At 42.4% G+C, this 57,671-nt stretch carries 50 protein-coding genes and 1 pseudogene (1 of these 51 only partly in view); 10 read left to right on the top strand and 41 right to left on the bottom strand.

Annotated elements, in window-relative coordinates; translation table 11 throughout:
* From EGV91_RS06180 to EGV91_RS06165, 4 genes are all read right to left on the bottom strand, one after another.
* Window positions 1-407: the start of an AEC family transporter gene (locus tag EGV91_RS06180; RefSeq protein WP_158290580.1), read on the bottom strand. It extends 499 nt beyond the left edge of the window; the window shows 407 of its 906 coding nt (coding positions 1-407); its start codon is at window positions 405-407; its stop codon lies beyond the left edge, outside the window.
* A gap of 252 nt (window positions 408-659) precedes the next feature.
* Window positions 660-1,292, bottom strand: coding sequence for a NeuD/PglB/VioB family sugar acetyltransferase (locus EGV91_RS06175; RefSeq protein WP_135501726.1), 633 nt, complete (start codon window positions 1,290-1,292; stop codon window positions 660-662).
* A gap of 232 nt (window positions 1,293-1,524) precedes the next feature.
* Entirely contained in the window at window positions 1,525-1,680 is a 156-nt protein-coding gene (locus EGV91_RS17200; RefSeq protein WP_175580272.1) for a hypothetical protein, read from the bottom strand.
* 558 nt (window positions 1,681-2,238) lie between these two features.
* Window positions 2,239-2,640: a hypothetical protein gene (locus tag EGV91_RS06165; protein WP_135501724.1), complete on the bottom strand. Its 402-nt coding sequence runs from the start codon at window positions 2,638-2,640 to the stop codon at window positions 2,239-2,241.
* A 679-nt stretch (window positions 2,641-3,319) separates the two neighbouring features.
* On the opposite strand from EGV91_RS06165, the gene EGV91_RS06160 reads away from it, so the two are divergent.
* Window positions 3,320-4,234 carry an iron-hydroxamate ABC transporter substrate-binding protein gene (locus EGV91_RS06160; RefSeq protein ID WP_241666119.1) on the top strand — a complete coding sequence of 305 codons (915 nt, stop codon included), beginning with the start codon at window positions 3,320-3,322 and terminating at the stop codon, window positions 4,232-4,234.
* Window positions 4,235-4,307: 73 nt separating this feature from the next.
* Here EGV91_RS06160 and EGV91_RS06155 read toward each other — a convergent pair whose 3' ends face one another.
* Window positions 4,308-5,090, bottom strand: coding sequence for an alpha/beta hydrolase (locus tag EGV91_RS06155; protein WP_135501722.1), 783 nt, complete (start codon window positions 5,088-5,090; stop codon window positions 4,308-4,310).
* Between the two features lie 917 nt (window positions 5,091-6,007).
* On the opposite strand from EGV91_RS06155, the gene EGV91_RS06150 reads away from it, so the two are divergent.
* Window positions 6,008-6,709 carry a neutral zinc metallopeptidase gene (locus EGV91_RS06150; RefSeq protein ID WP_158290579.1) on the top strand — a complete coding sequence of 234 codons (702 nt, stop codon included), beginning with the start codon at window positions 6,008-6,010 and terminating at the stop codon, window positions 6,707-6,709.
* 372 nt (window positions 6,710-7,081) lie between these two features.
* The gene (locus tag EGV91_RS06145; RefSeq protein WP_135501718.1) at window positions 7,082-7,576 is read left to right on the top strand and encodes a hypothetical protein; all 495 of its coding nucleotides are present in this window, start codon (window positions 7,082-7,084) and stop codon (window positions 7,574-7,576) included.
* Between the two features lie 74 nt (window positions 7,577-7,650).
* On the opposite strand, the gene EGV91_RS06140 is transcribed toward EGV91_RS06145, so the two are convergent.
* From EGV91_RS06140 to EGV91_RS06130, 3 genes are all read right to left on the bottom strand, one after another.
* On the bottom strand, window positions 7,651-10,374 hold the full coding sequence (locus EGV91_RS06140) for a CDP-glycerol glycerophosphotransferase family protein (RefSeq protein ID WP_135501716.1): 2,724 nt from the start codon (window positions 10,372-10,374) through the stop codon (window positions 7,651-7,653).
* A 314-nt stretch (window positions 10,375-10,688) separates the two neighbouring features.
* Complete coding sequence (locus EGV91_RS06135) at window positions 10,689-11,768, bottom strand: M42 family metallopeptidase (RefSeq protein WP_135501714.1); 1,080 nt, start codon at window positions 11,766-11,768, stop codon at window positions 10,689-10,691.
* 17 nt (window positions 11,769-11,785) lie between these two features.
* The gene (locus EGV91_RS06130; RefSeq protein WP_135501712.1) at window positions 11,786-13,420 is read right to left on the bottom strand and encodes an ABC transporter substrate-binding protein; all 1,635 of its coding nucleotides are present in this window, start codon (window positions 13,418-13,420) and stop codon (window positions 11,786-11,788) included.
* A 673-nt stretch (window positions 13,421-14,093) separates the two neighbouring features.
* Between EGV91_RS06130 and EGV91_RS06125 the strand changes: the two genes are divergently transcribed.
* From EGV91_RS06125 to EGV91_RS06115, 3 genes are all read left to right on the top strand, one after another.
* A complete protein-coding gene (locus EGV91_RS06125; RefSeq protein WP_158290578.1) occupies window positions 14,094-14,915 on the top strand; it encodes a neutral zinc metallopeptidase in 822 nt (273 codons plus the stop codon).
* 251 nt (window positions 14,916-15,166) lie between these two features.
* A complete protein-coding gene (locus EGV91_RS06120; RefSeq protein ID WP_135501708.1) occupies window positions 15,167-15,346 on the top strand; it encodes a hypothetical protein in 180 nt (59 codons plus the stop codon).
* A complete protein-coding gene (locus EGV91_RS06115) occupies window positions 15,343-16,761 on the top strand; it encodes an amidase (protein WP_135501706.1) in 1,419 nt (472 codons plus the stop codon). The genes EGV91_RS06120 and EGV91_RS06115 overlap by 4 nt, the downstream gene beginning before the upstream one ends.
* 180 nt (window positions 16,762-16,941) lie before the next feature.
* On the opposite strand, the gene EGV91_RS06110 is transcribed toward EGV91_RS06115, so the two are convergent.
* The 27 genes from EGV91_RS06110 to EGV91_RS05980 form a co-directional block, all read right to left on the bottom strand.
* Window positions 16,942-17,385 (bottom strand): RidA family protein, encoded by a 444-nt coding sequence (locus tag EGV91_RS06110; RefSeq protein WP_135501704.1) that lies wholly within the window; start codon window positions 17,383-17,385, stop codon window positions 16,942-16,944.
* Between the two features lie 94 nt (window positions 17,386-17,479).
* Window positions 17,480-18,226, bottom strand: a complete 747-nt coding sequence (locus tag EGV91_RS06105) for an MBL fold metallo-hydrolase (protein ID WP_158290577.1) — start codon at window positions 18,224-18,226, stop codon at window positions 17,480-17,482.
* A gap of 376 nt (window positions 18,227-18,602) precedes the next feature.
* A complete protein-coding gene (locus tag EGV91_RS06100) occupies window positions 18,603-20,021 on the bottom strand; it encodes an alanine/glycine:cation symporter family protein (protein ID WP_135501700.1) in 1,419 nt (472 codons plus the stop codon).
* 801 nt (window positions 20,022-20,822) lie between these two features.
* Window positions 20,823-21,119, bottom strand: coding sequence for a putative quinol monooxygenase (locus EGV91_RS06095; RefSeq protein WP_135501697.1), 297 nt, complete (start codon window positions 21,117-21,119; stop codon window positions 20,823-20,825).
* A 37-nt stretch (window positions 21,120-21,156) separates the two neighbouring features.
* Entirely contained in the window at window positions 21,157-21,585 is a 429-nt protein-coding gene (locus EGV91_RS06090; protein ID WP_135501695.1) for a MarR family winged helix-turn-helix transcriptional regulator, read from the bottom strand.
* 89 nt (window positions 21,586-21,674) lie between these two features.
* Window positions 21,675-22,319 carry a nitroreductase family protein gene (locus tag EGV91_RS06085; protein ID WP_135501693.1) on the bottom strand — a complete coding sequence of 215 codons (645 nt, stop codon included), beginning with the start codon at window positions 22,317-22,319 and terminating at the stop codon, window positions 21,675-21,677.
* 498 nt (window positions 22,320-22,817) lie between these two features.
* Window positions 22,818-23,084, bottom strand: coding sequence for an excalibur calcium-binding domain-containing protein (locus EGV91_RS06080; RefSeq protein ID WP_135501691.1), 267 nt, complete (start codon window positions 23,082-23,084; stop codon window positions 22,818-22,820).
* 345 nt (window positions 23,085-23,429) lie between these two features.
* On the bottom strand, window positions 23,430-24,719 hold the full coding sequence (ilvA, locus tag EGV91_RS06075) for a threonine ammonia-lyase IlvA (protein WP_135501689.1): 1,290 nt from the start codon (window positions 24,717-24,719) through the stop codon (window positions 23,430-23,432).
* Window positions 24,720-25,117: 398 nt separating this feature from the next.
* Window positions 25,118-26,815, bottom strand: coding sequence for an S-layer homology domain-containing protein (locus tag EGV91_RS06070; protein ID WP_135501687.1), 1,698 nt, complete (start codon window positions 26,813-26,815; stop codon window positions 25,118-25,120).
* 1,456 nt (window positions 26,816-28,271) lie between these two features.
* Complete coding sequence (locus tag EGV91_RS06065) at window positions 28,272-29,750, bottom strand: IS1182 family transposase (protein ID WP_135501685.1); 1,479 nt, start codon at window positions 29,748-29,750, stop codon at window positions 28,272-28,274.
* 238 nt (window positions 29,751-29,988) lie between these two features.
* Window positions 29,989-31,038, bottom strand: coding sequence for an acyltransferase family protein (locus tag EGV91_RS06060; protein ID WP_135501683.1), 1,050 nt, complete (start codon window positions 31,036-31,038; stop codon window positions 29,989-29,991).
* Window positions 31,039-31,120: 82 nt separating this feature from the next.
* Window positions 31,121-31,966, bottom strand: a complete 846-nt coding sequence (locus EGV91_RS06055; protein ID WP_135501681.1) for an NAD-dependent epimerase/dehydratase family protein — start codon at window positions 31,964-31,966, stop codon at window positions 31,121-31,123.
* A 49-nt stretch (window positions 31,967-32,015) separates the two neighbouring features.
* A complete protein-coding gene (locus tag EGV91_RS06050; protein ID WP_135501679.1) occupies window positions 32,016-33,182 on the bottom strand; it encodes a glycosyltransferase family 4 protein in 1,167 nt (388 codons plus the stop codon).
* The gene (locus EGV91_RS06045) at window positions 33,183-34,463 is read right to left on the bottom strand and encodes a nucleotide sugar dehydrogenase (RefSeq protein ID WP_135501677.1); all 1,281 of its coding nucleotides are present in this window, start codon (window positions 34,461-34,463) and stop codon (window positions 33,183-33,185) included. It lies immediately after the preceding gene.
* Window positions 34,463-35,473 (bottom strand): NAD-dependent epimerase, encoded by a 1,011-nt coding sequence (locus tag EGV91_RS06040; RefSeq protein ID WP_135501675.1) that lies wholly within the window; start codon window positions 35,471-35,473, stop codon window positions 34,463-34,465. The genes EGV91_RS06045 and EGV91_RS06040 overlap by 1 nt, the downstream gene beginning before the upstream one ends.
* A 70-nt stretch (window positions 35,474-35,543) precedes the next feature.
* Window positions 35,544-36,581 (bottom strand): glycosyltransferase, encoded by a 1,038-nt coding sequence (locus EGV91_RS06035; protein WP_277751537.1) that lies wholly within the window; start codon window positions 36,579-36,581, stop codon window positions 35,544-35,546.
* Window positions 36,582-36,633: 52 nt separating this feature from the next.
* The gene (locus tag EGV91_RS06030; RefSeq protein WP_135501670.1) at window positions 36,634-37,728 is read right to left on the bottom strand and encodes a glycosyltransferase family 4 protein; all 1,095 of its coding nucleotides are present in this window, start codon (window positions 37,726-37,728) and stop codon (window positions 36,634-36,636) included.
* Between the two features lies 1 nt (window position 37,729).
* Window positions 37,730-38,221 (bottom strand): acyltransferase, encoded by a 492-nt coding sequence (locus tag EGV91_RS06025; protein ID WP_135501667.1) that lies wholly within the window; start codon window positions 38,219-38,221, stop codon window positions 37,730-37,732.
* The gene (locus tag EGV91_RS06020) at window positions 38,214-39,116 is read right to left on the bottom strand and encodes an O-antigen ligase family protein (RefSeq protein ID WP_135501665.1); all 903 of its coding nucleotides are present in this window, start codon (window positions 39,114-39,116) and stop codon (window positions 38,214-38,216) included. The genes EGV91_RS06025 and EGV91_RS06020 overlap by 8 nt, the downstream gene beginning before the upstream one ends.
* 384 nt (window positions 39,117-39,500) lie before the next feature.
* Entirely contained in the window at window positions 39,501-39,899 is a 399-nt protein-coding gene (locus EGV91_RS06015; protein ID WP_241666118.1) for an acyltransferase, read from the bottom strand.
* Between the two features lie 268 nt (window positions 39,900-40,167).
* Window positions 40,168-40,581, bottom strand: coding sequence for a lipid II flippase MurJ (locus tag EGV91_RS17465; RefSeq protein ID WP_158290576.1), 414 nt, complete (start codon window positions 40,579-40,581; stop codon window positions 40,168-40,170).
* 8 nt (window positions 40,582-40,589) lie between these two features.
* Window positions 40,590-41,498, bottom strand: a complete 909-nt coding sequence (locus tag EGV91_RS17460) for a lipid II flippase MurJ (protein ID WP_135501659.1) — start codon at window positions 41,496-41,498, stop codon at window positions 40,590-40,592.
* Between the two features lie 87 nt (window positions 41,499-41,585).
* A complete protein-coding gene (locus tag EGV91_RS06000; RefSeq protein ID WP_135501657.1) occupies window positions 41,586-42,173 on the bottom strand; it encodes a sugar transferase in 588 nt (195 codons plus the stop codon).
* Window positions 42,174-42,215: 42 nt separating this feature from the next.
* A complete protein-coding gene (locus EGV91_RS05995) occupies window positions 42,216-44,048 on the bottom strand; it encodes a polysaccharide biosynthesis protein (protein WP_135501655.1) in 1,833 nt (610 codons plus the stop codon).
* Window positions 44,049-44,173: 125 nt separating this feature from the next.
* Window positions 44,174-44,938 carry a tyrosine-protein phosphatase gene (locus EGV91_RS05990; RefSeq protein WP_135501653.1) on the bottom strand — a complete coding sequence of 255 codons (765 nt, stop codon included), beginning with the start codon at window positions 44,936-44,938 and terminating at the stop codon, window positions 44,174-44,176.
* A gap of 59 nt (window positions 44,939-44,997) precedes the next feature.
* Window positions 44,998-45,699: a CpsD/CapB family tyrosine-protein kinase gene (locus tag EGV91_RS05985; RefSeq protein ID WP_135501651.1), complete on the bottom strand. Its 702-nt coding sequence runs from the start codon at window positions 45,697-45,699 to the stop codon at window positions 44,998-45,000.
* 3 nt (window positions 45,700-45,702) lie between these two features.
* Complete coding sequence (locus EGV91_RS05980) at window positions 45,703-46,431, bottom strand: YveK family protein (RefSeq protein ID WP_135501649.1); 729 nt, start codon at window positions 46,429-46,431, stop codon at window positions 45,703-45,705.
* 165 nt (window positions 46,432-46,596) lie between these two features.
* Between EGV91_RS05980 and EGV91_RS17105 the strand changes: the two genes are divergently transcribed.
* The 4 genes from EGV91_RS17105 to EGV91_RS05965 are packed head-to-tail and all read left to right on the top strand — an operon-like array spanning window position 46,597 to window position 48,310.
* Window positions 46,597-46,773 (top strand): hypothetical protein, encoded by a 177-nt coding sequence (locus EGV91_RS17105; protein WP_158290575.1) that lies wholly within the window; start codon window positions 46,597-46,599, stop codon window positions 46,771-46,773.
* Window positions 46,774-46,796: 23 nt separating this feature from the next.
* The gene (locus EGV91_RS05975) at window positions 46,797-47,015 is read left to right on the top strand and encodes a hypothetical protein (protein WP_158290574.1); all 219 of its coding nucleotides are present in this window, start codon (window positions 46,797-46,799) and stop codon (window positions 47,013-47,015) included.
* Window positions 46,964-47,380, top strand: a complete 417-nt coding sequence (locus EGV91_RS05970; protein ID WP_158290573.1) for a hypothetical protein — start codon at window positions 46,964-46,966, stop codon at window positions 47,378-47,380. The genes EGV91_RS05975 and EGV91_RS05970 overlap by 52 nt, the downstream gene beginning before the upstream one ends.
* Before the next feature lie 12 nt (window positions 47,381-47,392).
* Window positions 47,393-48,310, top strand: a complete 918-nt coding sequence (locus EGV91_RS05965; RefSeq protein WP_135501643.1) for an LCP family glycopolymer transferase — start codon at window positions 47,393-47,395, stop codon at window positions 48,308-48,310.
* Window positions 48,311-48,356: 46 nt separating this feature from the next.
* Here the strand turns inward: EGV91_RS05965 and EGV91_RS05960 are convergent, their stop codons facing one another.
* The 6 genes and pseudogenes from EGV91_RS05960 to EGV91_RS05935 all read right to left on the bottom strand — a co-directional run bounded on the left by EGV91_RS05960 (window position 48,357) and on the right by EGV91_RS05935 (window position 57,224).
* Window positions 48,357-48,578 carry a hypothetical protein gene (locus EGV91_RS05960; RefSeq protein ID WP_135501641.1) on the bottom strand — a complete coding sequence of 74 codons (222 nt, stop codon included), beginning with the start codon at window positions 48,576-48,578 and terminating at the stop codon, window positions 48,357-48,359.
* A gap of 232 nt (window positions 48,579-48,810) precedes the next feature.
* Entirely contained in the window at window positions 48,811-49,611 is an 801-nt protein-coding gene (locus EGV91_RS05955; protein ID WP_158290572.1) for a S1C family serine protease, read from the bottom strand.
* Window positions 49,612-49,665: 54 nt separating this feature from the next.
* Window positions 49,666-49,731, bottom strand: a pseudogene (locus EGV91_RS17530) (zinc-ribbon domain-containing protein); the annotation flags it as partial.
* Between the two features lie 474 nt (window positions 49,732-50,205).
* Window positions 50,206-52,164 carry a bifunctional 2',3'-cyclic-nucleotide 2'-phosphodiesterase/3'-nucleotidase gene (locus EGV91_RS05945; protein WP_175580271.1) on the bottom strand — a complete coding sequence of 653 codons (1,959 nt, stop codon included), beginning with the start codon at window positions 52,162-52,164 and terminating at the stop codon, window positions 50,206-50,208.
* A 566-nt stretch (window positions 52,165-52,730) separates the two neighbouring features.
* On the bottom strand, window positions 52,731-55,754 hold the full coding sequence (locus EGV91_RS05940) for a S8 family serine peptidase (protein WP_135501635.1): 3,024 nt from the start codon (window positions 55,752-55,754) through the stop codon (window positions 52,731-52,733).
* Between the two features lie 378 nt (window positions 55,755-56,132).
* On the bottom strand, window positions 56,133-57,224 hold the full coding sequence (locus EGV91_RS05935; protein ID WP_135501633.1) for an acyltransferase family protein: 1,092 nt from the start codon (window positions 57,222-57,224) through the stop codon (window positions 56,133-56,135).
* Window positions 57,225-57,671: the final 447 nt, after the last annotated feature.

Genomic DNA, 57,671 nt, shown 5'->3' with positions numbered 1-57,671 from the left:
ATTAAAAAAGATTGCATGACCAGGTAGATGATGCCAATCGCCACGCCGGCGTCGCCGAACGCAAACAAGATGATCGGCAGCCCGTAATTCCCTGCGTTCGGAAATCCGCTCGCCAGCATCAGCGTATTTTGATACATTTGATCCCATTTCAGAAGCTTGCCCGCCAGCCATATAAAGCCAGCAAACACTAGGAACAACGTAAACGAAAAAACCACAATCCGGCCAAAATCATTCATGTCCATCTCGGAAGTCGATACCGAGTAAAAGAACAAAGCGGGACTGAAGACGTAAATCGACAGATCCGACACCGACTTCGAATTGATCGCCATCGTTTTGCCGACGATAAAACCGACAGCGAGCAACAAAAAGACCGGCAATACTACATTTAATATTTCAGTAAGAATCAAGTGCATTCACATCCATAACTATGATCGAAAGGCGTCGCCGCTCTTTCCTTATCCGTCAATTCTACGGAAAGGTGTGTGGAAATGCTAGGGTTGGGGTTGAAATGGTTTTGGGATGGCAATTATTTTGATGGATACGCTTTTCCAATCCCCATGCAAAAAAACCACTGCCGAGAATCTTAAGGATTCCTGCAATGGCTATGTTTCTATATTCTGATTTGCCAATAGACTAAATCTGTTCGGACATCGGGATTCTTATTTCTCCATCCCGGCTTTAATCTCCAATGCCGGAACCCCCATCACCGTCGAAAACGCTTCGACGTCACCCATTACCGCAGAACCTGCGCGGACAACACTCCACTGGCCGATTTCTTTCATAGGAGAAATACTTGCGCCTGTCTCTACCAGCGCACCTTCGCCGAGCTTCGCTAAGCCCGCTGCCGCTGCGCCTGAAGCGATATGGATATAATCCCCGACAATGCAATCATGCTCCACCACGGAACGCGAGTTCAAAATCGCGTGATTTCCAACCGTTGCCTCTGCATTGACGACCGCTCCGGGCATTACGACGGTGCCATAGCCAATCGCGGCACTCGGGCTTATTACGGCATTGCGGTGTATAGCGGTCGCATATTGATCCGCATTTAACGCCAAACGTTCGACGATTTTTCTTCTGACCGAGTTTGCGCCAATTGCTATAATGACTTTCGCCTGCTCTTTTTCCATTAGCTTGGAGACTTCGGAAACAGGGCCGAACCAGCAGCCATTCGCCTTGAAAATTTCGGTGTGCTTATCATCCAGCCTCGCCACCACACGGTTCCCGGCAGAAAACACATTATCAGCAATCACTTTGGCATGCCCACTGTCACCTATCAGGATAATATTCACGTTAAGCCCCCTTGGTGTATCAAATAGTTTCGATTCGTTCTTTCTCTATTATAGGACGATAAGCAGTCCGCCGGCATAAAAGTTTGAATAAAAAGTCGAGGTAGAACAGTTTCACCTTGTCCTCATTGACTCTCCCATCACCCGATGCAACTGCAAAAACCGCTGCCAGGAATCACGAGGATTCCTGGCAGCGGCTATTTCTTCATATTGAATTTCAGTCTACAGCACAAGGTCAGTCGGCTAAACGTTCAGCTTTCACTGATTTCGAATAAGGCGTGGATTTTTCCTTCTTGTATTGCTTATAGCCGACGATAAATTCCTCATACATTTGCAAATACGTTTTAGTTAGGTGATCCATTCTTGTTTCTTCTTTAATAATAGCAGTCATTCGATTCATCCTCCTCAGAATTGTTTCTTACAACACTTTTTTCATACAGACATTCTTTTCTGTTTCCGTGCGGAATAAAGGCGCAATTAGTTCAGATTCTGATTTTATTAACAAAATATTATTAAATTATGGATTCCACTTGCTACTGAATGTATTTCCTGTGTGTGGACTTCAGGTGATAGGGTGTGATGTAGAAAAGCTCTCCAGGACAAGTTTTCGATAAACGGCATAAGCTGTAGAAGACATTGGGTGTAAGTTCGTATCGCTGCATGCAATTGGGCATGGCTTTCGCCTTTTCAGATGCGTGGTCCATCAACACCTCGTCTATGTTCACCCATACAGGGTGAATCCGGGTTAGTTCCACTCCCTCTTTCCCAAAGGAGGTTTCTTTTGTCAGGCGGGCGAAGAACGTGATGAAAGCCGCTCCATTTTCAACATGCACATCTTTGGATCTGAGAAAAAATAGCCAACTGATTGTTGAGGCAAATGCTCCATCTGTTCCATATTTGCTTCTCTCCTCTAAACACCCATGATTGTGTGCTTTCCCGCTCCTTTCTTTTATCCGAGTGCGTAAAGCGCTTCGGAAAGGCGTCCAGCAAAATCTTCGAAAGGTTCCTGTGATGTTAAGCGGATGCAATGCATTCCGCGCTCCATTGAAAGCTGCTGCGCATAACTGATGGGAAGCAAAACAGGATGCTCGATCAGCGTCCGTGTGAAAATCGGCAGTTCTTCAGGAAGAAGAAAGACTTCCGCTTCATTAACAGTCTTTTGTCCATCATCGAGCAGTTTAAAAGAGACAGTTAAATCCAGTGACCAGTTGACACACATACCAGGACTTTTTCGGGATTTGATTCTGCGTTTCTTTTTGAGCTGCCAAAATTCTGTATCCATTTCCACTTCTGTGCCCATGAATTTGATTGCCTTCTCAACTGTTATTGTTTGTGAACTTGTTTCTACCACCTTTACCACTCCTTCCACTCTCTCCAACAAATTTGCTGGCATGCCAACCCGTTACCTGTCATTTTTACAATGATAGGTTTTTAAAAACAAGCTCAAGCTCATAAAAATTCAGACTATTCAAAAAAGAAAATGGAGTGAATTCTCTAAAATCTAAGCTTTTTCACCTGTTCTACACTAAAAATTACTATCATTTTTTCGTTTTCCAATACCATAAACCTATATTATGGACTAAAATATGTAAAGTGTTATATAATATTCTTTTAATTCAGAAATTTATAATGTTTTTCTTATATACTTTTATCCCCTACCACTTTTGTTTTATTGAAGAGAAGAAGAGGTGAAATCCATACATTTTCTTCTTTCAAGCCCTTCTCACTTTTGCGAAAAAAGACTTTGAAATAATTGTTTGGAAAAAGAAAATTTCATGTGACGTGCAAAAAAATGGACTTTGTACACCAAATATTCTTCACTTGGCTTACCTTTAAGAAGGAATACGTCGATCAGACATGCATCATTCCACGAGAACTTCTTCCTTAATTCACTTCCCCATTGACAATCATTCTCAATAGACGTACGCTAAGTATGACAATAATTGAAAATGATTATCATTATTGATTACTGCCACCCCCTTATTACCGCTCCATCCATAAAAGCCTACCGAGAAAAGGAGAACATCATCTTGAAAAATCTATACATAGCATTTCTATTAGTGGCCGTGCTGATTCTTGGCGCTTGCGGCACCGAAAAGCCCGCAGCCGAAAGCAGCACAGCCCAAAAAGATTCGGAAACATTCTTATACGAGTCAGAAAACGGACCTGTCGAAGTGCCGAAAGATCCGCAGCGCGTCATTGCTTTAACCAATGGCCCAAATGCATTGGCTTTGGACGCGAACATCGTCGGAATCGACGAATGGACCAATGCCAACCCCTTGTTCCAGGAACAGCTGGAAGGCGTTGAAGTCGTGTCGGAAGACAATCTCGAGAAAATCATCGAGCTCGATCCCGATTTGATCATCGCCGGTTCCCAAACGAAGAACTTGGACAAGCTGAACGAAATCGCTTCGACCGTCGCTTTCACTTGGGGCAAACTGGATTACCTGTCGCAGCAAGTCGAAATCGGCAAACTTCTCAACAAAGAAACTGAAGCGACTGAATGGGTAGCTGACTTCAAAGAACGCGCTGCCGCTGCAGGCGACGCGATCCGCACGAAAATCGGCGACGATGCTACAGTTTCCGTCATCGAAAGCGGCAACAAAGAATTCTACGTCTTTGGCGACAATTACGCCCGCGGCACGGAAATCCTCTATCAGGCAATGGGCTTGAACATGCCTGAAAAAGTAAAAGAGCTCGCGCTTAAAGCCGGCGTCTACACATTCTCAACGGAAGTCCTCCCTGAATTTTCCGGAGACTACGTCGTCTTGAGCAAAAATCCCGAAGCCGACAATTCCTTCATGGAAACGGATGTCTGGAAAAACATTCCCGCTGTCAAAAACGACCAAGTTATCGAGATCAACACGTTGGAATCCACTTACAGCGACCCGATTACGCTTGATCATTTGCTGAAGATTTTTGAAGAAGGGTTCTTGGGTAAGTAATTAAATGACGTTTTAACGCAAAAGAGCCGCTGCCAGGAATCTCAACGATTCCTGGCAGCGGCTCTTTTCTTGTCTATTTATCGTGCGTAACCTGAACCATCTCCCGCACAGGAACAGTATCCCTCATAAACCCAATCGATTTTTCAATGATGAATTCCAAGTCATTGTCCATCGAAGCAATATGGTACGAATCCTGCAGTTCGAATTTTCGCTTGGTTTCTGATTGGATCTTGCTTAAAATATAATCGGTATTGCCAGGCGGGACAACATGATCTTCCAGCGATCGAAAGGCAATCACCGGGCAATGGATATCGGCTAGCTTCGGTTTTACCGAATCCATATAACGCAATAATTCATGGTATGCCTTTACCGGCGCTTCACTATACGTAATTTCCACAGCATCCGCTTTCTTGATATCCGGCTTGTCTTCATCAACATAGCCGCTTGCAGGCTGTTCGCGGTAAGTTTCAAAGGCCGGAATATCGATTGCCGGATTCAGCAGCAGTATGCCAGCGATATCACCATAGCGGCTCGCCAAATCCAACGTCAAGGTGCCGCCCATCGATTGTCCTACGACAAAAATGTTGGAACAGCTTTCTTTTAACTCCATATATGCTTTTTCAATTCGTGCAAACCAATCCCTTGAGGAAAATCGTTCAAGATCTTTGAAATATGTGCCATGCCCCGGAAGCCTCGGACAAGAAACCGTATAGCCATGGGCAGCAATTGCCTGCCCAAAATCACTCATGCTCTGCGGAGTGCCTAAAAAGCCGTGGCATATCAAAACCCCGATGCTATTGCCATCCAATAAAAACGACTCGGCTCCTCGAATGACAGGATGCAATTCTTTATCCATTTATTATTCCTCCCATCCCAGCTTCCATTCAGCAACTTGGCAAAACGGAAAAGCTTATTAACAGTAGACACCACTTAAAACCAACTTGTCAACTAGGTTTTAAAATTCAGCTTATTAATACTTAGACTATTAGCCTTCAATTTCTTTTAATTACGTCCGCAGAAAAAGATAAGCACTAGTAGGTCCTTCAATACTATCGGAAACTTCATCAGCTTTATCTCCGATATTTTCATTTACTCCCCTTCAGAGCGAAAATCAAAAAGCTGCTTCTTCACTCTGTAATCTTTTTAAAGCCATAAACGGAAATTAAAAATTAACTACTTGAAGATAATTATCTGAATTTTTAAATAATTTATTGATATTTTCGCTTCAAAAGCGTATAATAAGCATGCGTAAAGTCATATACATAGCTCCAATTCGGACAGTTGCGTTCTTTCCGATAAAGAACTCACCATTCTATATCTTTACACTTCTAAAATCATTTAGCGGCAAACCGGATATTTGTCCCTTCAAGCGCTGGAATTCTGCCCGTCTGCCCATTATTGCTGGTTATGCCCGAGGAAGGAGGCTTGCATAGATCGGAACATCTGTTTATTTCATAAACCCATCTTTCCACCTGCCCTTCGAGGTAAAAATATACCTAAGAAGGTGACGACCCATGAAGCGCTAAAAAAAGAGTATTTATCCTGTTTCTTTCCCAACAGCCCTAGCTCTCCACAGGTGATGACAGCGGGTTGGCGTCGGATTGCGAGGCGTATTTGCTGAATACCTAAACGAATCTTAAAAGCTGTTTATAAATATAGGAGATGCCCATAATGACTAGAAAATTAGCTAAGCTATTTATATCCGCAACACTTTTACTACTACTCACCGGTTGGAGTATTCCTCCAACTCCATTAAGTACAAGCACGGAAAATATGCAAGACTTTGCACAAGGAGTACCCGCAACATTCAGCCCAGCCTTCAAGACGGAACTGCCAGTGGATTACACCATGTACGATTACTTGGTCTATGTCTTGAATGACGTCCATGCCTATTGGTCTCCGTTAATGACAGGAGACGGCTATCCAGCACCTGCCGTTACTTATTCGTTCCCTGGTTCTGGTGAACCGATTGTTACCGATTGCACAATGTCAGCACCGAATGATCCTCTTCAAGCATTTTATTGCGGCAAAGACGATCAGATTGTCATTACACTGGAAATGGCTCTTCAGCTTTGGAACGGGACAGTTAAATTCAATTATGATCCACCCATTGAATACGAAGCAGGCGATTTCTCTGTTGCGTTTGTCGTAGCGCACGAATATGCCCATAATTTACAGAACGAATTGGGATGGCTGCCAGTCAGCGACAACGCTTCACCTATCGCGACTTCAAGAAGCATTGAACTCAATGCTGATTGCTTGACCGGCGTATGGGCGAATTCAGTATACGCCCGCGGTCTTTTGGAAACTACCGACATCCAGGAAGTCATGCGCACCCTGGCGGATATTGGTGAAGACTCATCGAAACTTAACAAGACACACGGAACACCAAAAGAACGGACCGATGCGTTTCTGCTGGGCTATAATTCCGGATTTGCACCCAGCTGTGACCCTTATCTGACCACCCCTCACTGACGATCAGCAGGTTGAATAAAACCTATAACCCGCTCCTTTGGATTCATATCTGATGAGCGGGTTTTATATGAATAAATATAAATAATAATAAATTAATATTTTAATAAGAAAAGCGTATAATAGCATGTGGAAAGTCACATACATAGCGTTACAACTCGGATTTGTCTAATTTATTATCAAAAAAACTAAACACAATCCTCTGGCGGCAAACGAGGCAACTGTCCCTGCATCCGATGAATTCTGCCCGTCCGTCCATTATCGACCATGCCCGAGGAAGGTGGACTGCTTTAATCGGAACATCCATGATCCCCTTACAACCATTCTGGCTGTTTGCCTTATCGAGGAAACAATATGTCCAGGAAGGTGACAACCATGAAGCGCATCAGCAGAAGCTTCTTTCTCCTGCTTCTTTCGTTTACCGTCATAGGCGCTTTTTCAGTGGCGCCTGTTTTGGCGCATGACACCGGGGAAGATCCTACCGGCTATTCTATGCGCGCGATTGCATGTGAATACAGTGGCAATTTGGATCAGGACATCGTGAAAGCTTATCCGCCAAAACACGGGGCGTCGATGGCTGATTCAGATGTTGGCGTCGTCACATGGAAACCCGTTCTATACCGCTGGGACGGCGTCCGGTTCCACAAATGGAAAGAGTTTGAGCAACCATCCGCTTACGCCGAAGTAACGCATGACGGGATGAAGGATGGAAAGCATGAGGGATGGAGGGATACTGAAACCAACGAAAAGATCCATTCCATCACATTCACCAACCTTGCGAAAGGGTCATACGTGGTCATTAACGTCTTGACAGGGGAAAGTGATGGACAAGTCCACCGGTTCGTGTCGCCGAATTCGTGCGATATTTGATCTTTCCCTAGCGAGCGATTCAGCACAAAAAAATCCACTCCTTTGAATTATTGCCGGGAGTGGATTTTCTGTATTCATTTCAAGCTCGAATGGTCCAGCATTTTTTCTTTTGCTTGGAACATTGCTAAATCCGCCATTGGAAGCTCGGCAGATGAATCCACCAGTTTTTGAACTTCATTGAAAATCCGGAGGCAATTGTGCTGGTCCGTATACTTGATGATCCCAGAGATGTCGTAATCGAAATTTGCAAAATCATTTTTCATCCGGTCTTCGATAATGGTGATCAGTTCTTCTTCATGCGTTCCGATTCCGCCAATGAAGGTTTCTTCGATGGGCCGCAGTATTTCTTTGCGGAAAAAGCGGTCGACATCGAAATGGTAATAGACGACCGGCTTTCTGAGCAGCGTAAAATCGAAGCTGACGCTGCTGTAATCTGTGATCAATAAGGCATGGTCAATCAATAATTGCTGGACCGTCTTTGAGCCAAGAGAGATGAACCGAATTCTTTCGTGGAACCCTCCGACTTCATTCTCGAAATAATTCTGTGCCCGGTAATGCGGATAGAAGTTCACGTTGACGTTGTACTCTTCGAGCAGGCCGAGCAGTTTCGGGTTCTGGATCAGGTGAGCGTAAGCAAGGAAATATTCGCTTTTCAGGAACTGCTCATCGGTATGGATCCAATCGCGCCATGTCGGCATCAATAGGATATCTTTCGGTTTATTGCGCTGGACTAAATTATCGAACCGGGCTAAGCCGGTGACGGCGACTTCTGCATCGTCATAGCCCATCTCCTCCATGACAATGACCTGTTTTTCCGGTTCGCTGCTGACGATGAACAAATCAAACGGCATATCGTAATACTTTTTATGGTATTCCACATTCTTGCGCCCCAGCACCCCGTGCTGCAGGAAAATCTTTACCGTATGCTCGTAGCCGAAAAATCCTCTTGCGGGTTTATAAGGGAGAATATTTTCAAAATCATGTGTACACAACAGCACTTTCGCTTTAAAGGCGATGTCAAAATGCCGGTCCGATCCAAAAGCCAGCACGTTGGGATTGTCTTTGATCGGCTCATACTCCGGGCTGTCTGCCTCGATAACGTAATAAGCTTCAATTTCCGTATTTTTTTGCAGCCAGTGGAAAAGGACGATGCCATTGTCTTGCGCGGTATTGGTCCTTTCCCCGATAAGCCAGACATGATCGTCTTTGGCATCCACATCGCTCGGCAATTGAATATGGCTCTTGATCGCAAACGTCTCGATTTTCACATTATTATAAGGCGTTGTCGTAATCATGAAATGATGTTCATTGTTTTCAGCATCGTATACTTTCTGATGGCTGTAGAAATGATCCTTTTTGTAATGCGCATGGACGTACCGAATTTTTTCTTTCCGGATGACCTGGCCTTCCACATTTTCAATGACAACGAATACGTCCAACACGGTCTTGTCCTTGCTCTTGATGCCGAGCAGATCCAAGTCGCTTAGATCCACCGTAAATTCACCCGAAATCTCCACTTTCACGGATTCCTGCGAAAAGCGGTCTTCAATCATCAAATAGGCCGTCGACTCAATAAAATCCTCGATTGATGCGATTCTGCCGCCAATTTGAAAATCTTCGATTGAGCGGATCAACTTTTTTAGTTTCGAGGATGTTGCTGAAAGCCCAAGCGACAAATCTTTCCGGCGATAAAATTTCATTTTGATAAATTGGGAATTGAAAACGACCTTATAAAGCGTATCTGAATAACCCAACAGCTCTTTGTCGAACCGGAAGCGATAAACTTTTGGATTCTCGCTTTGCTCGACGATGAAGAACCGTTTCACAAAGAGATTTTCCAGCAGATCATCGACAGGCACAAAAGCGGTGAAAGAACTTGCACGCTTTTCCAAATCGTAGTATTTGGCAATGCCGCTCTTCGGCTCGTCCACTAATAATGTGTAAGAAACTCCCGGCTTCACTTTTTCTGCTGTGAATGACAAACGGAAACTGGAATCCTCATTTTCCGAAATCGACATCGATTTCAGTTCGAGTTCATGCGGTTCCAGCTCTAAGCAGAAATTCGAATGGAGACTGAGCACCGCCACTGTGTGGTGATACGTTTCAAAGCTTTGCTGGGCACCAAAAGACGCGCTTAACGGATAGAGTTTCTTATCAATGCTGATGAATAACCGCCATAACCCGGCACTCATCTCCAGGAAGTTCTGGATGACAACGGTTTGCCTCGTGCTGTCCACGGTTCCAGAAAGCACACGGAATTGACGGTTATTAAAAGCATATACTTCAATTTCCTCGTCCATTACAGGAACTGGCTGATCAAACTCCAGCGTCAGCGTGTCGTAGTGAGCAGATGAAACGGCAGCACCCAAGCTCTTTTCCATAAAGAAAAAATCCACAAACCGGTTGATGATGGTAATATTCTTTCTGACTTGCGCCGTTAAATACTTAGAACCAACTAAAACGCTTTCCTGGAAATCCCCTTCCTGATAATCAGGGTGCTTGGTAATCCAGGATGCTTCGCTATTAATCTTGATTTTGACCGTGCTTGTCGTATCCACAAGCTTCAGCAAATCTCGAGGGATGCTCACTACGAGCTGATTAGACTGTGCCAGTTCGGCCGGCAGCTTATGGACTTCCGCCCCGACCAGAAGCTCAGCCTCGATCCTTTTCTTCAAGACGAAGAAATTGGATAGCTTAAAATAAAAGGCCAGTTCCTCTCCATCAAATTCGTGTTTCGTCAACTCCACCCGTTTGACGAGCATTTTTTTGATTTTTTTCCCAATTTGTTTGATTTCCATTGCTCCTCAATCTCCCGAACCATTTTGTCATGGCTTTACCCCATATTATCATTTCAGAAAATTCTGTCAATAAAGAGTGTTATAGTGACCAGAGAGATTGAACGCACAAGCAAGCTGTTTTCAGTATGCTGAAGTTTTATGGCTTATCGAATTGACTTGATCCTTAAAAGTGATCGCATTGATACATGCTTTTCTATATTTCACTTTTTGCATCCATTAAAAAATCCACTTCTAAGAATTATCCTTAGAAGTGGATTTTTTCAATATAAAGTTGTTGGGTAGACTCACGCCTGCCCTTTCCATAAAACTCAAATTTACGTATCCAAAAAATTCTTCCCAACCAGCTCACCCGACTGATAAATAAACGCAGAAGCCAGATTGACGGTGTTTTCCAAATCGCCCAAATCGATGATTTCGATAGGTGAATGGGTGTAGCGGGACGGAATGGATATGACGCCGGAAGATACTCCGGTAGATGTCATATGGATGGCGCCGGCATCTGTGCCGATTCCCATGAAGACTTCCATCTGATGCGGAATGTTTTGTTGCTCGGCGACTTTTTCCAGCAATCCCGTAACCAGCGGATGGGCAATCAGCGATTTGTCGGCGATTTTGATGCACGGGCCGCCGCCGAGGACGCGTGTTCCGGTCATCAAGACGTCGTATGTGTCGCTCGTCGGCGTGGTGTCAATCGCAAGTGCGAAGTCGGGCAGGATGGTGGGAGACAGCACCGACGCTCCACGCAGCCCGACTTCTTCCTGCACGGTGAAGACGCAAAAGACGTCGCCGTGCTTGCGGTCCGGATTATCCTTTAAGTCCTTAAGAAGCTGGATCAATACCGCACAGCCAGCGCGGTCATCGAGCGCTTTTCCGACGACGCGGTTGCGCTTTTTGTCCCCCACCAGTTTCAAGCCGCTGCCATAACTGATGGGCTGGCCGACTTTTACGCCCATTTCGAGGACTTCCTCGGCAGAGCTCGCACCGATATCAATATACAATTCCCGGTGGGACTCGATTCGCTTTGGATCATCCCATTTTACATAATGCATGGACAGCGTCCCAATCACGCCTTCTACGTAACCTTCGCTCCCTTTGATCGTCACCGACTGGGCCAGCAGAATACGGTCATCGAAACCGCCAAGTTTTTCAAAACGGAGCGTGCCGTTCGGCTCGATCTTTTTGACGATAAGCCCGATTTCATCTGCATGCGCTGCCAATAAAACCGAAGGCATTTTAGCATCGGTGGCATTGATTTTGACAATCAGATTGCCTAATGCATCCACTTCCACGCTATCCGCTCCATCTTTCACTTTATTCAGGATAAAGCGCTGGACATCTTGTTCGAATCCGCTCGGCCCCACGAGTTCACATAACTCTTTTAATAATTGATACACAAAATCACTCCAAGGAATTAGTTTGATAAGTAGACGTCTGTCAGTAAATCGTTGCTCATCGGATGCGGCACGTAGCCTTCCACGTAATCCATCTGCGCGAGCGGCGGCGTTGTGTAAGCGAGCATCACCCACGGCGCGTCTTTTTGGAACAGCTGCTGCGCTTGTTTGTACAGCTCAATGCGCTTGTCTTGGTCAAGGGTTTCACGCGCTTCGGTGATCAAAGCGGTGAACTCATCACTTTTGTAGAACGCGATATTTTGTGCAGGAACGGCAGCATTCGTTTTGCTGAGGTTCGGATATAGGAAATTATCCGGATCGGCCATAACGCCGGTCCAGCCGTACATCGCCATCTCATGCGCGCCGGCTTTCGTATCGTCCAGATAAGTCGCCCATTCCATCGACACGATTTCCGCCTCGATTCCGACTTTCGCTAAATCCGATTGGATCGCTTCCGCAATTTTCATTGGTTCCGGCAAATACGGGCGCGGGTTGCTCATTGTATGCAGCTTCGTCTTGAAGCCATTTTCAAATCCTGCTTCTTTCAATAGCTTTTTCGCTTCTTCTACATTGTAGTCGTACTTCTGCAAGGAATCATCATAGCCCCAAAGTGATGGCGGCAGCGGGCTTGTTGCGGTGTCGGCAAGGCCGTTATAAAACGCATCGACGATTTTGTCCTTGTCGATGGCCATATTAATCGCTTGGCGCACCAATGGATTGTTGAACGGCTCTTTTTCCGTGTTCAATGCCATATAGCCGATATTGAAGCTTGGCCGCTTGAGCAATTCAAGCCCTGCGGTGTCTTCGACAATCGTCGTATCCGTTGCATTCATGCCGTCGAGCACATCAATTTCGCCAGTCTGCAACGCATTCAATCGTGCCGCATTTTCCGGAATGACCTGGAAAATGACTTTGTCCAAATACGGTTTGCCTTCCATCCAATACTCCGGGTTTTTCGCCAGTGTAATGGTGTTGTTGCGGCTCCATTCCTCAAACATGAACGGCCCTGTCCCCACCGGATTTTCGTTCAGCTTCTCGCCGTATTGTTCGATGGCTGCCGGGCTTGCGATGCCGAACATCGAAATCGCTAAATAGCTTAAGAACGGTGCTGTTTTGCGTTTCAGCTTGATTTCCAGGTCATGTTCGCCTGTCGCTTTCACGTGCTCGATCAAGTGATTTTCGTCTCCTTTAAACCCGCCGTAAAGGAATGGATAATAAGCAAAATCCCCTTGGTGGTATGGGTTTTTGGGATCCATCCAGCGGTCGAAGTTGAAGACGACCGCTTCCGCGTTGAAATCGGTTCCGTCATGGAACTTCACGCCTTCGCGCAATTTGAATGTCCACGTCAGCCCATCTTCACTCGAACTGTATTCCGTTGCGAGCTTCGGCTGCAATTCCAGGTTTTGATCGTATTCCAGCAAAGTCTCAAAGACATTATGCGTCACTCGGATCGATTCCCCGTCGGTCACATTGATTGGGTCCAAGCCGACCGAATCAGCTCCACGGCCGTAGACGAGCGTTCCGCCCTGCTTGTCTCCTTCCGGCGCTTCACTGCCGCTGTCGGCGTTGTCTGCTCCATCATTTCCTGAACAAGCCGCAAGCAGCAAGACGAGAATCAAAGATAGGATAAATGGGATATGCAGCTTTTTCTTCATTTTGTATGCCTCCTCTTTCTCATATAAATTCGAAACTTGGATGTTGAAGCTAAATGAATAAGCCCTGTCCAATAGACTTTCTTGTTTTTTTTAGTAGATATTAAAAACACCAAACTCCTTTCGCCTTACAAAACAATATGTTTTTCGTGTTTTTTCAGTTCATAAAGTAAGAAATATCTACTTTATACTTTACTTTTGTTCTGAAACTGTTTTAAGTGTATTTGTAATAAAAATCAATGTCAATGAATTTTTAAACAATTCTATCAATAATTTTAATCGTTTCTGTTCTACTTCCCCCTCGAAAATGAATTTTGAATCGCCAATGAAACAGAGCGAATGACGCTGCTCACTCATAACAAAAGCACACTCCCCATCAACGCGTAGTTAATGAGAATTGCGCTTTCAAGGTGCATCCATCTGGCAGGAAAATAAGCATTTTATAAAAAAGCTATTGTGTGAGAAACACGTTCTGCGTTTCAAGATGGAGGTATTCTGCTGAGACATGAGATTTAAAGTTAGAGAATCATCAATACTTACTTATGGACCTTTTTTTAAAAAAATCCCTTTGGTTATCAAATATATGATAGAATAATAATAAATTATCAAAATATTCGCAATACAAATGATACCGCGCCATTGAATTTTCCAAATAAAAAATTAGGAGATGATCAGTATGTGGAGAAAAACAGCCCAAATCATGTTTGCCTTGGTCATCATCCTGTTTCTTAACGGGTGGAACCCACTTCAAGCTTCGCCACAAGCAGCTGAAAATCAGCAAGCCGTGGTTCCCCAAACTCTCGGCTTATCGGCAAAAGAATCGGCTGTAGCCAGCCCAGCGTTCAAGAAAAATCTGCCAGCGGATTATACGATGCATGATTACCTGATCTATGTCTTGGCTGATGTGGAAGCATTTTGGTCTCCCATCATGGTTAAGGATGGCTATGCAAAACCGGCTGTCACTTACTCATTCCCAGCTTCAGGAGAACCGGTCCAGACCGAATGCATTATTGAAACACCGATCAATCCGGCGCAATCATTTTATTGCGGCTATGATGACAAGATTGTCATGACGCAATTAATGGCCACACAGTTATTGGAAGGGACGTACAAAACCAATATGGAGCCGCAGAGTGAATTCAAGGCCGGTGATTTCTCCATAGCCTTTGTGCTGGCTCATGAATACGCGCATAATCTGCAGACCGAGCTCGGGTGGCTGCCAGTAACCGCAGACGAGGCCCCAAAAGCGACTTCCCGCAGCATTGAACTCAACGCTGATTGCATGACGGGCGTATGGGCCAATTCGGTAAACGCCCGCGGTCTTCTGGACCCAACGGACATCCAAGAAGTGAAACGGACGCTGGCGGACATCGGCCAAGACCCATCGGCCCCTAATCCGACGCACGGAACGCCGAAAGAGCGGACCGCCGCTTTTCTGCTTGGCTATGATTCCGGATCGGCTGCCAGCTGTGAGCCTTATTTGACCACTCCTTATTAAAAGTGTTGGCTTCCGCCTTTCTGCACAAGAAATCCACTCCTTTAAATTTTCCAAGGAGTGGATTTTCTTCTTTTATAATAAATGCAGACTCAAAATTACGTAACTTTATCTCTTTAGCTAAAGCAAAAACTTCTCATTAATCATTAATTCATATTTTATTAGTCAAAATATTCTTTCTTCTATGATAGAGTAGACCTATCATCTTTGTTCTCACATAAGCTTTCAACCTACTTTGAATGGGAGGAAAAGGAATGGCACAGAACATTGTACAGATCTTGCAAGACAAGGGAATCGACGTACCGGAGCATCACGAGGAAATGCTGGTGAATCAGTGGGCGGTTTTCGAAAAAATGCGCGCGACCGTGGATCAGGAATCGCTTGCCGATTACGACATCGGTTTGACCCATGTGCCGGGAGGTGATGGGAAATGACGCAGGACTTAGCGAAACAATCGATTGGCGAGCTGGCTCCGCTGCTCCAAAACAAAGACATTTCCCCTGTCGAGCTGACAGCAGCGGTGCTGAAAAATGTCGACAAGTACGACAGCCAAGTGAATTCCTATATCGAAATCCAAGCCGAAGGAGCGAGACAGGCAGCAAAAGCGGCTGAGCTTGAAATTGCGAGCGGCAATTACCGCGGCGCCCTTCACGGCATTCCGATGGCGTTGAAAGATATTATGTATTTCAAGGGAGAAACAGCTACAATGGGTTCCGGCATCCACCGTGATTTCGTGCCCGATTACGATGCTGCGGTCGTATCGAAGCTGAAAAATGCGGGTGTGGTTTTCACCGGGAAACTGAACATGCATGAGTATGCCTGGGGCGCGACGACTACCAATCCGCATTTCGGCGCTTGCCGCAACCCGTGGGACCTCAATAAAATCCCCGGCGGGTCAAGCGGCGGGTCCGGTGCAGCCGTTGCTGCTGACATGGCCATCGCGTCTCTCGGAACCGATACAGGCGGCTCTATCCGGATTCCTGCTGCAAGCTGCGGCATTATCGGCTTGAAGCCGACCCATGGCAGAATCTCGAAATACGGCTGTTTCCCTTTGGCGTGGAGCCTCGACCATATTGGGCCCCTGACCAAGACGGTCCATGATGCCGCTCTGCTGTTGGAAACCTTGTCCGGCTACGACCCGCGGGACCCAACATCTATCGATAAGCCGGCCCAATATTACAGCGGAGGGCTGTCCGAAGATTTGAAGGGCAAAGTGATTGGCATCGATGAAGATTACTTTTTCCGCAACGTCGACAAACGCGTCGATGAAGCCGTGCGGCAGGCGATCAGCGAATTGGAAAAACTGGGCGCACGAATCGAACCAATTAAAATTCCATCGCTGGCGCAAGCGGAATTTGCCGAACTCGTCACCATTACATCGGAAGCCAGCACCGTCCACCACCAGAATTTGATCAAGCACCCGGAAATGTTCGGAGAAGATACCCGCTTCCTGCTGGAGTTTGGTGAATTGGTGACGGCAGTGGATTATTTGCAAGCCCAGCAAATCCGCCGGAAACTGAGCAATGAGTTTGCGCAAACCTTTGAACACGTCGATGTCATCATCAGTCCAACCTTGCCGTTCTTGCCGCCGCTCATTGGCGACAACACGGTAGACATCAACGGCCAAACGCTGAGTTTCCTGGATGAAGTGATCCGCTTCACGGGACCCGGCAACTTAACGGGACTTCCGGCTTTGAGCATTCCATGCGGCGTCCGCGACGGCTTGCCGATCGGTCTGCAGATCATGGGTCCGGCATTCGAGGAAGAGAAAGTGTTGAATGTGGCCTATGCGTTGGAGAAGCTCCAGTTGATGAAAGGCCAAAAACCGGATCTGCTTAGCGTCTTGTGAATGAAGAAACAGCTTTTTTCCATAGGAAGCGGCACCATTCTTGAAAGTTTCGCTTTCTGCAAAAAATAAAACAGCCGCTCCCGAGAATGTTGCATTCTCGGGAGCGGCTTTCTTTCGCATTCAATTGCTTTGTATAGTCAAAACTCTATTGATGTAATTCTTTCTCAAGAACGCGAATTTTTAACTTCCAACAGCTACCGCGGCAATCAATTGAATTTCGACCGGTGCATTGCCGGGCAATGAAGCAACACCTACCGCAGCCCGGCTCCCAACTCCTTTGGCGCCTAATTGTTCATATAAGTACTCAGAAGCAAAGTCAGCCAGCGTGGAATGCGCTTCAAAGCCATCTTCCGCATTCAGGTACACGGTGAGCGAAACGATTTGTTCAAAGTCCTCTTGGTCTGCAAGCAAACCCCTAGCTGCAGTTAATGCATTGGCAGCCGATTGCCTGACTGCTTCTTTATATGCAGCAACCGGCAGATCGCTGCTGACTTTTCCTTTTTGAATCAGTACGCCATTCTTCCGCGGAGTCATCCCGGCGGTATAAATCAGGTTTTCAAAGCGAGTAGCCGGAACATATTTCCCCTGCGGAATCGGGTTATTCTTTTCTTCTGGCTTGTTCATATTGATACAGCTCCTCTGCTTTAATGAAATGTTCAATCACAGCTATGCGCAATCACAAAAAACACTCTGCCTATCAAGCCACAATTTTCACCACTTATTCTATTTCTGTTGCAATAAAATCTATATTTGCTTCATGCCGTGGAATGAGGTGTGGCGGAATTGGCTGCTGCCGGTAAAGAGCCTCTTTATTGCCAGCACTCAATTGATGAAGGTAATCCAAATCGTCTTCGATTCGTTTGAGAATTTCGGGTTGAGAATCGAAAATAGGATCGCCATGTCCAGGGATCAAGGTGTGAATATTATGCTCGATTATTTTCTTTTTCATCCGCTCCAAACTCTCTATGTACTTCTTGCTTGAATAAAAGATAAACGGGAATTCCAGATTGGATAAGACGTCCCCCGCAACAACCAGTTTGCGTTCCAGAAAAAAGGTCGCCATCATATCGTCAGTATGGCCCGGTATCGGCAAAAAATAAAGCGTATCATCTGAGGTGGATTTAGTGGTTTCTTCAACGATTTCCTCATCGATTCTGAGCTTGCCAAGTTCCTTGTCGCGTGCAACATACCATTGAAGATCAAAAGACCGTACTTTCTCCATAGGATCTTTACGTTCACGAATCTTATGATGGCCAATCGTATGTCCATATGAAAACTCGGAAAATCCGGCAATGTGATCCCAATCGGCATGCGTGTAAATCACGGTTAATTTTTTGTCTGGAAGCGATTTTTTGATTTGCGCTATTTCATGAGGAAAGTAGGTTGGATCAAAGAGAAAACATTCCTCTCTTCCTTCTATTAAAGTCGAGTTCGTTTGCCATAAGCTGCTCTGAAAAATAATCACAAAAATCCCCCTTTTAACGATTAGTTTATTATAGCGTGACATAACGGTATGAGACACGTATAAAATACATTCCGCAAGATGCATGAGCCTAAATTCCTGGATAGATAAAGCCTATGAAATGTTCCACTTCTTACGGATTAGTGAGGCTTATAAGATGACCAATCTGACAAAATGCATCTAATCCTGGTCTATCAGCAGAACGGCGAAAATATCCGTTTTTAGAAAATCTGGCCCAAAATTCCCTACTCCATTTCTTTGTACGGCGCAATTATGAATAATTAGCTAGCCGCATGAAAACACAAAGACCGCTTTTGAAATCCCATGATTTCAAAAGCGGTCTTTTAGACTTTCATTTTAATTGAAAAGGATCGCGATATTAAGACTCATAACTCTCTCTAGCTGCTTTTCTCTTTTTCTTTGCTCTTTTCTCTTTTTGGTCTTTCAAGTAATACTCATCCGACGTAAAAAACTCGGTCGTCAATGCTTTCACTTTATTACTTAGCAATAAGATGGCAAGGACGTTCGGTATGAGTATGGCCGCCAACATGATGTCGAGGAAGCCCCAGATTACTTCTGCTGCGCCTACCGCTCCGAAGATGACGGCAAATATGTAAACCACTTGCATGCCGTAGGAAGCTTTCGTGCCGAACAGGAACTCCGCTTGCTTTGCACCGTAGAATACAACGACAAGAATCGTTGATAGCACAAAGAATATCAATGCGATGGTGACAAGAATCGCGCCGAATTCACCGAAATAGGATTCAAATGCCAAGCTCGTCAACGCAGAAGAATTTTCCATTGCGCCTTCTCCTGTCCAAACACCTGATGACAACACCACAAATGCGGTCGCGGTACAAACGATCAAGGTATCGACGACGACGCCAATGACTGCCCAAAACCCTTGTCTGACGGGATGGTCTGTCATGGCAGCTGCGTGGGCAATCGGCGCGGTTCCGAGCCCCGCCTCATTTGAATAAAGGCCGCGGGCAAAGCCCCACCGGATCACTTCCACAATGGCTGCACCGGCAAAACCGCCCACAACTGGCGCAGGCGAGAATGCATTGCTGAAGATCAGCATAAAGAATTCCGGCACTGCGCTGACGTTCATCGCCAGAATTACCACTGCCCCACCGACATAAAACAAGGCCATAAACGGTACAAAAATCTCCGTCACCTTGCCGATGCGCTGAATGCCGCCGAATACGACGACTGATATCAGAACGGCGGTTGCGATGCCCGTCCATAACGCAGGAATATTGAACGTTGTTTCAACCGTGCGGGCGATGGAATTCCCCTGCACCATGATGCTCGGGATCAATTCGATCATCAACGCGAATGAAAACCAGACGCCCAGCCATTTCATGTTCAAGCCTTTTGTCATGTAGTACATCGGCCCGCCGACAAACTCCCCTTTGCCGTTTTTCTCGCGGTACTCGACAGCGAGGACGCTTTCAGCAAATTTGAGCGCCATGCCAATCAATGCAATGACCCACATCCAGAAAACCGCTCCAGGCCCGCCGAACATGATTGCTGCCGGCACACCGACAATATTGGCTGCTCCGATTGTTGAAGACAATGCGGACGTCAGCGCTTGAAACGGTGTGACCGTCCCTTCGCCTTTCGGCTTTTTGAACACGCTGCCGAACGTTTGGCCGACAATGTAGCCGAAATAACGGAATTGAAAAAATCCAAGTTTAAATGTCATATAAAGACCTGATAGCAACAGCATGGTGATGAGCGGAATGCCCCATAACCAGGCCGAAAAATCAGCGACTCCTTGTAAAAAACGTTCCAATTTCTTTCCCCCTATAATATTTCACTATATGAAATAATTCCCCTTGCAAGAATAGCTTTAAACGGGAATCTAGGAATTCCTTAAAAAATCAGCAAAAAATAGAAATAGTAGTATAAAATTTAAGGTTTTTTATTCAATCCAAGCTCCCAAATTCAAACTGGAGAGATAAATTGAACCGAGACTGATAAAAGGGTTTGCGCTTTTCAGAAGAAGTATTATTTCGCGATAGAGCTTCGTTCACTTCTTGCCATTTCCATCGATTAGCTCCTTCTCAAGCACTTTCGCATTTCGAAGGGGCGAAATGCATCCATCTGTTGGTTTGTTACGGTGGCTTCTCTCGTTAACATGAACTAAATCGCAGTTAACATGACTTAGCCTTCCGTTAACATGACGCGCGAGAGATTCAACATGATCTAACCAGCTCTTAACATGAACTATTCCGAATTTTACCGGCACTAGCTGCAGAGCTTCTCCCCGCAATCCTAGTTCAAAAGCGGAAATGGAAAAGCCCAACGCAGCTGCCGGCTTCGTTGGGCTCCTTCTCAATCACTTTCGCATTTCGCCGGAGCGAAATGCATCCATTATACCAATGCATGACGAGGACAGGCGGATAATTGTTGCCAAAACGTTGGGCTGGCCACCCAGCGACAAGTGCGATGTATACACTAAGCAGGCCCTTCGCAGGAAAAAACAAAGACCGCCTTCGAAATCGTTTGATTTCATTGAAAGCGGCCTTTTGGGCATTCACAGTAACTGAATAAGCTTAATTGTGTATTTTACAGCTAGAGCGATTTTCGAGCGTTATTTTTGCACACGTTCTCCGGCATAGACGGTAACATCCATCGGTGCCGCCATGAAGGCTTGTGCTTGTCCAACAAATGCAGTGAAATGGGTACTTGTGTTATGTGCTTCAATTGACGCGGCGTCTTGCCACGTTTCTACCATTGTATAATGGTGGTCTTGGTCAGTCGATTTCTTCAAGTCGTAGGAAAGGTTGCCCGCTTCCGCTCGTGATGCTTGGATCAACGGCTTGCTTGCTTCGAGGAATGCCTGTTCTTGGTCGGGTTTTACTTGCAAATGTGCGTGAATAATTAACAATGGGATTCATCCTTTTCGAGTGTATTTGGTAAAAAGATCAATATTCAATGATATTATGCTGCATGCGGCTCAACATGCCGGCCAGGGCTTCCACTTCTTCTGGCGTGAAATCCTGGAGCATCTGCTGCACAAAGCCGGCATTTTCTTTTCGGTAGCCGATGATTTTTTCGCGCCCTTCTTCTGTCAGGCTGACAAAAATGACTCGGTTATCGGCCGGGTTTCGGCGTCTCGCCACCATGCCGTCCGCTTCAAGCTGCTTGAGGTGCCGGGTAATTGCGGCACCGTCGATATTGACCGCTTTTTGCAGCGTCGATTGGTTGATTTCGTCTGTTTGATAAAGCTGATGCAGCAATTCATAGCGCGACGCACTGATGCCGGTACAGCGTTCGAATTTCGGGCTGATTTGGTTATTGAGTCCTTTGAACAAGTGCAGGATCTGCTCCTGTTTTGAAAATGAACATTGCATAAATTGACCCCCTCCATCCTTTACGAGATCAATTGGCAGCCAGTTCACTGCGCATTCTTCTCATAAAACATCATCTTCCAGCACTCAACTTATTTCCATTCCGTAATCGTGTCGACCGGCAAGCGGTACGACGGGAAACCTTCGTTCGCGGCTTTGCCGATTGTGATCAGCATGACCGGCAAATAACGTGCTTTATCCAAGCCGAATGCTTCTGCGATTTGCTCTTTGTCGTAACCGCCGATCGGGTTTGTATCGTAACCGTGAGCTCGCGCGACCAACATCAATTGCATCGACACCAAGCCCGCATCCAGCATGATGATATCTTTCATCGCTTCGTCGGATGCATTTTCATAGAGCGGTTTGAACATGCCCAACTGCATGTCTTTGACTTCTTCCGGCATATAGCCCAGTTCCACCGCTTTGCCGTAAATTTCTTCCGCATATTCAATGTTTTGGCGGTCCCCAAAAACAGCGATAACTGCCGAAGAACTCATCACTTTGTCCAAATTAAACGAAGCGAGCGGCGCAAGTGTCTGTTTTCCTTGTTCGCTGTCGATTACGACAAAACGCCAAGGCTGCATATTAATCGATGACGGCGCCGTCGTTGCTTGCGCGATGATTTCGCTCATCTCTTCCCGGCTGATTTTCACCGTAGGGTCGTAATGTTTGATCGAACGGCGGTTGTTGACGATTTCATTGAAATCATTTATTTTCGTTTTTACATATGTTTGCATAAATGCTTGCTCCTTTTTCCAACTTTTATTGTGTGACGCATCAATACTTGATACCTCAACCATTGACTCCTCATACAATATAAAACGGTTGCGAACATTTTGCAAGCTATGTGATTCGGACAAGAGTTGAATTCCTTTTCCGCCTGATAAAACCAGCTGGCTAAAAAACTCTCTTCACTTTGAAAATGAAGTATTGAGGAACTAGAATGGGTTTCCATTATTTCACTCGACTGGCCTACTTATTGCGTCAACCGCTATCGATTTCCAGTCCCGTCCCTGTGTCCAGCGCAATGATGAATCGTTAGCTCATGCATTCAAACACAAAGACCGCCTTCGAAATCCTTTGATTTCAATGAAGGCGGTCTTTTTTATACTGATTTCAAATAGAATACGTTAAATTGTGTTTTACACAGGGTCGCGATTCAGGGCACCGGCTGTTTTTCAAGCATTTGCTGCCTATCAGCTCCCTATTCTTTGGCACAAGGCCGCAATAAAACTTTATCTTTCGCAAGCGATCAAATCTTTATCGCGATCGCTCTTTTTGTTGGCATCGTATAAAGCTTTTGACACAAACGGCTTGTATTTGGTTTTGCCGCCTTTATTTTTCACTTTCGAAGTGCGGGCAATGCCGCCTTTATAGACTTTGTTGATCTCCGTGCAGTTTTTATACGTCTTCGCTGCAGCGTCTGCTGGTGCAGGGGCCGAGCCAATTGTAAAGCTCAGCGCCAGCATGAATGACATAATGGCAAAACTGATTTTTTTCATCTTAAATCCCTCCGATTCTTCGTTTGTTTTCTTTGGTATTAGTTGTCGAGCACGCGGATGGTGTGAGCGCGTATTCATCCAAATATTGTTAGCCAATTTATTCTAGCAGTTATTTATATCCATGACTATAGTCTTTGTTAAATATATTATCCGAAAGAAGCATTTTTTTACATTACCGTCAGCGAGTGTGTAGGTTGTCGCTTATCTTCTCCTCATCATACATTCAGCTGTCTGCGGTAAAATACAAAAAACGCCTTCGAAATCCCACGATTTCAATGAAGGCGTTTTTTTTTGCTATTCATTTTCACTGAATAAATTCAATCGAACCTTACTGAAGAATGTGATTTAAATCAGTAGGTTGAATAACATCGGGTCATTATTGATCTCTTTATAGGGAAATCCGTTTTCATCCATCCTTTTCACAAGCGGTCCGTAGTCTTCCCGGCATTTCAGCTCAATTCCCACGATGACAGGGCCTGCCTCGCGGTTGGTCCGTTTGGTGTATTGAAAATGCGTGATGTCGTCCTGCTCCCCCAAAACCTGGTCCATGAACTTACGCAGCGCACCGGCACGCTGAGGAAAGGTGACGATGAAGTAATGCTTCAGCCCTTCATAAATAAGCGATTTTTCTTTAATCTCCTGCATCCGTTCAATATCATTGTTGCCGCCACTGATGACGCATACCACATTTTTCCCTTTGATTTCTTCCTTATAGAAATCCAGCGCTGCCACCGACAAAGCACCCGCCGGTTCCGCTACAATCGCATTTTCGTTATACAGCTGCAGAATGGTTGTGCAGACTTTGCCTTCGGGTACAAGTGCGATATCATCTAAAACGCCGCTGCAAATCGCCACCGGCAATTCGCCGACCTGTTTAACAGCTGCGCCATCAACAAAGGTATCAATCGAATCGAGACGGGTCACTTTGCCATTGTCCAGCGACGCCTTCATACTGGCAGCTCCCGCCGGCTCTACGCCAATCAGTTTCGTCGACGGGCTGATCCCTTTTAAATAGGTTCCGATGCCTGACGCCAATCCGCCCCCGCCGATGGCACAAAACGCATAGTCGACAGGCTCCTGCATGTCGTTCAGGATCTCCACTGCAACGGTGCCTTGGCCGGCGATTACCCGTCTGTTGTCAAACGGATGGACAAACACCCCTTCTTCGGCCGTACAGTATTCCATCGCCGCTGTATAGGCATCGTCAAATGTGTCCCCTGTGAGGACGACGGAGACTTGATCGCCGCCGAAGCGTTTGACTTGCGATACTTTTTGGCTGGGCGTTGTCAGCGGCATGAAAATCTTGCCTTCGATTCCCAGCGCAAAGCAGGAATACGCCACGCCTTGGGCATGATTGCCGGCGCTGGCACAAACGATTCCTTTGTTGCGTTCTTCTAAGGTCAGGCTGCGGATGAAGTTATAAGCGCCACGCAGTTTGAATGAGCGCACCACTTGTAAATCTTCCCGTTTTAAATACACGTTGCAGCCGTACCTGGCAGAAAGAATGTCATTTCGCTGCAGCGGCGTTTTGATCACGACGTCTTTGAGCGCCTGATTCGCCACCATAATCTCTTCAACCGATACTTTCGACAACGTTGCTTTCCTTTCCAACTCTTCGATGTTGCTTCTAGCCATAGGTGTCACCTTCTTGTTTTAGTATTTCCTTACTCTAACATACTGTACAGCCCAACTGGGAATAAATTTTCGCAATATTGTTACTGTTTTTCGAAACAGCCAGAAGCCAAACCGGTACGACTATAGAAGCTCAAATGGCAAGAACCCTGAACAAATCCGCAAATAGCAAGCGATTTTGTTCAGGGTTCTTGCCACTTAAGTTCTTGTTTTGTCTATGGAAGAATGCCGATATTGTTGAGCAGCTGATTGTTCCACCTGCACTAGAAGAACTCAAGTTGTAGCAATGTGCTCTTCCAGCAGTTCAAATCTCGTCCCTGTGTATTGCACAATTATGAATACTTAACTTGCAATTGAAAACACAAAGATCACCTTCAGAATCGGTTGACTTCATTGAGAACTCAATTTTCACGAAACTTCATGTCCATAGAACGAGCTAAAAACGCTGAGAACTGGGCTCGAGTAGTGGCTATATTAGGCTTAAAAGTGTCGTCAGGGAAACCGGTCGTAATGCCATTTTTAACAAGAGTTAAAATATGTGACTTTGCCCATGAATTCGAAACATCAGAAAATCCTGTGCTTGATTCTCCTACAAGATTGTAGGCCTTCACCAAAAGTTTGGACATTTCAGCTCTAGTCAATACTTGTTCCGGTTTAAACGACCCATCAGGATAACCATTAAACAAACCAGATTTTGAAGCAGCTACAATATAATCTCTCGCCCAGTGTGAAGAAGAAACATCTTTATAAATGGTATTCGCCTTTGGGGTTTGAAGGTTTAAAGCAACGGCAAGCATCTTAGCCGCTTCTGCACGAGTTGCATTTTTTTCAGGCAGAAACCTTCCATCTGGAATTCCTGTTAGAATCTTTTTATCTGATAAAAAGTTTACTTCAAGATAAGCCCAATGGCTTGAGGTGAAATCCGAATACTTAGCAACTTTGACTTGTGATATAACGGATGTGCTTTTATTACCAAATTTATCAGAAGCAAATATTTCTATCTGTGTGCCGGCTTTTTGTTTTACAATTGGAACCGCAAATTCCCCTGCTCCATTCACTTTAGCTGTTCCAATTATCTTTCCTACTGTTCTAGCTGAAATGGTCAATCCAGTAGATGCTTTTCCCTTCACTTGGGTTGCATTATTAGTTATTTCTTTAACAATTGGCTTTGACACTATTTCTTTATCTGTTAAATAATAGTACCCACCGAATTTTATATTTCCATTTAACCCTTCAGTTCCTTTTACAGCGTATCGATCTTTAATATTTCCAATTTTATCAATATAAATACTTACTGGCTCAGGACTACCTTTTAGTTTCCCTAAACCTATAATTAAACCGTATCCTATATTATTTTTCGTCGCTAAATTTATAATATTTATATTTTTCACCTGATCGGTATTATAATTGGGCTCGATATCTAAACCACTTTGAGGTGGTGTTCCATTTGTATTTGTAATTACTGCATTATAAATATAAAGATTTATAGCAGAAATAATAGAAATACCTTGTCTACGGTTATTATTTAATATTGGGTTTAATATTTTAATATTTTTACTGTATTTTTGACGAGATGTACTACCGATATAAATTCCATCACCCCAACAATCTGAAATCTTAATATTTTCAATCATGATATTATTTGACCCTTTTATACTTACTCCAAATCCCCATTCACCTGTTGTACCTGTATGTTTTCCTCTCTCTCCTACTAATTCTGCTGAACCCAATATTCCAACATTTTTCACATTATGAATTCTTATTATTTCGTAACTTTCTTCATTGTTAGGTATAGCTTGCAAAATAGCTCCCTTCTCAAACTCTAAATTAATATTATCTCTAAGTACTATAGATTTAATTGCATCAATTAAATATATTCCTTTAGGAATATGCACCGTTCCTCCACCTCTTGCACTTTGAAAATTTATAGCCTTTTGAATAAAATCGGTTTCATCGATTTCCGCAGTGCCAGTTGCCCCAAAAGTAGTTACACTTACTTCTTCTTCAGCAAAACTTTCATTCGAAAATATAACCAGCAAGAAAAGAAGAAAAATGAATACTGATACAATTATTTTTTCCAAAAAACATATTATATTCATTCTTTACCACTCCCTTCTACCTATATGTATATCATAAAAATAACATTTTAGGTCAAATAAATCATAAAACAGTGATAAAGAACTATTTATAACTAATTTAATTCTGATTTTTCAAATTGAAAATTAATCATTTTCTTCTTTTCTTTAGAGAAGGTAGCTTTTATAAACAAATATAACTTTTGTCGTTTATTTACTGTACACAAACTTCTAAGTCTTTTTCTAGACGTGAATTATTTAAATTGAATAAATGGTAACAAATACAATATACCTCCGGTTTTAGTATTTATATTAAATAAACTGGATTATAATTGTTCTAGCAATCATCAAAATTCAAAATAATCTCGAAGAAAATAAGCCAATTTTACACAAGAAAAATACAGAGTCTTGCAATTTTCAAGAATGTGTCAACTAGCAGAACTAGTTAATACAAGACATTGTATTGTTTTAGCGAAAAATCTCAACGCATATAAGATTAGATGATTGCGGCCACAAAACTTTATCACGTCTGCCTTGTCATTTATCATCAAGTACCACTCGCCTTACCACGATTTGTCAAGGTTATTAACAAAACAAACACAAAACCCTGCAAACCAAGAGTTATTGGTCTGCAGGGTTTTCTTTTCCTCTTTCTTACTGTACCTTAAGCACTTTATTGTTGTCTTTGTCCTGATTCAAAACACTCGCGCATTGAGATATCTACATCAATCATATTCTAGTAAGAAGTAGTAGATGATTCGGTCTAGAATTGCTTCCACTATCGTTTGATTCTCCAAATTCAAATACCATCCATGGGATCAGTTTGAAATTAGTTAATCATAGAGACTGCTTTACAATGGGATTCGGAGATTTCGATTAAGGTTGGTGCCTCATCCAATGTAAGATTGGTCAATAGTCATTAATCCAGGATCATCAAGTCTAATTTCGTGTATATTTTAATGAGACGCCGCCAACTCCCATCAGCTACTAGTTTTCAAGTGCCAGTTCATCAAGCATTCCAGGCAATCGAAAGTATTTCACTTTAAAGGACTGTCAACAAGCTCCTTGATAAATCGGGAAATTTAAAACGGCGTTATTGGGTATTTTATCACTGGCAGCGACAGCCAACACCAAGCCTCTTCTACACACTAAATAAAAAACATCTTCTGAGGTGCATTCCTCTATTATATGCCGAGAGACGATTATCATTTTTGGGGGAAGATGTCCATCGAGCTACTAGTAATAGCTGAAACTATAGAAGGTGTCTTTTCCTTTCTCCAATCTTTTCAAGGGTTATACATCCGTCAACTTTTGGACATTATTAACAGAATTAACAATAATACTACGCACAAGCAATCTGATTTAAATAAGATGACTTCGGTGGAATTCGAGGCCACTGAAAAACTCACCCTTGAAAATAATGAAGCAACAAAAAGGAGACAGAACGGCAGATTATACTGCCTTCTGTCTCCTTTTTATTCTATTCTTGTACTGCAGTTTCCTTGCGCTCATCCAGTAGCCGAAGAATTCGTTTCAAATTCACAGTAAATATCGCCATGGCGCTTTGAACTGCCATGCCGCTTAGCCCAACTCCGGATGTCACTCGATATCCGTGCCGATTCTTCAATTCACTGTTCTTGGCTTCGATTTTGTATCGTTCCTTCGCGATCTGCTTAAAGAACTCACTTTCTTGGAAGGCAGCCTGGTTTGTATGTTCAGTGGATTTAATGGTCACCGAATAGGTCTTGCTTTTGGACCCTTCCTTATAACAGCCTTCTCTCAGCGGACAACGTTTACAGCGCTCAATGTCGAAGAAATAGAAATCTCTTTGATTGGGTCCGACCCCCTTTTTTCCCTCTCGAGCTTTCCGGCTGGCCATATGGCCAGCTTTACAGACATACATGCCAGCGTCTTTATTGAAGTGGAATTCATCTTCTTTATTTCGTATGCCATAAGTGACATTGGGGTTCAGCTTGGAGATGAGACAGATGTGGTTCTTCTCCGCATAGTGGAGATTCTCCTTTTCTGAATACGCAGTATCTCCAATGACCGTATTTACATTGACGCCAGCGGCACAACTTTTTTCAATGAGGGATTGAAGGAGTTTCCCATCATTCTTTTCGCCAGTCGTCACGATAGCCGCCGTGACGAGTCGCTCCAAACTCATAGCGAGATGGGTTTTATAGCCGAAAAATGATGTGTCCGCAGATTTATGCCCCGTTCGGGCATCTGGATCTGTGGAACAGTGCAACTGTTCCATGTCATCCGCCACCGTTTCTTCCAGCAAACGAAGCGATTCCCCAATTTTGGGATTGGCAGAAAGGCCCGGGACCCGTTCAATTATGGAAATCAGTTCCTTGCAGTAATCCAATTCCGCTTCGAGATCATCCTTTATATTCTTATTCGGAAACTGTTCCTTAAGGGACTCATTCACTGCATACACGCTTTTACGCAACTTGCGAGACTGATCCTGCAGGATCTCTTGCGGTTTTTTTAGGTTATAGCGGGATTGGGTATGGGTGGCATCGACGATAATGGTTCCCGTCTCAATAAGGCCATGATCAACCGCAATGGCTATGGTCTTTTCAATGAGAAGGTCTAAGAGATGGGTATCTTGTAGGCGAAGCTTACGGAATTTGGTTAACGAACTCGGGTCGATCACTGCTTCTTCTGGAGCCATATCCAGGAAAAACTTGTAGGAGAGGTCGTACTTGGAACGTTCGATCAAATCCACATCCGAAAGGGGATGCATGCTTTTCAAAAAAAGGTATTTGAACATACGAATGGGGTGGATGGCCAACCGACCATTGTCAGAACAGTACTTCTCCACCAATTCCTGGGTCACTAAGGAAAAATCGACAAGCTCATTGATGCGGCGGAAAATGTGGTCTTGGGGGATGACAATATCATAAAGAGCTGTATAAGGACTGGGTTTCATGGATGGTCTGTCTGGCATCATGGTTATCCCTCCTTGAATTTAAAATCAGTATACAACAGAAAAGCACCGAATCTCTAAAAATAGAAATCCGGTGCTTTTCATATAGTTTTTCAGTGGCCTCGTGGAATTCCAAAGTCATCTTATGACAGTCTAGCTGCAGGGTATTATTTATAAACTGTCCTTTTAATAGGGCTCAGTTTATAATTCCAATACAAGACTTTTTCGTTATGCATTTGGCGTGAATAAACTGAGTCATTTTTTATATAGTAGTGCGGTTTCTACCAATATTAATTTTCTTTTCTTTTTTTATCCTTTTATCTTTCATTCTAATACTAAAATATTTCACTATAGGTTTCTCCACGTAATAAGTTAGTAAAGTAGCAATTCCAATTGTTAATAGAATTGGTACAACTAAATATATTTCGTTTAATAATCCCCGTTCTTCCATTTCATTAATCACAATATATCCAATATTTTGATGTACTAAATAAAAGCTATACGAGATAGTACCTAAGAAAACTAAAGGTCGAATATTTATAAATACCATTTTCTCTTTTATTAGCAAATAAAAAATAAAAAAGAATAAAGTTACAAAAAAATTAGAGTAAATATCCATAAATAAATAATCATAAATTAAACAAAGTGCTAAGATAAGATAGTGTCTTTTTTGTCCGCTTACTTTAACTAAATAAAACATTATACCCGCTACAAATAAATGAGTATAATCAGTTATTGAATATGAAGCTAAAATACTGGTTAAGCGATGTGGAAAAAGTATACTTAATGATTCTATTATTCCCGATCCAATGAGCCATATAAGAGATAATAATACAATCTTTTTCTTTTGACCAAAATACAGAACTACTCCCACTAAAATATAAAAAGTGATTTCCACACCTAAACTCCAATAAGCACCATCGACAAATTCTATATTAGGAATAAAACTTTGTAACATTGTTAAGTTCCACAGAGCATCAATTAGCGAAACTTCTCTTCCTGGTAATCCAAATAATGCGACAGTCATAAACGTAATAATTACTGAAGCTATATAAGCTGGATATAACCTTATTATTCTTTTCTTAGCAAAAATATTAGCTTCTTTAGTTTTCGTTATAGTCATAAAGATAACGAATCCACTAATAATGAAAAATAAATTAACTCCTAGATGACCATGGCTTATATCCAAATAGTTCATTTTAGCATGCCCATATAACTCATCATATCTAGTAGTGTAATGAAAGAGAACTACGGCGAGTGCAGCTAACCCTCTAAGTGCATCGAGTTCTTGAAATCTTTTATTATTATCCATACTACCATCCACCCTTTAAGACACTTCCATTCTATTAGCATTTTATTTTAAGAATTATAGATTAAATTATAAATTACTTTATTCAATTGTCTTCGATTAAGGTAATCGCATCTTTAAAAGATATTTTTTGATATGTGTTGTTTCTATAATTAGATAACTCAGTAGAGTAATATAAATCTCCAAAAACTTTTTTAATCATATTATTTCTACAAATTTCTTTTCTAATTACTCTCCCTAAAAGCGAGCTTAAATAAATCTTCTTTTTGTTTGCTAAACCAATTTGTTTTACCATTTGACTTGTATTGATCTGGCGGTAATCTTGTGGATGGTAAATTCCTTTATCATTGTTTTTGATTACTTGAAAAATAAAATCACACAAATTATCTATGTAAATCATACTTCTTTTATTTTCTACTTTTGGAAAAATAGGAACTGTCTTTGACAATCTTCTTAAAGGTTGAAAATTACCCGGTGCTTCTTTTCCGTAAATCATTGGCGGGCGTATGATTGATATAGAAAAATTATTAGACTCTAGTTTTTTTAACGCTTTTTCTGCTTCTAGTTTACTTATTCCATAATAAGTATTAGGGTTCAATGGTGTATTTTTATCTATACAACCTTCACTGACTCCATATACTGCCATTGTACTAATGAAAACAAATTTTTTCACCCCTGCTTTTTTAGCTTTTAAAGCCAACTGTACTGTTAAATCTTTATTTATTTTTATAAAGTCTTTTAAAAGAAAATCTTTCTCTTTTTTATGTACAATAGCAGATGTATGTATAAATACATCCTTATCTAAAAAATTAACTTTTTCTGCTCCCTTTCTAACAGAAACTAATTCAATGTTAAGTTTTCGGTTTTTAATTCCATAATTTTTTAATTCATTTGCTAAGTATCCTTTTTCCCCTGAAATTAATATATTCATTATCTCAATTCTTTCTATTATAAATTTAAAAAAAGAGAAGAAATAAAAATTATTTCTTCTCTTTTAAAATTTTATTAAATAAATCAATCTGAATTGAAAGTACTTTTTCTTCATCAAAATACTTTTCTACAAAAGCCCTACCCTTTTCCCCCATTTTCTTAGTAGCTTGAGGATTACTAATCATTTTATCCATTATTATTTCAAGTTTGAAGGAGTTTCCTTTTTCAAAAAGATATCCATTTTCTCCATGAATTATCTCTTCTCTACATCCTCTAATATTACTGGCAATTACAGCTTTGTTCAATGCCATTGCTTCAATTATAGAACGTGGCAATCCTTCTCGATGCGAAGGTAGAATAAAAACATCACTGATTCCCATCAACTGAGCTATATCTTTTCGGTATCCTAAGTATATGATACCGGGATGCTTTATCTCTCCTTGTAATCTGTTAAAGCTTTCAATATCTCTCTCGCTTTTATTAAATCCACCTATCAACAAAAGTCTAGCATCAGATCTTTTTTCATAAATCCTTTTAAAAGCTTCAATAAGTTCAAATATCCCTTTCTCTTTTACAAGTCTTCCGACGAAAGTAAATACAAAAGTGGACTCTAAATTAGTTTGTTTTTTCAAATTTAAAAGCTCGTTTGCTGAATACAACTTTGAATTAAACGTATTCCAGATATCTACACCGTTACTTAAATGAATAATTTTATTTCTTTTTTTGAAATTCTTTTGTACTGATAATTCATAATCCTCTTTACTTTGAAGTAATAGATAGTCAGTTAAAAACTTTGCAGAGAACTTTTCAATGGTATAAACGATAGCGTAAGGAAGTTTCTTCATTTCATCATGAAAATAATATCCGTGAGCTGTGTATATTACATTTTTTTGACCAGCTAACTTTGCTGCGACTCTAGCAATAACAGAAGCAAGTGGAGTATGAACATGTACAATATCATAATTTTCTTTTTTCAAATGGTTAAATATAGAAAAAATGGCTTTTGCAATTTTGACAGGCCTAACAGTTCTAGGTATATCCAAGTTAAACATATTAAATCCTAATGAATTTAAATATTCATATCTGCCTGTATCTCTACATACACAATTTACTATGTAACCTTCTTTTGAAGATTTTTGAATTAGCGGCACCATTAAAGTTTCAATACTTACATCTATGGCAGAGAGTTGAAGAATTTTAGGTCGTGATTCTTTCATTTACAATCTCCAAAGTTCGATGTTATCTGGCTTCAATGCTTTATCTAAACAGCTTTTCACGTCAACAACTATACCAGTTTTATCTTTCAAGAGGCTTTGTACTACATTCCAGCTGCCTTCTACATATTCACGGTGTGGTACAGCAAAGACAACTGCATCAGCTGGTTTAAGATCAGCTATTGTAGATAAAGATACTCCATATTCACGCATTGCTTCTATTGCTTCTGCTTCTACATCTGTAACCTGTACTTTAATATCATATTCTTGAAGTTCACGTATGACATCGATTACTTTAGAATTTCGAAGATCCGGAACGTTTTCTTTAAAAGTTAAACCGAGTACAGTTACCATTGCTCCTTGAACACCAATACCAGCTTTAATCAGTTTTTTCACCAATGTTCTAGCAATGAACTTTCCTAAATCATCGTTGATCCGGCGTCCTGCTAAAATAACATCTGGCTGATAACCAACTGCTTGAGCTTTATGTGTTAAATAGTAAGGATCCACCCCGATGCAATGTCCTCCCACAAGACCTGGCGAGAAATTTAAGAAATTCCATTTCGTCCCAGCTGCTTCAAGTACTTCAGCGGTATCGATGTCCAAGCGATCAAAAATTAGTGCCAATTCATTCATCAATGCAATATTTACGTCGCGTTGTGTATTTTCAATTACTTTTGCAGCTTCTGCCACTTTAATCGAACTCGCTTTATGAACTCCAGCTTTTACAACACTTGCATATGTATCCGCTACAACTTCAAGAACTTCAGGCGTTTGGCCAGAAACTACTTTCGTAATTGTAGTAAATGTATGCTTCTTGTCCCCCGGATTAATACGCTCCGGTGAATAACCCACGAAGAAATCAACTCCGCACTTCATGCCAGAGAATCTTTCAAGTACAGGTACACATACTTCTTCAGTGGCTCCTGGGTATACAGTGGATTCAAATACCACAATTGTACCGTTAACTAAGTTTTTACCTACAGTTTCTGCTGCTTTAACAAGAGGAGTCAAATCGGGCTGATTATGCTCGTTAATAGGTGTTGGTACAGCAACAATAATAAAATCAACTTCTTTAAGTTTTGATCCATCAGAGGTAAAGTCAATTGAAACTTCTTTTAACTCTTCTCCAGTCACTTCGTTTGTATAATCAGTTCCTTGCTTTAAAGTAGAAATTCGATTTTCATTTATATCAAATCCAATAATATTATGTTCTTTTCCAAATGCTACGGCTACTGGCAATCCTACATATCCTAATCCTACAACACCAATTTTTCTATTCATTATAATTTCACTCCATAATAGTCAACATACCAGTCAACAAATTTTCCTACACCATCTTTAATATTTGTTTGCGGCTGAAAATCAATATCTCTATACAAATCAGCAACATCTGCATAAGTTGCAGGCACATCACCCGCTTGCAAAGGCATGTAATTTTTAATAGCTTTCATTCCTGTTTTTTCTTCAATCGCTTCTATAAAATCCATTAAATTAACGGGATTGTTATTTCCTATATTATATATTTTATATGGTGCATAACTTGTTCCTGGATCAGGGGTCTTTCCTGACCACTCTGTATTAGGTTGTGCCGGTTTTTCAACTAGTCGAGAAATCGATTCTACAATATCATCCACAAATGTAAAATCCCTCATCATATCACCATTATTAAAAACATCAATTGGCTTGCCTTCGATTATATTTTTAGTAAACATAAATAATGCCATATCAGGTCTACCCCAAGGGCCATACACGGTGAAGAATCTTAACCCTGTAGTAGGAATATCGTAGAGACTGCTATATGTATGAGCCATTAGTTCATTAGCCTTTTTGGTTGCCGCATATAAACTTAAAGGGTGATCAATATTATCATGAACCGAAAATGGTAATGAAGTGTTTGCTCCATATACGGAGCTTGATGATGCATAAATTAAATGTTTAATTGCATTATGACGACATGCTTCTAGAATATTTATAAATCCTACTACATTAGAGTCAATATATGCACGTGGGTTTTCTAAACTATAGCGAACCCCTGCTTGTGCAGCTAAATTTACCACTACATCAGGTTGCTCTTTTTCAAAAATCTTTGTTATTGCATTATTATCCTCTAAATTTGTTTTGTAAAAAGTGAAATTAGTATGTTCTAACAAATTTAACCTAGCTTCTTTTAATGAAACCGAATAATAATCATTTAGATTATCAACACCAATTATCGTGTGATTTTGGTTTAATAGCTTTCTTGTTAAGGTAGATCCAATAAAGCCTGCTGCTCCTGTTATTAAAATTTTCATAATCTAACTCCAATCTACTTATTAATTTCAAACGATTTGTATACTTCTAAATATGACATAACAATTTTCTCTATAGAAAAAAATCGAGTATTCTAGTTCTTGAATATTTCTTTAATTTTTCTTTTTGAATTTCATTTAAACTAAGCCAATAATCTATCTTTTCATATATTGCATATGCTGAAAAATCTCGTATTAACAATTCTTTTTTCCCAATTATAATCGAACTATCACCAACGTTCGTAGATATGCAAGGCACTTCACTTGCCATTGCTTCTCCCAAAACATTTGGAAAACCTTCGCTAAATGAAGATAATATAAATAAGTCAAATGATTTTAAATACCTTTCAACTCCATTCACTTCATCTAAAATAATAATATTTTCAGTAATGAGTGGGTGATTTTTATATTTATTTTTCAATCCCTTACCAATTAATATTAAGTTCAAATTTTTATTTTGTTCACTAATTTTTGAAAAAGCATCAATTATAGAATCTTGATTTTTAATTTTATTTTCTCTTCCAATATGGCCAATTATTAAATTGCCTTCCGGTATCGACAATTCATTTACTACAGATTTTTTCACTTTTTTAGAAGGAGCAAATAAATTAGTATCAAATCCATTAGGAATAACTATTAATTTGTTTCTTCTATATCCTATTTCTCGATGAGACGAATAAGCAGCATTAGATCCACAAATTATTTTGTCCGGAATGAAGCTCAGTTTACCAAGAATATTAGCTAATATTATTGTAGTTTTCTTATCAATCCCTTTGACTAGGTTGCTATGCCTAATATTCCAAATTACTTTAATACTCGGAAATAATAATTTTAGAATTACTCCTAAAAAATCAGCATGATACATCCAAGTCTGAATTATTACCGGCTTTTCATCAATTATAATTCGAAAAATTTTAAACAATTTTAAAGGACCTAACATACCCTTATTTATATTTAAAGTGTGAATTTTTATACCAGCATCTTCAATTTCTTTATTAAAATAAGTGGAATATAAAAAAGTTATAATGATCATTTCTACATCTCGACTTAAGTTATTTTTCACCAACTTAGTTAACATTGCTTCTGCTCCACCGCTACTTAAGCTTGGAATTAAATGAACTACTTTAATATAATCACCTTCTTTTTTAAATATATTTTTAAAATTATTTTATTAAAGATTTATATAAGTCAATAATTTTATTAACGTTTTTATTTAAATCATAATTTTCATCTAAGAAATTTCTGGCATTGCCCCCCATATCATTTACATTTTTCAACAAAGAAACCTCTTTAATAATTTTTTTTAGTTCGAGTTCATTTTCACTTTCAAATAAATAGCCACTTACATTATTTTCTATTAAATCCGGATTACCACCTACGTTACTAGCGATAATTATTCTTTCTAATGCCATCGCTTCTAATAAGGCATTGGAAATACCCTCATATCTTGAAGGCAGTAGAAAAAACTTGTTTTTCATAATAAGACTTTTAACATCTTCCACATTCCCTAAATATTCTATAGTCGAGTTCTGAGGTATAATATTTTCAAGTGATCCACTACCTGCTATAAATAACTTATGAGGAAAATTTTTATTTTCTTTAATTAGGGCTGTCCAAGCATTTATAAGAATATCTATGCCCTTCACATTTTCTAATCTTCCTAAATAAAGAAAGTTATTCTGCGTATTCGAAACTGAATTTTTAAATAATTTTAAATCAATTCCATTCGGTAGATAATGTATCTTTCTCTTGTCCGCCCCTACCTTTATAAGATCTTTTTCAATAGTCTTGCTAATTGCTAGGAATTTATCTATATGCTTTAACATAAGTTTAACTTTAAGTTTACCTTTCAGCCCAGCGTTGTTCATCTTAATAATTTCACATCCAGATTTATCACCCCCCCCAGCAATTTTTACAATTACAGGAATCTTAAAATACTTTTTAATTAAAGCTACAATTAGTCCAGGAGCGTTTAAAGAATGACCATGAACAATATCAATCATTTCCTGATTCTTCTTTACATATTTAAGACATTTTATCAAAAATATTATTGGCTTCACTTTGTTTACGTTACCCACTTTTAATCTAATAATATTTATTCCATTTATATTTTCATTGTCTTTTAAACCTTTGTGATGTCTAGTTAAGACAGTAACTGAATGACCTTTTTCGATAAGAGTTTCACTTATTCTTTGTGCTTGTCTTTCAGCTCCCCCTACCAAAGGAAAAAAACTATTAATAATCATTAAAATATTCATTTTATTCTCCCCAAAAATATTCTATTAATGCTGCCTTCTTTTTTTCGCCGTTTGGTATATTTGGAATACTCTTTTGCTTTGTAGTTTTTTTATACTGTTCTAAATTCATTAGGAATTTTGCAGGCACTCCCCCGTATACCGAATTAGGAGGTATATCTTTATTTACTAAAGAACCTGCAGCTACTACAGAATTTTCTCCAATCGTTATATTTGGCATTAAAATTGAATTTACTCCAATAAAACAATTATCCTCAATTTTTATTGATCCATATCTTTTAACTTCTTTGAATTCTACTTCATCTCGAAAAAGCCAGGTTGCACCGTCATGGGTTATAAATTTCACTCCACTAGTAATAGTGCAGTGTCTTCCAATCCTTATTAAATATGGTTCACTACCAAAATTCGGCATACCTAAAATTCTTGTTCTTTCACCGACCTGTAATCCTTCTTTTATTGCTTTTTTTAGTAAATACTTCTGATAATATTTAATCATTGAATTTCATGTCCTTTCTTGCATAAACAAAAATTATTCCTAATAAAAAATAGTAAATAGAATTTGCTAATATACTATGTGTAAATATACTAATTAATAGCAATAGTAATAAGTAATAATTTGGAATATTGTTAGTCTTCCCTGCTTTGTTTATGCTATAAAATACAATAAATAAAAATAGTATAGCAAAGGGTATGATAAATACTCCTGTTTCTGATAACGCATGTACATAAAAATTATGTGAGGATAAATTTAATGTTGTTTCGGCAGATTGTCCAATTCCTTTACCAAATAGAGAATCATCAATTGTACTTAGACCTACGTTCAAAGCCTCAATTCTAGAACTATCAAAGTTTTCACTCGAAACATTTAATTTGATTAAGAAGCTTGGATACAAGTTAGTAACAATGAAAAATATACCAAGAACTAAGCTAATAAAAATTAAGATTTTGAAGCTCTTTTTTAAAGAATATTTTTCAAAAAAAGCAGTCATTGCTATAATTAACAAAATAAAAATTATTAAACTAGATCTTGACTGAGTAAGAATTAAAGAGAAAAAAGAATACAAAATTATTAGAGCATCGCTTAACAAAAAATGACTTAAGAATCTATAAAATATAAATAGAGAGAATATTAATATAGTAGCTCCCGCAATATTAGCGTTACCAAATAAACCACTTCCCCTTACAAAATATTCATCTAAATTGTATTGTCTACTTAAATTAATCCAGTCAAATATTACTAAAGAAGATATAAAAAGAGTTATTATTTGGAGAAATAAACCGATATTTTTATTACTATTTAATACTAAAATTACTATTGTGATGTATAAAATTATTGAATTCGAGATAAAAACTCTTATAAAATTCATTAAAGAATATGTGTTACTATTCAATGAACCAAAAATCAAATATACAAATATAAAAACGTTAAAAGCAATTATTAATGAGATCGTTTTTTGGAGATATAAATTTCCTTTTGACGATATATTATTACTGCCAAAATGAGTATTTGTATAGCGAAAGAAAAATATTTAATTCCGTAATTACTGATTAAAAATCTATTAAATCCCCCAATTTCAAGCATAATTAATATACCAAAAAGTATTAAGAGATAGTTTTTATGAAATTTTAAACTTAAAAATATTACAGTTAGAAAAAAAATTAAGAAAATTGTATAGTCATACTGTAAATCCAATAAATTAATAATACTTAAAACTAAGAGAGAAAAATAAAGCAAAATAAAATAATTTTTTTCAAACATTTCTTTGTTCTTTAGATTAACCATAAAAAATTCCTTCTAATAAACTTTTTTTATCTTGATATGATAGACCTTTGGTATTGACGGAATTCTCTAAAACCTTTTCCTTATATTCCTCTACTGTTTTTAGGAATTTTGCTGGAGATCCGCCAACAATTGTATTGCTTTGAACATTTTTCGTCACTATTGACCCTGCTGCAATAATACAATTATCGCCAACTGTAACTCCAGGCATAATAATTGAATTTATTCCTAAGAAAACATTATTTCCAATCTTTATGGGTGCTAATACGTCAATATTTGGGTATTCTTCTCTAAAAATCCAAACTCCACCATCATGAGAGACAAATTGTACGTTTGCTCCTACAGTAACATGATCTCCTATTGTAATTAAATAAGGTTCCGAACCAAAATTCAAACTTTCAATTCGGCAATCATTGCCTATTTTTACACCTAAGCTTTTTAAATAGTTAACGTTGTAATTGTAAATATAATCTCTATATTTTTTTTTATTTACTTTTTTTAAAACTTTTGGCTTTTATTTTTTTGTACATTTACAATACTCCTTTTTATAAAAATAAAGCAAAATAGCTGGTAGCAGCATATCAATAAAAAGTTGAATGATATCTCAAGAACTAGATTTGGTAAATCAAATTGCACAAATTTAAATATTAACAACCCGCTTACTAATGAAAAAAATACATTAGTGAAACAAATATTAAATCTTTAATATTCGATAAAACTTTTTGTTTATCCAAGATATACAAAAGTATAATTGTATTTATTAATATACTTAAACTCGTAGATGCTGCAATGCCAACATAACCATAATATTTACTGAAAACTATATTAAATATTAAATTTATAAAAAGAGATATAATAGCGATTTTAAAAGTAATTTTTGTTTTTTTAGCAGCTAAAGCTGCTTTATTTAATACTTCTTTAATAACAAAAAAGAATAATCCAAAACTATACGCAATCAAAGAATTTGCTGTCATATTTACTCCATTTAAAGTAAATTCTCCTCTATAAAACAAAAGTTTTACAATTTGAGGACTAAAATAAAAAAACAAAATTATGAAGGGTGTAATAAAAGCCAACAATATATTTATTTGATTAAAAATATTTTTTCATATAATTGTTGAGATTTTTGCTGATTTATTGAAAGATTAGTAAATAAGACATTAGTTACTACCATTACGACTAAGGTAATTGGTAAATTTTTAATAGTATTTGCATACTGTAAGGCAGTGATGGCTCCAGTATTTAAAAAAGAAGCTATAAATTTGTCTGATAGCACTGTTAATTGAGAGACAAATGCACTTAACAGTAAATAACGTGATAATAGGGAAAACTCTTTAATAGGTTTAAGATCAAAGAAAAGAAAATTCCATTTAGAATCATTGGTATTTTTTGTAAAAATAATATATACAAAAAGAAATTGTAAAACTGCCCCTGTGATATATGCATAAATAATAGATATATAGCTGTAATGAGCAAATAATATCAAAAAAATTATTATTATAGTTAAGTTGTTAATCAATCCTGCTATTTCAGAAGTTTTATAAACTTTTACTGCTTGTAAATAACCATTTAATATACTTACAAATCCATAAAATAAAATAACGAAACTTAATAATTTAATAAATTTGATCGCATATGAGCTTGTGAGCTCCGATACGCCTGGACTAACAATAAAAAGAAAAAACTGTGGAAAAATGTATGTTAATAGCGAGACAATTAGTAATAATATAATAATAAAATTCCCAACAGAATTTAATTCACTAAAAGACTTCTTTTGATTTTCGATACTTTTTGAAGAAAACATTGGACTAAAAGTTGTTCGAATAACTGTATTAAAAACAGAAAATAACAATAAAACAACAGATATTGATATATATAAAGCATCTGTAACTTCGTTAAATCCAAAATAGTTAGTAATTAACATGTCACGAATTAAACCAAATGATTTTCCTACCACTGATAATAATACAACGGCAATAATTGTTTTCTTCATATTCTACCCACTTAACAAATGATTATTTAATTTAACTATCTAAAACTTCTATAGGATCTATTTTTAGGAATGCTTTCTTTTAAATTCTTATCCTCTTTTACCTTCCTTAACACCATCACTCCGTAAAACACTAAAAACAGTCATATAGAATATTTTAAAGTCTAGCAGCGGACTTTTATTCTTAACATACTCCCCATCAATCTTAGCCTTCACCTCAATTGGCAATTCATCACGCCCACTAATCTGTGCCAAACCAGTCAATCCAGGCAGCACATCATTCGCCTTATACTTATCACGTTCCGCAATCAGGTCATTTTGATTCCAAAGCGCAGGCCGCGGACCAATCATACTCATTTCACCTTTTAAAATATTAAACACTTGTGGAAGTTCATCTAAACTAGTTTTACGTAGGAATTTGCCGATTTTTGTTATGTATGAATCCGGTTTTTCAAGTAAGTGGGTCGGCATATCACTCGGTGCGTCTGTTTTCATCGTTCTGAATTTTAGAATATTGAATTCTTTTTTACCTTTACCTATCCGGCGCTGCTTGAAAAATATTGGACCTGGGGACTCCATCTTTATTAAGAACGACAAGATTAACAGCACGATTCCTAAAACAATTAATATTGTAAGCGCCAACGAGAAATCAATGATGCGTTTGAATACTGAGAACATGATGTGTTCCCCTTTCTGAATTTCTGTTTCTTTTATATAACTTTATGAATTGCTTACAAGTAATTTTGAAGCTTCTACATTTTTCCGATTAGCCAATGCAACCAAAACCTTCTTAATTTCTTCATTTTCCATTTCAGACAACTTCTCCAATGTATAAAATAGCTCTAACTCACTGATTGGATTTGCTTTCCCAATATAGATCTTCGGAAAAACTTGCTTGCTTTGGATTTCATCTTCATTCAAAAGCTCTTCAAACAGCTTTTCACCAGGACGAATGCCTGCGTAATTGATTTTGATTTCTTCTTCGGTGTAACCGGACAAACGGATGAGGTTTTTCGCCAAATCGACGATTTTCACTGGTTCGCCCATATCGAGTACGAACACTTCGCCACCTCTAGCAAGAGACCCTGCCTGAATTACTAGACGTGACGCTTCCGGGATGGTCATGAAATATCGTGTCATTTCCGGATCAGTGACCGTGATGGGTCCCCCACTGGCAATTTGTTTCTTAAACAACGGGATTACCGACCCGCGCGAGCCGAGTACGTTACCGAATCGGACGGCAACGAATTTCGTGTCGCTGCGCTTGGCCAAGTTTTGGACGATCATTTCGGCAAAACGCTTCGATGCGCCCATGACGTTCGGTGGGTTGACGGCTTTGTCGGTGGAGATCATGACAAACGAGTCGACGCCTGCAATGTGAGCGGCGTTGGCGATATTTTTTGTGCCATAAATGTTATTCTTTACGGCTTCTGTTGGGTTTCCTTCCATTAAAGGAACGTGTTTATGTGCAGCGGCGTGGTAGACGACGTCCGGTCGGTGCAGCGTCATGATGTCCATGAGGCGTTCATAGTCCTGGACATCAGCGATGACGGGGATGAGTTCGGTGTCTTGAGCAATCGTTTGCCGCAGCTCCATGTCGATTGTGTAAATCGAGTTTTCGCCATGGCCGAGCAGTAAGAGCTTTTTCGGACCGAATCGGGCGATTTGGCGCGAGATTTCAGAACCGATCGAACCGCCGGCACCTGTCACGAGGACCGTCTTCCCTGTCAGCTGGCCTTTGATCGTTTCCATGTCGAGCTGTACTTCTTCGCGCCCAAGCAAGTCTTCGATTTTGACGTCTTGGATTTCGTTTATGGACACTTTGCCGGTCATGATTTCTTCGATGACGGGCATTTTTTGCGTATGTACACCTGAATCTAGGCACCTTTTGATGATTTCGGTTGCTTCGCCTTTGCCAAGTGACGGCATAGCGAAGATAATGTGGTCGATTTTATTGTCTTTTACGATGTCTTCGATTTCTGACGTGCCACCAATGACTCGTACGCCGTGGATTTCCAGACCGTGCTTTTTGCTATCGTCATCGACAAATGCGATGGGTTGCAAGCCTTGGCCATAATTCGCGACCAATTGTCTTGCGACGAGCGAACCGGCTTGACCGGCACCGACGATTAATGTGCGTTTCGCATTCGGCTGCTTCGGTCCAACGATAAAGTTGCGGCCGATGCGCCATGACAAACGTGAACCGCCGATTAGCAGCAAATGCAGCATCCAAGTAATAACCAATGCACGGAACAGGATATCACCGAGGAATAGTTGCTGGATCAACGCTAATACCACAATCGACAAAGTGACGGCTTGGAATATTGATTTCAGCTCGCGAATCGATGCATATTCCCATACTTTGCGGTACAGACCAAAAATCATGGCAAATGCATGGTGTGCGACGAAAATAGCGATGGCGCTCAGAATGAGGTACGAGCTTTCGAAAGGATTAACCCAAGGATTTAGAAGGAAGTAGCCGATGAAAATTGAGAAAAATACAATTAAGGAGTCAATAAGTACTAGTACCAGTGTTCGTTTTTGCAGTGACAAGTGGGTCAATCCTTTCATTCCATATACTTTTGGAAGTATATATCTGATTTCCGTACTAATTCTAACATACTATTTTATGGAAATGATAGGTTATTTTATTTTTAAATGGAATTAATGTTTATTTATTAAAAAATATTCCACCATTTGGCCTTTACAATGTCCTGCGGCTCTAACACGTATAAGTTTTCGTTCAGAATGATGCGTTCATTGTTTTCGAGAAAGATATCGACAAACTCATGCATTTTCTTTTTCTCCAGTGTATCCAACCCGGCATTGAAGTGGAATGGCCGCTTGTCGAGGCTGTGGATGTCTGAGCCATAAACGTGAATCAAATTCGCTTCAATGAGCGTAAATGCTGTTTTTTGGATGGCTTTGCCGAAGCTGCCGGCGACAGATCCTGCCGTCACCTGCGCCATAGCGCCGTGCAGCAATAATTTGCGCAGCCGATCCGGCTTTTCGATGATGCCTTGGTTGCGCTCTGCGTGCGCGATGATTGGCACATAATTGCGACCGATCAATTGCTGGATGACTGGCACCGTATAAGCCGGTATGCCGGAAGAAGGCAGCTCTAACAAGACGTAGCGCGAGCCTGCGAGCGTCAGGGCTTCACCCGCATCCAGGCGGCCCGGCAGTTTATCGGATAAGCGGCATTCCTGCCCTTTGTAAATTTCGATCGGCAGCTGGGCTTCCGTGATATAGTTCTTCACAATCTCCAGTTTGTCTGCCAACGCTTTCAGGTCTGTCTTAAAATTCGGGTGGTGACCGTGCGGCGTCGCGATGATGCCGCTGATTTGTTCTTTAACGGCAGCATCGAGCATTTTTTTAGTCTGTTCCATTGTTTCCGGCCCGTCGTCGAGCCCCGGCAATATATGTGCGTGTGTATCAATCATAGGTAGATGCCTCCAAGTACAGTTTAGGACAAAAGAAAGAGTAAAAAGGGAGATCCTTTTTACTCTGAAGAACCGTAATACTGATAATAATGGCTGTCTTTCGGAAGTTCGAAGTTGTTCAGCACCGCTCCGATAATCCGGCTATTGGAAGCCAAAATCGCTTCTTTCGCTTTTGCTGCCATTTCTTTTTCGGTGTTGCCTGAAGAGACGACCAGGATCGTGCCGTCGCATTTATTGGCCAATATCTGGCCGTCCGTTACGGACAATACGGGCGGTGCGTCGAAAATGATCAAATCGTACATGTCCCGCAGTTGGCGAATTAGTGCATCCATCGATTTGGAAGCCAAGAGTTCAGCAGGGTTTGGCGGAATCGGGCCGCATGTCAGAAGATCGAGCCGCTCAACCGATGTTGCACGGATTGCTTCTTCAATCGTCGTCTGGCGTGTCAAGACGCTTGAAAGGCCTGTCGTATTGCCCATGTGGAATGTGTAATGCGTCGTAGGTTTACGCATATCGCCGTCAATCAGCAGAACTTTTTTGCCTTCTTGGGCGTAAACTACCGCCAGATTGGCGGATGTTGTTGACTTGCCTTCGGAAGGTGCAGCTGATGTGACAACCATCGTGCGGATGTCTTCATCTGGTGAGGAAAATGTAATGTTCGTGCGCAATGTACGGAATTGCTCCGCTACAAATGAGCGCGGCGTTGTGAAAGCGATCAGCTTTCGAGCTGTCTGCTGCAAGGTTTTCTGTTTTCGAGCCATCTCTTAACCCGCCCTTCTTCTGGACGCTGTTTCCGACGCCTCTTTTAAATCCGCTTTTTCCTGTATAGGTGAAATGACGCCAAGCAACGGAATACCCAATATGTCTTCGATATCCTGATCGTTTTTCATCGTCGTGTCCAAGTATTCCAAGAGGAACGCGATGCCGACGCCAAGCATCAAGCCCACTACAGCCGCAATGGCCATGTTCAAGATTGGATTTGGTGCGACAGGCGACGGGTTGCTTTTCAAGACGGCCGGCGACAAGACAGAAACGTTGTCGACGTTCATCAAACCTTTGATTTCTTTTTCAAAGACAGCCGCTGTCGTGTTGGCGATTTCCACTGCCTGCGCAGGGTTTTCGTCTTGCACTGTGACATTGACGACTTGAGAGTTTTCTGCAGTCGCGACGGTAATTTTGCTGTTGAGCTGTTCAGCGGTCATGTTCAGACCGAGTTCGCTTGACACTTGGTCAAGGATGGCCGGACTTTTGATGATGACACTGTATGTATTGATCAATTGCAAGTCGGCTTGGATGTTCTGGTTGATCATTTGTGAAGCTTCTGATTGTTCCTGGTTGACGAGAATCTGCGTTGATGTTTCGTAGATCGGCGTCAAGACAAGAAACGAGATGACACCGGCGATGGTGATTGCCAGAATTGCCATAAGAGTAATGAGGCCAAGACGCTTTTTCAACGTAGCAAATAAATCTTGTAAACTGATAGTTTCTTCCATATTTACGGGTGTCTCCTTTGGGGTTCTAGTAAACAACTTATGTTAGTATAGCATATAGTTTCCATTTTTAAACTTCGAATTCCAAAAAGATTTATAGGCTATTTGGCTTGTTTATGCTACATTTAAAGGTAGTTCACGCCTAAATTGAAAGGAGTTTAACAGAAAATGCGTAAAATTAGCGCCATCTTCTTTACCATCATCTGTCTTGCGGCACTGTTATTTAGCTATTCTACTTGGAAAGAGAAGATCCAAGCGGCTGGAGGCCAAAATGCCCAACCTGCCAACGCTGAGACGCAAAAAACGCAACAGAAGCTGCCATTGAAGAATCTCTCCCTTCATTAGATGTTGCGGCTTTGGCAGCCAATATGGACAGCAACGTACGCACCGTTTTCCTGGACCGCTCAAAAGCTGGAGAAAAACTGCAAGTGCTTGTTGTTGGCTCTCAATCGATGGATTCCGGCGAACCCGGCTACGCTGAGTTGTTCCTAAACGATTTGGCAGATGCTATCCCGACTTTGTCGAAGCAGACAGCATGTCGTTCGACGGTACATCTGCCGCTTTTCTACAAGAAGAGGTGGATTTGACCGTTGGCTATGATGTAGTTGTGTTTGAACCTTTTACGCTGAATAATAACGGCATCGTGGAAATCGAAAGCGAACACGAACATATCCAAGAATTTGCCGGACGCCTTCGTGCCGAAGTTGCCGATGCGGCACTAGTGCTCCATCCACCGCAGCCGATTTACGGCGCTCAATTCTATTTAACGCAAGTGAAGGGCCTTGAGGAATTTGCGCTTCGCCAGAACTATGGTTATATTAATCATTGGACCGCTTGGCCCGAAACAACTGACATTGGATTAAAAGATTATTTGACTGAAGACGGCAGCCCGGCGCAAAGAGGCGCTGAAGCATGGGCATCCGAGCTGAACACGTATTTCATCGCCAATTAATGGAGGATTAACATGAGAAGAGCAAAAGAACGGACAAAGAAGAAAAAATGGCCCTGGATTGTCGGCTTGATTGCCTTGCCTTTATTGGCAATCGGCATTTATGTCGCTATGGTTTACAGCAGTTTTTCGACTGCAATCGATGAAATGCACGAACCGATTGCACGCGAAAAATCGGAAAAACGCGAAGAACAAGTGACATTGACGGAACAGGATCCGTTTTCGGTATTGCTGCTTGGCGTCGATGAGCGCGAAGGCGACAGCGGCCGCTCGGACACGATGGTAGTCATGACGGTGAACCCGAAAGACCAGTCGACGAAGATGGTCTCCATCCCCCGCGATACGTACACGGAAATCATTGGCCGCGGCACGATGGATAAGATCAACCATGCTTATGCATTCGGCGGCATCGAAATGTCGATGGCGACAACTGAGAATTTGCTCGATATTCCGATCGACTATGTCGTCCAAGTCAATATGGACGGCTTTAAAGACATCGTCGATGCAGTGGGCGGCGTAGACGTCGAAAACGCGGCGGCGTTTGACAATTTCTCGACCGGCAACATCCATTTGAACGGCGACGACGCGTTATCGTATGTGCGCATGCGCAAACAAGATGCACGCGGCGACTTCGGGCGCCAAGACCGTCAGAAGCAAGTATTGCAGGCGGTCATCCGCGAAGGCGCATCCGCCAACAGCTTGATGAATTACAACGACATTTTCAATGCACTCGGCACGAACGTCCGCACGAATATGACGTTCGACGAGATGAAAGACGTCCAGAAGAATTACCGTGAAGCCGCAGGCACCGTCGATCAGATGATCGTCCAGGACGGCTATGGCGAAACGATCAACGGCGTCTGGTATTACATGATGAACGACGCGGAACTTGCGGAAATCCAACAAACCTTGAAGAGCCACTTGGAATCGTAAAATCCAAAAGAAATCCGATCCGCCGATGCGGAACGGATTTCTTTTTTTAGTTCAAGTATTTCGCTTTTTCGCGGATTTGCTGATGCTTGGCTTCTTTTAAGCCGAATTGGTTGATGTAATGCAGAACGACTTGCCGCGGAACGCCCAGTTCCTTTGCGGTCGATGACGGGCCCAAATCCCGCGTCAAATAATAAGCTGATAGAATATCCTTCAAATCCCGCTTATACTCCTGCTCCAACTTTTCTTTGTAGTCTTCAAATTCAAGCATAGTCTTTCCACCCTGCTTCCCGTCTATATATTTAGGTATCAAGTACCACTTATTCGTTCCATATATTGTATTATAGACCATAGAACCTATTTAAACTAGTCTAAATTTCACTTTTCTTTGATAAATTTTACAGTGATGGGAGTTTGATGGCTATTTTTTGATGAATATAAAAAGTTCTGACTTTTCACTATTTCGTTGAAGTAGTTGTATGGTGGTTTCCTGCGCTGGATTTTTATGGATGGATAGGTTGCATCGCTTCATCGATCCAACTGCTGGAGCCGTGCCCCTCGCTGCTCCCACTGTAGACATCGAATACTTCCTGCACTTGTTCCTCACTCATCGGGTTTGTCGCCCATTCCGCGAGCTGGCTGTCGACGGTGTGCATCGGGATCGAGAAGCCCATGCCGTCACTTTCGACGAGCAGCAGCGAGTTGATGCCGATCACTTTGCCGGTCGCGGCATCGATGAGAGGACCGCCGCTTGAGCCAAGCGCCATCTGGACATCGATCTGGTAAAGGTCTTCGTATTTAAAGTCCTGGTCGAAGTCGCGGTCAAGGCCGGTCAAATATCCGGTCGAGGCGGTATTTTCGAAGCCGGACGGGCTGCCGAGCGCGATGACTTCCGCTCCGACTTCTGCGGGTTGGGCTTCTATAGTTAGTGGCTGGGTGCCGTCGAACGCGTCGACTTGGATGAGCGCAATGTCGGACGTTTCCGATACACCGATGACTGTTCCCACTTCCTCGTTTCCGCTATGGTCTCGCACGATCACTTTGTAAAAGCCGACAACGAGATGCGCGCTGGTGACGACGGCGCCGCTATTGGTATAGAGGAAGCCGGAGCCGTAGGCGGAATCGGTTTTGATGGTGTAGACTTTTTCCTGCGCAGCCTTGATGATTTCGGTTTTTTCGTTGAGCCCTTCCCCTACTCGTACTTCTTCGACGAGCGCATCGAGGCTTTCTTGTTGCTGCTGGAGGAATTGCCAGATGCCGATTGCGGCTGCAATGAGCAGAAGCGTACCTAATAATGCGGCCATGGTACGCGGCCGCCATAATCTCTTCTTCTTCCGGGCGGAGCTTCGGTGCAGCGGATCGCCGCAGCGCCGGCAATAGTTGGCTCCGTCCCTATTCATGTATCCGCAGCTGGCACAAAACATAGCGGCTCCTCCCTGCTCATGATCTAGCGGTGGATTGAGTGAGACTATCGTAGGTTAATATTCTGAATATTATAAATTATATTACCATGTATGCGGGTAGATTGGTATAAATTCCTTTGTTGAGTTTGTAGATATACCATAATACTTTTCATTTCGCTTCAGGTGGACGCTTTCCGCGGGCACGGCTTCAGCCGCTTCCCTCGCTCTGCTCAGTCCAGGGTCTTCAGCTCGCGCTGAACCCGCAGGAGTCGCCACCTTCCGCTTCATTCAAAGTTATTTCTTAGTCACAAAACTCTACTGCTCATATCCATAGTTAGTTATGCCAGCTTCAGGACATAAAGACGGAAGATGTTATGTCGAATAATTACAATAGAAACCATTACTAAACTTACCTAATTATAAATTTTCTATAATACTCCACAGCAAAAGGCATCTGCGAGTTATGCAGATGCCTTTTGGGTGTAGACGGGTTTATTATTTTAAGTCGATGCCGTATTTAGCGAAGCCGTCTGTGCCTGCGCCAATATAAGTGATGCCGCTGTCAGCGGGGATCAGGTCTTTGGCGGTTGGCGATGATTCGAATGTGGCGTTCGGGCCGGATGTGATTGGCGCGAATGACCAGTTGCCGTCAGCGGACGGGTTGATCGTTTTTTGTTCCAATAGGTAGTCGATGATCGCTTGGCGGTTTTCGTAGGCGTAGTCGATTTTCTCGGCTGCGTCACGGACGCCTGGGAAGTTGCCGCTTGCACGGTAGTTGTTGGTGGCGACCAGGAATTCTTGTGTTGGGTCGATCGGTGCGCCGTTGAAGCTCAGGTTCTTGATGCGGTTGGTATCCGCGTTGACGGTGTTTCCGCTGCCATCGTATTTCGCCGGCTGCGTGACGTCGATTTCGTATTCGACGCCGTCAATGACGTCAAAATTGTATGTGCGGAAATCGGTGTTGATCAACGGCTGTTCACCTGTTGCTGCTGGGTTGATTTGCTTGAATTGGCCTGCAGACATTTCGAGCCATTCTTTGACATCGGCTCCGGTCATTTTCAACGCGAAGACGGTGTTGTCGAAGACGTAGAGGTCAGCGACGTTTTTAATGGCGACTGTGCCGGTTTTGATGTCGGTGTAGTAACTGCTGTCACCACGAGTACCTGCTTTGAACGGTGCCGCGGCTGACAGGATCGGCAAGTCGGCGTTCGCGGTGCCCGCTACTTTTTGCTCGACGTACCATGTTTGTGCATTGTTGACGATTTGGACAGATGGATCGTCTTTCACCAATGAGAAGTAACTGTTGATTGGTGCTGTTGTTTCCGCTACCGGCTGGCGGACGTATTCGATAGTTGCTTCGTGCGCTTCTTTCACGGCTTCCACGACTTCTTCTGAGACTTCATTGGTCGTTTTGTCGATTGCGCGCAATGCGGCTTTTTCTTCAACGACTTTCCAGTCCTGGCCATGCGGCGCCAGTTTCAAGTCGATGACACCCAGGTGGCTGCCGAATTTCCCTGGCATAACGACTGGTGTACCGTTGATCGTGCCTTGTTCCTGGTCAACATTCGGCAAATCACTGTATGCGCCTGGGAACTGGGCGTGGTTATGTCCCGTGATGATGGCATCGATGCCGTCAAGTTGGGATAGCTGGTACGTGATGTCTTCTTCGCCTACTTCATAAGTGGCGTCGCCCATGCCCGAGTGGGACAAAGCGACGATAATGTCAGCGCCTTCTTCTTCCATGACTGGCAGGAATTTCTCGACGGTTTTTACAGCATCTTCAGCGTAGACTTTGCCTTCAAGATGCGCGCGGTCCCATTTCAGGATTTGCGGAGCGACGACACCGATGACACCGACTTGGACAGTCGTTTTCTTGCCGCGTCCATCAACGACTTCTTTGTCGATGATTTCGTACGGGGTGAAGCGGTTTTTATTCGTCTCAGCGTCATAGACGTTGGCATTCAGCACCGGGAATTCGGCGTCATCCATGACTTCGTCGAGGTAATCGAGGCCGTAATTGAATTCATGGTTGCCGAGTGTCGTGCCGTCAAAGTCGAGCGCTTCAAGTGCAGCATAAGCGGGATGCTTTTCGCCGTCTTCAAGTTTGTCGACGTTTGCGGTGTAGCTGCCGAGCGGCGTGCCTTGGATCAAGTCGCCGTTATCGAATAGCAATGTGTTGGCGTTTTCTGCGCGTGCCTGCTCAATGAGGACGCCAGTTTTGGCGAGGCCGAGTGAGTTGGACTCTTTATCTTGGTAATAATCATAATTGACGAAATTGGTATGTAGATCGGACGTGCCCAAAATGCGAAGCGAGACTTCCTTTTTGTACGCAGGGCGTTCGGTGCTTGCTTGTGCCGCTTTGCTTTCTTTTGCAGCCGGTGCAGCCGCTGATACTCCGCTTGCTGCCAGCATGAATGCTGCTAGAGCTAACGCCGCTTTGTTGTGGATCGACATTTTTCCATCTCCTCTTATTGTCAGATAGTTGAACAATTTCATTATACTTCGAGTAGTGAAGTAATTATAGATGCTAGCATTACAAATATATTACATTTTTGTTTAGTTTGATAAGTTTTGCGATATTCCGCAAAACTGCCTCGCTTGCCGCGGGTGAGCGCCAAGCCTCCTCGCTCGCTTTGAAAACCTTGTGCTCCTGCATCGCTTCGCTAGCTTCGTCGCAAATGATTGGGCAAATTACTTTTGCCCAATCATTCCCTGTGGGGTCTCGGCTGTCTTACTTTCCCGCAGGCAAGACTTACCCGAAGCCTGCGAGGGCAAGTCTTTGCGACGAAGTGCATAGCACTGCAGGAGCAGTAAGGTTTTCTCGGCAGTTTTGCTTCATATCTGGAGAACCTAAAGAAATTACAGGAAGTGTATCTTTCGTGTTCTTCGGTAAAAGAAATTATGCTATATAAAAGAGATATCGTTGAATGAAGCGAAATGAAAAGAACTATCGACAGATTTTTGAAGACATTATAAGAGGGGCATCCGTATTTGCGGATGCCCCTCTTCTTCTCTTTCGTTTACTCCAATACACTTGTACCTTTGTTGCCGGCTTCGTCTGTGACGGTTAGAGTGATGTTGTCGGTGCCTTCGGTGAAGCCGGGCAATGGGAAGTTGAATGCGCCGTTTTGGTCGAGTGTGACCGGCACGGCGTCGCCTTCGCCGTTGAGTTGGTAGCTGGCGTGCAGTTTCGAGTTGAGGTCGTATGGGACTTCGAATTCGATCAGCTTTTTGTTGTAGTCGATATATTTGTCGATGACGCGGCCGACTCCCTGGCCGGCGATGACGGAGCCGGAGATTTTCGGCTTCGTCGTTTTGACGATGACGGGAACGATGTAATCGTATAGGTAGTTCCAGTCATCACCGAGCGGTTCGGACATGTAATGCATTTGGTAGAGGCTGTCCGGGATTTTTTTCAAGGGCTCGCCGTTCCATGGCCGGTACAGGCCGAGCAGCGGCATTTTGTAGGTGCCGGCCGCAAGCGTAGGGCTTGCGTGGATATAGCCGATAAAGCCGTTTTGGAATGCGCCGCTGCTTGGGTTCATGAGGTCGTATAATTCGATTGTGTTTTTGCCGACTGGTCCAGTCAGTTTGAAATTGATTTCCGCAAAGTCGTTGATGCCGTCGTTATTGAATGACAGGTCGTCTTCGGTAATGGAGAAATTCTGGATTTCGGCGAGTGGCATCGCGCTGAAGTCCGCAGCGAATGGCAACGATACGTCATAGTTCGCGCCTTTGATGTGCACGTAGCCGAGGATTTCATCGCCATTGACGGTGCCTTGCTGTTTGGATGCTGTCAGAGTGACGTTCAGCTCTTGTTCGCCGTTCAATATGAACGATGGTTTGTCGACGGTGACTTTGGCGTTGCCGAAGCTTTTTTTCGTGTCGACGGTGACTTTTAACGCGCCGCCTTTTCCGGTGATGTCTTTGACGGTGACTTTTTTCGTCACGGAGATATTGCTTTTATTGAGCGGCTGATGGCCGAATGTGATGGTTCCTTTGACGTTGTCGACGACTGTGCCGGTGCCATTCAACACCGCTTTGTCATGGGAATAGGCGAGAAATTGCGGACGCGCCGCATCGTACGCTTGCACCCGTCCCGCTCCTTGCGCAAAAACATCGTATGCGTTGGTGTCGAGGATCTTCGCTGAATTGGACAATGCGACTTTCACATCGAACGGTTTCCAGCTAGGATGGGCCTGCAGGATAAGCGCTGCGACTCCGGTGATATGCGGCGTTGCCATCGATGTGCCGGTTTGGCGGATATAGGCTTCGCTGTAATCGGCTGCCGGGAAGTCCGCTTTGTACATCGGCTTCGCTGACATGATGCTTGTGCCCGGTGCGATGATGTCCGGCTTGATGTCGAAGTTCGGCGACGACGGCCCGCTTGCGCTGTATTCGGCGATTGCATCGCCTTTCGTTTTCGTCATGGTGATGCCGCTGAATGAGACGGTGCCTTTAGAGACAAGCAGCTGCTGGCGGATCTTTTCGCCGTCTGTCTGCGACAGATCGAACGCTGGAATGTAATCAAATGAATCGCCGAGGAAAAAGCCGCTCGGCTCCGGAGCTTGTGCGCCGTCGCGGATGTTGTGGATCAGTACCGCTTTCGCTCCCGCCTCTTTAGCGAATTTCACTTTATCGTGGTATTCGATGGCACCAGATGATACGAGTGCCACTTTGCCTTTGACGCTCAGTTTGCTGTAATCAATTTTTTCGCCGGCGTTCGGAATGGCAACGACGTCAAATGTGCCCGTTAATTGCTGCGCCGGGTTTTCATCTGTTTCTGACGCCATGAGATTGTGTTTTTTATTGAGCTCAAAGTTTCCGGCATTGAGCTTGACGGTTCCGCTGAAACGCTCTTCCGGAATCGTGCTGCTGCCGACCGTGACAGCGAGGCGGCTGGTGCCGGGGCTGGTGACGCTGCCCCGGTATAGGCCGGCATTGCCAGCCGCGGTGATGGCGAGCGTGCCGGCGAACATGGCGTTATTGAGCGCGAACGATTCGGCTCTCGCCTCTGAATTGCTGTTGCTGGCAAGCGACAAATTGATGATATCGAGGTCCTGCCGCACCGCTTCTTCGATGCCGGCGATGATCCACGATTGCGAGCCCATTCCGTAAGCGCCGAGGACGCGGTAGGCATACAGCTCCACTTTCGGCGCGATGCCTTTAAAGCCGAATGAGTTGGCGCCACGCGCTGCAATGGTGCCTGCTACGTGCGTGCCATGCGATGTGGCAAACGGCAGTTCCCAATTATTTATTTCCGACGAATCGCTTGCACGCTCAGACGGCTTCGTTTCAGAAGGGTCGTCTTCGGCACGGGCTTTTTTGTAATACGGTGAATGCGGCACGAAGTTCTTGCCGCCTTTGTAGACGCCTGCAAATTCCGGGTGGTCGGGATCGATGCCGGTATCAAGCACGCCGACTTTGACGCCCTGCCCTTCAATGCCTTCCGCCCACAAGCGATCGACGCCGAGGAACGATGTGCTCTTCGAGAAAGCCGCTGTGAACTTCTGATCCTGTTCGGTTGACGCCGTTGCGTGCATTTGGACGTCCGGCTCAACGAATGCGACTCCTTCGATTTCGAGGAGTTTCGCGAGATCCGCTGCTTTCACGTTTGCGGAAAAGCCGTTGAGGACTTGGGTGTAGGAATAGCCTTCCTCATAGGCGATGCCGGTTTCAGCCATTGCGACTTTGGCGGATGTTTGCTGGTTGACGATTGCTGCTTCGATTTTGTCAGTTTGTGCAGCGGTGACGCTCTCACCTTTCAGCGAGCTGGCCCCGATTTCCAGGCCAACCGGCTTTTTCGAGAGATGGACGATGACGGCGACTTGCTGGTCGCCGGACAAACTTTTCAAGTCCGGGTGCAGCTGCGGTTCGCCTTGCAGGACATCGGTTTGTTCGACGATGGCTGCGCGCATTTCGAAGTCGCCTGCTGTCGGCGCGTTAACTGGTGGTGCGGATAATGCCGCTGCTGGCCATAATGCGGCGACTAGAAAGAAGATAAGAAGAATGGTGAATAACTGCTTGAACCCTTGGCTTTTCATCGGAAAACTCCTCCTCGTTTGTGCTATGTAATTATCTGAATTTTAACATATTTATGATATTATTTGTTGAAAATATTGGAAAAGTGAGAGATTATTATTATTTTTTATTTATTAGATGACATGGCTTTAAGGGGAACACATTGAACGCCGCTCCGGTCGCTTTGGGCATGGCTATCGCCATGAGACGAGAAGAACACTCGTCTCATAGCTTCGCCTAGCCCTTTGACGCGCCGTCGCTAAGATATCTCTCGATATGAAGCAAAACAACGAAAACGCACACGGCAAGCGTAGCTGTTTTGCGAAATATCGATTATATATTCATTAGTTCAGCTTTATAAACTAATATAGCCGTAAAAAAACTTCACCAAAAAAAGCTACTCACCGGAGTGAGTAGCTTGGGTCGTTTGCGGTTTGTTTTTCTTTTGCTTGGCGCGGCTTTTCCAGGTAGTTGATGCGCCCGGTGAAGAGCCGCGTCAGGCGGTTTTGGTAGAACAGGAATGCGCCGCCGACTGAGGATGCGATGGTCAGGAAGGTCAGGACGACGTTGAATACGATGATGTTTTCGCCGAAGTCGAGTGTCAGCTTGACGAAATACGGCAGGATGATGAGATGGCTCAAGTAGATGAAGAATGAGAAATTGCTGATGAGCATCAAGCTTTCATTGTAAAAATTGTATTTCCGGAAGACGGCCGTCAGCAGCAGGAAAACGCTGACTGCGTAAAGCATGATGTCGTAGCGCTCGCTGGCGGCGCGGGCAAAGCCCATGCCCTGGTAGACATACAGCACCGAGCCGAAAGCCAGGATGGTTGTGAGGACCGGAATCCACAGCCGTTTCATTAAGAATGAAATGATGGTTTCGTAATACTGGCCAATGTAGAAGCCGGCCGTGAAATAGAACAGCCAGAACAGGATATGCGTCCGGAACCACAGTGGGTAGTTCATATTGGTGAATTCCCGGTATTGGTCGACATGGAAATAACCGTAGCTGTGCAGGAATGAAATCACGAAGGTGATGAGCAGTGGCAAGATCGGGTTGAGTTTTGCCATGAATCGGCCGAGCAGCCAGTGCAGCACGTAAAACTGGAAGATGACCAGGATGAAGAAGCCGTGCCATTGCCCGTAAAGGACGATTTGCTGCGCATTGGCGAGAAACGATTCGAGCGTGTTGTCGGACCGGATATAGCTGAGCACGACGCCTACCAGGATATAGGGCACGAGGATGAATTTGATGCGCTTGGTGAAAAAGCCTTTTGGCGTGCCTGATGCGTAGTTTTTGGCAATGAGGGTTTCCGACAGCAAAATGAAAATCGGTGTCGCGCACAGGAGTGCCAGCCGCAGCATCTGCACATATTCTGCCTCCCCTAGCGGATTCAAGTCGACGTTGATGACGTATTTGGTTAAGGAATGGGTGACGACGACCAAGATGCACATGATTGCACGGATCATGTTGATTTCGTTCAGTTTTTTCATGATGTAAACTACTCCAGTTGTGATTGAAAGCGTATTATTGTTTAAATACATATATCAATATATTTTATTTTCTGATAAATAGGCTATCTTATCCCGATTAACCTATAACAGTATAATGTTATTCCCGTCTTGTGTCTACTTTAGACATGAATTAGGATATTATTTCCCGGGAAATTTTTTTGTTAAATATCTGATAGACACCGCTTCGGACGCTTAGGGCATGGCATACGCAAAAAGCCAGGCAAAGGCCGCCTGTCTTTCCGCTCCGCCTAGCCCGTGTTCGCGCCTGCGCTGGATATGCTCTTACTTTTTTAACAAAAACCCTATATGTTTTTGTTGTTTTTCAGAGTGAAATCACTTTAACACGATTTAGAAATGAGCGTTTCTTCTATATAAAGATGTTTTGTTGATGAAATTGAGCTTGGAGCTTCTTATTAAGATCTAAGT

Origin of the sequence: Planococcus koreensis, from assembly GCF_004761975.1 — a bacterium.
GTDB classification, from domain to species: Bacteria; Bacillota; Bacilli; order Bacillales_A; family Planococcaceae; genus Planococcus; species Planococcus koreensis.
The sequence above is the reverse complement of the archived record's forward strand: the minus strand, read 5'-3'. Positions and strand labels throughout refer to the sequence as shown.

What these genes read in the sequence shown, in the direction of transcription:
- EGV91_RS17105 (WP_158290575.1), top strand. Translation starts at nt 46,597, where the DNA reads ATGCGTAAAATTAGCGCCATCTTCTTTACCATCATCTGTCTTGCGGCA.
- EGV91_RS06030 (WP_135501670.1), bottom strand. Translation starts at nt 37,728, where the DNA reads ATGAATATTTTAATGATTATTAATAGTTTTTTTCCTTTGGTAGGGGGA.
- EGV91_RS06065 (WP_135501685.1), bottom strand. Translation starts at nt 29,750, where the DNA reads ATGATGCCAGACAGACCATCCATGAAACCCAGTCCTTATACAGCTCTT.
- EGV91_RS05985 (WP_135501651.1), bottom strand. Translation starts at nt 45,699, where the DNA reads ATGGCTCGAAAACAGAAAACCTTGCAGCAGACAGCTCGAAAGCTGATC.
- EGV91_RS17200 (WP_175580272.1), bottom strand. Translation starts at nt 1,680, where the DNA reads ATGACTGCTATTATTAAAGAAGAAACAAGAATGGATCACCTAACTAAA.
- EGV91_RS06115 (WP_135501706.1), top strand. Translation starts at nt 15,343, where the DNA reads ATGACGCAGGACTTAGCGAAACAATCGATTGGCGAGCTGGCTCCGCTG.
- EGV91_RS06090 (WP_135501695.1), bottom strand. Translation starts at nt 21,585, where the DNA reads ATGCAATGTTCATTTTCAAAACAGGAGCAGATCCTGCACTTGTTCAAA.
- EGV91_RS05955 (WP_158290572.1), bottom strand. Translation starts at nt 49,611, where the DNA reads ATGGCCGCATTATTAGGTACGCTTCTGCTCATTGCAGCCGCAATCGGC.
- EGV91_RS05965 (WP_135501643.1), top strand. Translation starts at nt 47,393, where the DNA reads ATGAGAAGAGCAAAAGAACGGACAAAGAAGAAAAAATGGCCCTGGATT.
- EGV91_RS06085 (WP_135501693.1), bottom strand. Translation starts at nt 22,319, where the DNA reads ATGCAAACATATGTAAAAACGAAAATAAATGATTTCAATGAAATCGTC.
- EGV91_RS06040 (WP_135501675.1), bottom strand. Translation starts at nt 35,473, where the DNA reads ATGAAAATTTTAATAACAGGAGCAGCAGGCTTTATTGGATCTACCTTA.
- EGV91_RS06130 (WP_135501712.1), bottom strand. Translation starts at nt 13,420, where the DNA reads ATGAAGAAAAAGCTGCATATCCCATTTATCCTATCTTTGATTCTCGTC.
- EGV91_RS05940 (WP_135501635.1), bottom strand. Translation starts at nt 55,754, where the DNA reads ATGAAAAGCCAAGGGTTCAAGCAGTTATTCACCATTCTTCTTATCTTC.
- EGV91_RS06140 (WP_135501716.1), bottom strand. Translation starts at nt 10,374, where the DNA reads ATGGAAATCAAACAAATTGGGAAAAAAATCAAAAAAATGCTCGTCAAA.
- EGV91_RS17460 (WP_135501659.1), bottom strand. Translation starts at nt 41,498, where the DNA reads ATGAAGAAAACAATTATTGCCGTTGTATTATTATCAGTGGTAGGAAAA.
- EGV91_RS06060 (WP_135501683.1), bottom strand. Translation starts at nt 31,038, where the DNA reads ATGGATAATAATAAAAGATTTCAAGAACTCGATGCACTTAGAGGGTTA.
- EGV91_RS05935 (WP_135501633.1), bottom strand. Translation starts at nt 57,224, where the DNA reads ATGAAAAAACTGAACGAAATCAACATGATCCGTGCAATCATGTGCATC.
- EGV91_RS05975 (WP_158290574.1), top strand. Translation starts at nt 46,797, where the DNA reads ATGGACAGCAACGTACGCACCGTTTTCCTGGACCGCTCAAAAGCTGGA.
- EGV91_RS06110 (WP_135501704.1), bottom strand. Translation starts at nt 17,385, where the DNA reads ATGAACAAGCCAGAAGAAAAGAATAACCCGATTCCGCAGGGGAAATAT.
- EGV91_RS06125 (WP_158290578.1), top strand. Translation starts at nt 14,094, where the DNA reads ATGTGGAGAAAAACAGCCCAAATCATGTTTGCCTTGGTCATCATCCTG.
- EGV91_RS06070 (WP_135501687.1), bottom strand. Translation starts at nt 26,815, where the DNA reads ATGAATATAATATGTTTTTTGGAAAAAATAATTGTATCAGTATTCATT.
- EGV91_RS06000 (WP_135501657.1), bottom strand. Translation starts at nt 42,173, where the DNA reads ATGTTCTCAGTATTCAAACGCATCATTGATTTCTCGTTGGCGCTTACA.
- EGV91_RS06150 (WP_158290579.1), top strand. Translation starts at nt 6,008, where the DNA reads ATGCAAGACTTTGCACAAGGAGTACCCGCAACATTCAGCCCAGCCTTC.
- EGV91_RS06055 (WP_135501681.1), bottom strand. Translation starts at nt 31,966, where the DNA reads ATGAATATATTAATTTCAGGGGAAAAAGGATACTTAGCAAATGAATTA.
- EGV91_RS06045 (WP_135501677.1), bottom strand. Translation starts at nt 34,463, where the DNA reads ATGAATAGAAAAATTGGTGTTGTAGGATTAGGATATGTAGGATTGCCA.
- ilvA (WP_135501689.1), bottom strand. Translation starts at nt 24,719, where the DNA reads ATGGCTAGAAGCAACATCGAAGAGTTGGAAAGGAAAGCAACGTTGTCG.
- EGV91_RS05970 (WP_158290573.1), top strand. Translation starts at nt 46,964, where the DNA reads ATGTCGTTCGACGGTACATCTGCCGCTTTTCTACAAGAAGAGGTGGAT.
- EGV91_RS06025 (WP_135501667.1), bottom strand. Translation starts at nt 38,221, where the DNA reads ATGATTAAATATTATCAGAAGTATTTACTAAAAAAAGCAATAAAAGAA.
- EGV91_RS05980 (WP_135501649.1), bottom strand. Translation starts at nt 46,431, where the DNA reads ATGGAAGAAACTATCAGTTTACAAGATTTATTTGCTACGTTGAAAAAG.
- EGV91_RS05960 (WP_135501641.1), bottom strand. Translation starts at nt 48,578, where the DNA reads ATGCTTGAATTTGAAGACTACAAAGAAAAGTTGGAGCAGGAGTATAAG.
- EGV91_RS05945 (WP_175580271.1), bottom strand. Translation starts at nt 52,164, where the DNA reads ATGTCGATCCACAACAAAGCGGCGTTAGCTCTAGCAGCATTCATGCTG.
- EGV91_RS06080 (WP_135501691.1), bottom strand. Translation starts at nt 23,084, where the DNA reads ATGAAAAAAATCAGTTTTGCCATTATGTCATTCATGCTGGCGCTGAGC.
- EGV91_RS06120 (WP_135501708.1), top strand. Translation starts at nt 15,167, where the DNA reads ATGGCACAGAACATTGTACAGATCTTGCAAGACAAGGGAATCGACGTA.
- EGV91_RS06145 (WP_135501718.1), top strand. Translation starts at nt 7,082, where the DNA reads ATGAAGCGCATCAGCAGAAGCTTCTTTCTCCTGCTTCTTTCGTTTACC.
- EGV91_RS06050 (WP_135501679.1), bottom strand. Translation starts at nt 33,182, where the DNA reads ATGAAAGAATCACGACCTAAAATTCTTCAACTCTCTGCCATAGATGTA.
- EGV91_RS05990 (WP_135501653.1), bottom strand. Translation starts at nt 44,938, where the DNA reads ATGATTGATACACACGCACATATATTGCCGGGGCTCGACGACGGGCCG.
- EGV91_RS06155 (WP_135501722.1), bottom strand. Translation starts at nt 5,090, where the DNA reads ATGGATAAAGAATTGCATCCTGTCATTCGAGGAGCCGAGTCGTTTTTA.